The organism is Desulforhopalus sp. IMCC35007 (assembly GCF_005116575.1).
GTDB lineage: Bacteria > Desulfobacterota > Desulfobulbia > Desulfobulbales > Desulfocapsaceae > Desulforhopalus_A.
On sequence record NZ_SWCN01000014.1, the window covers coordinates 1 to 57,671 of the forward strand.

Sequence of the window (57,671 nt, forward strand, 5' to 3'; positions counted from 1 at the left end):
GAAGTTAAGCTCTTTAGCGCCGATGGTACTGCACGGGCGACTGTGTGGGAGAGTAGGTCATCGCCGTATCTTTACACCAATCCCCAATCAACTACATTGTTGATTGGGGATTTTTTTTATTCTATTAACGACTGGGATTACACGTAAAACAGTGCAAGGTAGGATGGGTACATATTCCCTTCCCCACCTCAGGCACAACAAGTTTTACGGCGGTCATAGCAAAGAGGGTCCAGCCGTTCCCATTCCAAGCACGGCAATTAACTCTCTCGGAGTCTCGCCCCGCTCCTTTACCTACCTCTCTCGGAGTCTCACTTCGCTTACTTACCTGGCGCCGATGGTAGTGCACGAGCGCTGCGCTCAAGAGTAGGTCATCGACGTATCTTTACACCAATTCCCAATCAACTATAAGGTTGATTGGGGATTTTTTGTTTGTATATGCCGACCTTCATTGCATACCTTTTTTTCAGGTGGCATCTAAATGCCAGCCCCGAACCCTATTCGCCGTCAAACTCCATCATGGCAAACATTTTACATCCGTTCAGCCGCTCTCTTCCTTTGAGATCAGGTAATTCAATGAGAAAAGCACACTCGACTATCTCTGCTCCAAGTTTTTTCACAAGATTCACAGTGGCTCCTGCGGTACCACCCGTTGCAATAAGGTCATCAACGATTACAACCTTATCGCCGACATCAAGACTATCTTTATGCATCTCCAGGGTACCAGAACCATATTCCAGACTATAGGACTCTTCTATTGTATCAGCTGGAAGTTTTCCTTTCTTCCGGACAGGGATAAAACCAACACCTAGTTTATAGGCCAGAACCGCGCCAAAAACAAAGCCACGTGCATCTATGCCTACAACTTTATCGATATTCTTATCTTTGTATCGTTCATAGAAAATATCGCAGGATTCTCGTAACGCCTCTGGATTTTTCATAAGCGTTGTGAGATCTCTAAAGATCACCCCTTCAATTGGCCAATCCACAATGCTTGCTACAGTACTCTTTAAATCCATATTATTTATATCCTTCCCATGGCTGAGTAATTTTCAATCACCTTGATAAGCAATTGTTTTACATTATTTGCGTTTTTATTAAACACTTCCAAGACATCCTCCCATGTTACGGTTTCTTCATCTTCTTTCCAACAATCGTAATCCGTTGACATGGCAATGGCTGCATAAGGGATACCTGCCTCATTTGCCAGCATGGCTTCCGGAGCGGTTGACATATTGACAACATCAGCTCCCCATAATCTAAACATTTTTGATTCGGCAATTGTAGAAAATCGTGGGCCCTCAATCGTAACAACACAACCAGCCGGATGAACTTTAAGCCCGAGTTTTCCAGCGGTTTTATAGAGCAGCTGGCGTAAAGTTTCATCAAAGGGTCTCGCCATAGGAGTATGAACTATTCCATTTTCAAAAGACTCTGCAAAAGTGTTTTTACGAAACCTGGTGAAATCTATAAACTGATCGAGAACAACAAGATCTCCCCTGTCTATTTCCCTACGCAAACTACCGCATGCCGTTGTGGCAATAATATGAGTCACACCAGCATTTTTAAGCGCAATTATGTTTGCCCGGTTGTTTACTTGTGTCGGACTAAATTGGTGTCTTTGCCCGTGTCTTGCGAGAATAACGACCTCAACTCCAGCAATTTTCCCAGTTACCAGCGGCGACGAAGGCACCCCATATTTTGTTTCTCCTTCTTTTGTAACGGGATCTTTTATTATTTCAGGGTTATCTAAACCGGAACCACCAATTATCCCAATTCTCATCTGTTCATTTTCTCCGTGATTTTTTCTTTTCGAGGTTTCATTTACATCTGCCTCATTTAAAAAGAATAGAGACATTTTTTTCAATAATAACGAATTGTAACAATAAAGCTGTAGACCATTTTCTGGTATTATTAATTGCCCCACTGCATACAACGATAAATTAGAATTCGTGCATCAAAGCCGAGTGCAAGATATCATGGTTAACAGTTCGTGTCCAAAAAAGTTTATTTCATCCTCTGCACCAATATTCTCTCACCGTCAGCTTATCAAAAAAATATGTTTACCTGACAGGAATTCGATATGATTTTTATGGAAAACAGATGTTTCACTTGAGCTGTTTCTCGGTATCGGACACAACCAATACAACTGTTTAAGTGTATTGTCTCTCAGTCATTGCCATTTTTGGTCAGCGGAAATCACCATTTCATCTTCATCCTGATATAATTGTCCCTGCTACTGCCAACGTAGGCGAAGGACTTTATCCTTTTGACCTCTATACGTAACACTAATACAATATCCCCAATGTCCGGGAATCATAAAGTGATTGCCCTTTATTGGTACTGATCTTGGTTATTTCGGCCTATACAACAATCTGCTGCAACTGCTGTTTCTTTCTTCGCAAAATCGCATTTGTCTCACACCCCTGCAAGGGTGGATCAGTATGCAAAAACAGCTTATTTCCAGGATTTGCCTTTTCCACCAGACCGCCCTCTTCGTCCTCTAAACGGATTATTGTAACACCAATGCAATCGATACCTTTTTGCATATATTCGATTGTCTCCCCTGGACGTACAGTATTACGAATCTCAACAAATGGTGTCTGCCCAGGCTCTCGTATTACGGCAACAGGCTCATATCCCTGCTCTTCCCTTGAAGAACTGTAGATCATCTCAGAACTCCCAGGCTTATCAATAATGAAATTTTCCGTCATGCCACGGGTTCCAGAGCGGCTGATTTCGTCGAGGAAAACTTCTGGAAATTTTATATTTTCCGGTTTTTCCCATACCTCTGCAGGCAGGGCTTTTAAATAATCAAGCGCTGCCCGGTAAATCCTCACGACGGCCCCTACATAAAAAATTGATTTCATGCGCCCTTCAATTTTCAAAGAATCCACGCCAGAGGCAACAAGTTGTGGCAGCATCTCCAGAAGGCAGAGATCTTTTGAGTTGAAGATATATGTGCCTCTTTCGTCCTCCTGCACCGGATAGTATTCACCAGGCCGTTTCTCCTCCACCAGAGAATAGCTGAACCTGCAGGGATGGGCACAGCTGCCTTGATTTGCGTCTCTGCCGGTGAGATAATTAGAGAGCATGCACCTTCCGGAATACGAGATACAGAGCGCTCCATGGACAAATATTTCAAGCTCGCCGCTTACTTTTGACCTGATCTCACAGATCTCTTCAAGTGAAAGTTCACGGGCCAGGTTCAGCCTGGAGGCCCCCTGATTCAACCAGAAACGGGCGGACTCGTGATTTGTCACATTCGCCTGGGTCGATAAATGAACAGGCAGGCCAGGAACCACACGACGGGCAATACTCAAGATACCCGGATCAGAAATAATAACCCCATCAGCACCAATTTTTTCCAGTTCCTGCAGGTATGCTGGCAGGCCCTCCAAATCCCTGTTATGGGCAAAAATATTGCTGGTCACATAAACCTGAACACCATGCTCGTGTGCATATTCTACGCCTTGCCGCATAGCATCAGCACTAAAGTTTCCCGCTTTTGCCCTCAAACTAAACTCCTTGCCACCAAGATAAACCGCATCCGCCCCATAGTGCACCGCAGTAACAAGTTTTTCGTAATTTCCTGCAGGCGCCAGAAGTTCAGGGAAGCAAATGGTATTTATTTTTTTGCTGCTGTTTGGAGCTGCTATATTTTTTTTCTTTTTATTCATGCTGAACTCGTAAAAGACAAAACGCGAAAATAGTTAGCGAAGATAATATATTAAGGTACATTTTCCAGCGTAGTGAGAGGGAACCGGAAAAGTCCACCAGGAAATGATTTCCGTTTTTATTTAACGAAGACCCTTTAGAAATTTACTATATGTACTACAATGGTACTGAATATTTTTCAGGCTTTCTCATACATCAGACAAAGTAGTCGGATATGTATGTATGATCAGGCCTGATTTCAAGACTATTTTAATCCCGAGTATCTGCAGGAGTCCATCAGGGCCAGAGAAATATGGAAATTGGTATTGCCATGAGCGGAGGCGTGGATTCCACAGCCAGCGCTCTGATGTTGCGCGAAAAATATAAGGTGAAAGGCTTTTTCATGCGACTGGCCCAGCCTGACTTTAATGAACAAAAGCTGCGCGTTGAAACCATAGCGGCACAACTGGGGATTGAACTTCAGATAATTGACCTCCGCCAGGAATTTGACAATGCCGTCCTCAACTATTTTTCAGGCAGCTACTTCAACGGTCTTACACCAAATCCTTGTGTCATCTGCAACAAAGAGATAAAATTCGGCCTCTTTCTTGACGCAATACTCAAAAGCGGCATGGATAAAATGGCCACCGGCCATTACGCCCAAATCGTTAAAAAAGGAGGGCTGTATCATCTCAGCTCCGGCAAAGATCCTAAAAAAGATCAGTCCTATTTTCTGGCACGACTCAGTCAGCAGCAACTCGGCTCAGTTCTTTTCCCTCTGGGAGACCAAGAAAAGAACTCCATCTATGAATTTGTGGAAGAACATGGGTTCCCTCATTTCAGAGGCCAGGAGAGCCAGGATGTCTGCTTCCTTGAAAAAAATCAGATTGGTAGCTTTTTAACAAGCAGAAGCAATGGATCAGCTCCTAAAGGATCGATTGTTTCAACAGACGGCAAGGTGTTGGGTGAGCATACCGGGCTTTTTCACTATACCATTGGCCAGCGTAAAGGACTTGGAATCTCCCATCCGGAACCGCTCTACGTCGTAGGCCTTGATGCCCGCAACAACGCAGTGATTGTCGGCACCAACGATGAACTGTTCCGCAGGACCATTGAAGTAGAAAACCTGCACTGGCTGAGCGGTCAACCACCCGAACTTAATCAGATGTATACGGTACGTATCCGCTATAGCCACCGGGGCTCCCTCGCGCACCTGCAATTAAAAGAAAATAATAGTGGAACCTTTACCTTTTCTGAACCACAGCGGGCCATTACCCCCGGCCAGTTTGCAGTTGTTTATAATAATACAGAGCTGCTAGGCTCTGGCATCATAATGTAGGTCACGTATTTCATGAAAAAAGTCTTTATCACCACCCTCGGATGTAAGGTGAATCAGTACGAATCTGCCGCGTTTAAAGCAGGCTTTGAAGATGCCGGCCTAGAAATTGTTGGCAAAAACGAACCTGCCGACATCGTTGTCATTAACAGCTGTACGGTTACCGGAAGTGCCAGTGCTCAGTCAAGACAAACCATTCGTAAAATGGCGCGGCAAAACCCCGAAGCCAAAATCATCGTTACCGGCTGTTACGCTGAAATTGCCGCAGATAAACTGGCAAAGGATAAAGAGTTGCGTGGCCGCGATTACACCCTGATAGGTAACTCTAAAAAGGATCTTCTCGTGCACTCTGCTCTGGGCGATTATGAGGCTACAACAAAACTCATCCTCGGTTCCATCAAGAAGGCATCTGAAATCTGTGACCTGCCGGTGCGAAAATTTGGTGATCGCAGCAGAGCCTATCTGAGAATCCAGGATGGCTGTGAAAGCTTCTGTTCCTACTGCATTGTTCCTTATACCCGTGGTCCAAACAGGTCACTTCATCCTGAAAAGGCCCTGGAACAGGCAAAAGTTTTCGCCCGGGAAGGACATAAAGAAATTGTCCTCACAGGCATACATATCGGCTACTACGGCAAAGACCTTGATGGCGACAATACCCTAGTGACGCTCATCGACCAGCTTTCCCTTGCAACCCCGCAGGTCCATTACCGTATCAGCAGCCTGGAACCACTTGAAATAACAGACGAGCTTCTCCAGCTTATGGCCTCACGTACAAATATTCAGCACCATCTTCATATTCCCCTGCAAAGTGGTCATGATGAAATTCTCAAGCGGATGAACCGCCGCTACCACACGGCAACGTTTAGAGAGATTGTGGAAAAATGCTACCGATATCTTCCCGATATGGCAATTGGAGTAGACATTCTCGCCGGCTTTCCTGGAGAAACGGACGAGCAGTTCGAGGAGGCCCTGACATTTTTAGATACTTTGCAATTTACCTACCTTCACGTCTTTCCCTATTCTATCCGCCCTGGAACCCGTGCAGCCACATTTCCAGACCAGGTAGATAAGAGTATAAAAGAACAAAGGGTTGCTAAACTCAGAGAACTCAGCAATTATAAAAAGAACTCTTTTTACACAGAGCAGCTTGGAAAAACTGTCACCGTTCTGGTTGAAAATGTCCGCGATGAATCCGGACTTCTGAAGGGATTCAGCGATAATTATATAGCAGTCAGGTTTCCAGGAGATAAGACACTCATAAATCAGCGGGTGCAGGTACAGCTCAAGGCACTTATTAACAATTACGTTCTAGGAGAATACACAGGCTCCAATGAAAGTTGAGATAATCGCCATAGGGGACGAACTGACATCAGGTCGAATCCTCAACACCACCAGCAGTTTTGCAGCCAGACATCTTTATGAGGCTGGCTATGACATCTATGCCATGAACACCATTGGCGACAGCCCTATTCTTATTGGCGAGGCGCTGAAACAGGCTCTGTCGAGGGCCGACGCAGTTCTTGTCACCGGAGGACTGGGAACCACCGACGACGATCTGACCAACGAAGCCGTCTCCAAGGCGCTGAACAGGCCAACCATGCCAAACCTTGAGATACTTGCCAACATCCGCACCCACCTCGACGAGATCACAGCAAACCCTGTCAGTCCTCTGGAAAAACTTGCCTGGCTCCCCTCTGGTGCTGAAGCCTTGAACCCACAGTCCCGTATGGCCGGGTACCAGCTCATCCACGACAACAAACCAATCTTTTTCCTCCCTGGTGTGCCAAGCCAGATGCGACATCTTCTCATAGAAGATGTCCTGCCCAAACTTTCTACCTGGCACGAAGACCATCGCCTGACAACATATCATCGTATCTTCCGCATTTTCAATCTGCCGGAATCTGAGGTCAACAGGCATATCACCAGCCTTGATCTCAGCCCGGACGTACACATCGGCTATTACCCCGTGTTTCCTGAAGTACACCTCAGCCTCACAGTGCGGGATAAAAAAGACAATAATGCCAAAAGATTATTTAAATCCTCCTGCAAGGCGATCACCACCGTACTGGGAGATTCGATTTACGGTATAAACAGGGACAGTATGGAAAAGGTTGTGGGAAATTTACTTATAGGCCAGTCTCTGACCCTGTCCATTGCGGAATCCTGTACCGGCGGCCTGATCTGTAGTAAAATTACCGACACTCCGGGGAGCTCAGAGTATCTTCTGGGAGGCGTGGTCTCCTATTCAAACTTTTTAAAAAGTGAATATCTCGGCGTTTCTAATGACCTTCTCAATAAACATGGTGCAGTCAGCCGAGAAGTTGCTGAAGCCATGGCTGTTGGGGTGAGAGTGCGGAGTAAGTCGGACATAGGGCTCTCGGTAACCGGCATTGCAGGTCCTTCCGGTGGCAGTGATGAAAAGCCCGTTGGCACAGTATACATCGCCATTGCAACAACCGAAGAAAACTGGGTCACCAAGTTTCTTTTTGCAGGCAACAGAAAACAGATTCGGGAAATCACCGCCCAGAGCAGCCTTGATCTCATCCGTAAATACCTGCTCAGCCGCTAAATTCCCTGCGTGGAGAACATATGGGAAATGTTATCAGTCTTATTTTAAACACTTTTATTTATTGAAAAATATATGGTAGATAGTATCAGCACCTCAGACGAATTACTATAATTTACATCGGAGAAAAATATGGCTTCACCAGCTAAAAAAGATAAAGGAAGTAGTGTAGAAAACGCAATCAGCCAGATCCAGAGACAGTTTGGCAAAGGCTCCATCATGAAACTTGGAAGCCAGGAATTAGAAAAAATTCCTGTCATTTCAACCGGTGCTCTCAGCCTCGATATAGCTCTTGGAGTTGGTGGTTTTCCCAAAGGCAGAGTAACCGAGATTTATGGCCCGGAGTCTTCAGGAAAAACGACCCTTGCGCTTCATGTAGTTGCCGAAGCGCAAAGACTTGGTGGTGCAGCCGCTTTCATTGACGCAGAACATGCGCTGGATACCGCTTACGCTGAGCGACTGGGAGTCAACATTGACGAGCTTCTTGTTTCCCAACCCGACTATGGTGAGCAGGCTCTAGAAATTGCAGAAATCCTCATCCGCTCAGGGGGGATCGATGTTATCGTTATCGATTCGGTTGCAGCACTTGTTCCCCGTGCAGAGATCGATGGTAATGTCGGTGATTCCCATGTGGGCCTTCAGGCACGGTTGATGTCTCAGGCCATGAGAAAATTTACCGGCGTTCTGAATCGCAGTAACACTGTTCTGATCTTCATCAACCAGATTCGGATGAAGATTGGGGTGATGTTCGGCAACCCTGAGACCACAACCGGTGGTAATGCACTTAAATTTTATTCATCTCTGCGACTTGATATCAGACGTATAGCCCAGTTAAAAGACGGCCAGGAACTTACCGGTAACCGAACCCGGGTGAAAGTCGTTAAAAACAAAGTTGCTCCTCCATTTAAGTTAGCTGAATTTGATATCATCTACGGTGAGGGTATTTCCAAGCTCGGCGACATGCTTGATCTGGCAGTTGATCTTGAAATAGTTGAAAAAAGTGGCTCGTGGTACTCTTACATGGAGGAAAGAATCGGCCAGGGACGGGAAAACGCCAAGCGTTTTCTGATGGATCAACCGGAAATGTGCCTTGATATTGAGAACAAGGTACGTATGGCGTATGGAATGGAACCAGCTGAGACACCCATTGCACCGCCACCTCCCCGTATCCCTGCTCCAAAGGCTCCAAAGTCCGCAGATGACGAGCCAACAATGGACGCCATTGACGATTAAACCTCGCGCTCCCCGGCACCTCACCAACCGAGCGGCATCGGTGCCGGGAAAGCCCTTCTACTTCAGCAATATTGTGTAACCTCTCCAGATTCTCTGTCTGTTCTGACGAAAAACCTGGAGATTGGCACAGATCTCTTTCTCTACTAGGAGAATTTCATTTTTAAGATTCCTTGCCGAGCATCTTATTTTCTTTTTCCATCTCCGTTATCAATATAACTCTTGACGGTTCTAAGGGGGCACGTTTAGTCTGTTTTATTGTCGGGTATAATTATTCCATAGCTCCAGGAGGCACATTTATTTTGAAACCAACATCAGCTCAACACCCCCAAAAAAATTATGATGTCATTATCGTTGGCGGAGGTCCAGCCGGTCTTTTCGCAGCCTATTACCTTGCTGAGCATAGCGATCTCAAAGTCCTGGTCATTGAGAAGGGCAAAGGCTCCCTGCAGAGAAAATGTCCAATTAAGGATAAAGGCTGTATCCACTGCAAACCATGTAATATTTTGTGTGGTATTGGCGGGGCGGGGCTGTTTTCCGACGGCAAACTAAACTTCATTCACAAACTAGGCAAAACTGACCTTACCCAATTCATGCCTGTCACTGAGGCTATGGCCCTTATTGACGAGACGGAAGCCATATTCAATCATTTCAATATGGACGGAAAAGTTTTCCCCACAGATATTGATCAGGCAAACATCATTCGAAAAGAAGCCCGCAAACAGGGTATTGACCTTCTTGTTATTAAACAGAAACATCTCGGCAGCGACAACCTTCCCCATCACATTTCCGCCATGGCATCCTATGTTGCCGACAAAGGAGTGACATTTCACACCTCGGAGGAAGTAAAAGAACTCCTTGTTGAACAATCATCGGTTGTTGGAGTTCGCACCAATAAAGGCGATTATAAAGCGCCTAATGTCATCCTGGCCCCGGGCCGTGTCGGTGCGGATTGGGTTGCTAAAATTGCCAGAGACCATGGCATTGAGGTTTCTCAGCGAGGTATTGAGGTCGGGGTTCGGGTAGAGGTGCACAATGAGATTATGCAGGATCTCTGCTCGGTTATTTACGATCCAACCTTTTTTATTCGCACAACAAAATATGACGATCAGACCAGGACATTCTGTACAAATTTCGGCGGCTACGTTGCACTCGAAAATTATCAGAACTTTGTCTGCGTCAACGGTCATGCCCTGATGGATAAGAAATCAGAAAACAGCAACTTTGCCTTTTTATCCAAAGTAGTACTGACCGATCCCGTTGAAGATAACCAGAATTACGGGGAATCGATTGGTAAGCTTGCAACACTTATCGGAGGAGGCAAACCTATCCTCCAACGATATGGTGATCTGAAGCGGGGCCGCAGGTCTACCTGGAATAGAGTAAAAAACAGCTATATCGAACCCACTTTAAAAGATGTCACCTGCGGTGATATTGCCATGGCACTGCCAGAACGAATTTTAACCAACCTCATAGACGGTCTCGAGCAACTCAATCAGGTCGTTCCCGGTGTGGCAAACGATGAAACGTTACTCTATGCCCCCGAAATAAAATTTTTCGCAACTCAGGTTTCAACCAATTCTCACCTTGAAACCCGAGTAAAAGGATTATTTATGGCAGGTGATGGCCCAGGTGTAGCTGGCAATATCGTCTCGGCAACTGCCACTGCTCTTATCCCCTGTAAAGAAATTATTAAAAGAAGCACAGAAACTTAAGGCATTGTAAACAACTGATGATTTTGTTATTGACTCTCTCTGCGTTCTTGCTATAATGCCAACAAATAGGAATTATTATCAATAAAAACTTTAGGAGAAATGCAATGGAAAAATGGGAATGTCCTTGTGGTTACATTTATGACCCAGCAGCTGGTGACGAAGATAACGGAGTTGCACCAGGTACTGCGTGGAAAGATCTACCTGAAGATTGGGTTTGTCCACTTTGTGGTGCTGAGCAGGAATCTTTCTGGAAAGTCGATTAAGTAGTAACCCAAAAGCTACCGTTCTGATTTCAGTCAAGGTAGCTTTTTTTACGTCCCCAAAGTTAGGATCTCCTAACACTATCAATAAATCTTAACTATATACGGTACACCATCATGAGCCTTCTTGTTACCCGACCAGCCCCGGATTTTACAGCGACTGCTGTTTTACCCGATAACACGTTTAAAGATGATTTCAGCCTTTCTGACTTTAAAGGGCAATATGTGCTGCTCTTCTTCTATCCTCTCAATTTTACCTTTGTCTGTCCATCTGAAATCCTGGCATTTAACAAAGCCGTAAAGGAATTCAGCGACAACAACTGTCAACTTATCGGAATTTCAATTGATTCCGCTTTTTCTCACCTTGCCTGGAAAAACACCAAAGTCCAGGAAGGCGGTATTGGCAACATCCAATATCCCCTAGTCGCCGATCTTGATAAATCGATCTCAAAATCATACGAGGTCTTACTCGATGCCGGTATAGCCCTGAGGGGATTATTTCTGATTGACCGTGAAGGGATAGTGCGCCACCAGGTAGTCAACGATTTACCACTTGGTCGCAATGTCAACGAGGCCTTGCGAATTCTTCATGCCCTGCAATTCACAGAGCAGCATGGAGAAGTCTGTCCTGCCAACTGGAATAAGGGTGAAGAAGCCATGAAACCTACAGCGGAAGGTGTTGCCGAATATCTCACCAACCACGCTTCATAGATGGACTCAAACCTGAAAACAATAGGGGTCGCTACCTGCGGCCCCGTCTCTCCTGCCATGTTTCACCACCTGTAACACTATTGGTGCGGCATGCTTTCGCCGGCCATATTTACGGCAAATAACTGTTCAAACTCCCATCAGCCAGTCACTTTACGGCAAACGCTCTGACATTCACTTCAGCATCAAAACAATTTGCCTGGCAATTTTATGGATATTTCAGGAAAACATTTATATTATGAGATAGGCTAACCAGCGGATAGGTTCAGTGTATCAGCCAAACACACAACTAACAATGAGCGGAGACAGATCATGAAAGAAGATTTTATTGATTCTAAGGTTTACGACTTATACGATGAATATTGCCACACCCAGATGAGTCGGCGCGAATTTCTCAATTCAGCCTCAGCCCTTGTTATCGCAGGTGGCTCTGCTCTTACTATGGCAGAAGCCCTGTTGCCAAAGTACGCTAAAGCACAGATGGTGTCCTTCACAGATGAAAGGATAAAACCACAGTACGTTGACTACGACTCCCCTGGCGGCACTTCAGGAAAAATGAGAGGTTACCTGGTTAAGCCAGCAGGAAATGGTCCTTTTCCAGCAGTACTTGTCATTCATGAGAACAGAGGATTAAATCCTTACATTGAAGATGTGGCAAGACGTGTTGCCGTTGAAGGGTTTCTGGCTCTTGCCCCGGACGGCCTCTCACCGATCGGAGGCTACCCAGGCAATGACGATGATGGCAAGGTCATGCAAAAGTCACTCGACCCTGCAAAACTTTTCACCGATCTGCAAAACAGCGCCACCTTTTTAAAAAACCATCCGTTATCCACAGGAAAACTGGGGGCAACCGGTTTTTGTTTTGGCGGTGGAGCTGTCAATAAACTCGCAGTCACCATGGGGGCAGACCTTAATGCTGGTGTACCGTTTTACGGGATAGCGCCGGCGACCGCAGACGTGGGAACAATCCAGGCACCACTGCTTATACATTATGCCGCCGATGATCCTCGGGTCAATGCATCCCGTGAAGAATACAAGAAAGCTCTGGAACAACATCAAAAAACCTTCGTCATGTTCACCTATGAAGGCACACGTCACGGTTTTCATAACAACTCCACGCCACGCTACGACGAAGCCCAGGCAAAACTGGCCTGGGAAAGAACCATCTCCTTTTTCAGAGAGCAGCTCGGATAAAGGAGTATGTGCTTTTTCCAATATCCAATAAACAGTGTCAAAATACCTACTGGTTTTGTCTCCAGCCTGTTTTGGCACTGGTGCTATAGTTTGTCAAACAAAAATCAGCCCGATAATCCGACAGTTAGTATTTGAAAAATTCTTGAAGAAATACAAGAATTTCTGTGTTTCCTATTTTTCCAGGAGATAAGACGAAACAGGTTATATGAGGCGAGAAAGCATGCCTGCATGCTCAATACAAAATAGCATTTCACCTGCTAAATACTCATTATTTCTGGGATACGAAGATACAGATTCAGGTCATCAGATAAGTTTTTTTATATAACAGTAGTTCAGAAGATTCAGAACTACTGATCCGTTTGCTCCTTGGCTTTCTACAAACACTCCACACCCTTTACTCCTGATTCTTTTTTTCAACCACGCAATGTAAAGCTTCTTTTGTAGACAATGTTGAAAAACATTTATTACAGGAAATACATGTAGCTTTTGCCCTGTCTCCTCCAGCCCATCTGCGGATAAGATTCGGTTCCCGTATCAGCGAACGTGAAAGAGCAACATAATCAGTAAGGCCCGAAGCTACCGCCTCTTTTGCTACGTCATAGGACAAGAAACCTCCAACGAGAATAAGGGGAATCTTTATTTCTTCTTTAAAATATTCTGCTGCTTCCCGGTAATAGACTTCTCTTTCCTCAGACTTTGAGGTGCCAACTCTTGAGGGAATCCGTCTACCCGACTCAAAGGTTCCACCACTCATTTCAATGGCGTCCATTCCTTCTGTCTCAAGTATACGGGCGACCTTGACCATTTCTGCTATCGTCAAGCCCCCTTCGAGAAAATCCTCAGAATTTATCTTTACCATTACGGGATATGCGTTCCCGACCCTCTGCCGTATTTCTCTATAGACCTCAAGAAGAAACCTTGACCTGTTCTCAAGATTTCCTCCGTAACTATCTGTTCTTTTGTTATAATATGGAGAAAGAAATTGACTCAACAAATAGCCGTGGGCGGCATGGATCTGAATGGCATCAAAGCCTGCTCTAACAGCTCTGTCGGCGGCATCTCCAAAAGCTCTGGTCGTTGTCTTAATATCTTCTGTTGACATTGCAGTCGATTTTATCACACCTTCTTCAGTTACCTCTGAAGGACCGAAAGCTGCATTCTCATCACTTCCTATGCCTTTTAGCCCAGCATGGGCCAACTGTGCCGCAATCAACCCGCCATTATCATGAACAATTGAGGTGAGCTTCTTCAAGCCAGCAATCATTGTATCATCATAGATACCCATCTGCCTGGGGCCCGCCTGCCCCCGTCTTGCCACATGGGTATGGCCGCTAATGATAAGTCCGACCTCACCACGACTTAAGTTTTCCATACATTTCAGCAGCGGTTCCTGTACTGTTCCGTCAAGGTCCGCCATCGCCTCGTAGGTCGCTGACCTGACAAAACGGTTTTTGAGTTGCATCCCATTGAGTACTGTTGCTTCAAATAAATCAGCCATTTATGTTCCCTTTAAATAATCGATCGTTAATCAGTTAAGCTGAGCGTATTTTCTATCATCTTCAATACATTTTACAGCAACCCCATTGTAATACCTCCACGAAGCTGCTGTAAAACTTCTGATTTACAGGCTACGCTCCAGAATTTCCCTGCTCACTTCCAACGTAATATCTTGTCGTTCTCCTAAAGCCTTCATACCATGTGCCTGCAGTTGCTCAACAAGCTTCGGGATGCTGTCTTTGCCCAGGCCATAATCCGACAAACGTGTCTTCACCTGCATCAGCTCAAAGAAATCGCGGGTTTTTTCGATGGCCTCTGTAATTCGCTGCTCGCTGTCTCCTTCAGTAATTCCCCAGACACGCTCAGCATATTGAAGTAATTTGTCTTTTTTGTTCTCCTGGCAGACAAACAACAGATTAGGAAGGACCACTGCAAGGGTCTGGGCATGATCAAGTCCATGAACCGCCGTTATTTCATGGCCTATCATATGGGTGGCCCAGTCGTGCGGAACCCCCGCCCCGATCAATCCATTTAAAGCCAGGGTTGCCACCCACATCAAATTGGATCGCACTTCATAATCTTTTGGATTTTCAAGGGCTTTTGGACCTTCTTCAATCAAGGTCAATAACAGCCCTTCAGCAAATCGATCCTGTACTTTTCCATTCACAGGATAGGTGAGATACTGCTCAACGACATGGACAAAGGCATCAACGACACCATTGCTGATCTGTTTTGCTGGGAGGGTATATGTTTTTTCAGGGTCCAATACTGAGAAAAGTGGGAAGACCAAAGGGCTCATAAAAGCGAGTTTTGCCTGCAGTGACTTACGGGTTACAACACCACCACTATTCATCTCTGACCCGGTTGCGGGCAAAGTCAATACCGAACCAAAGGGCAAGGCTTTCTTAATTCCCGCTCCGTGTTTTACCAAAATGTCCCAGGGATCTCCTTCAAATACCGCGGCTGCTGCAATAAACTTCGTTCCGTCAATGACTGAACCGCCACCTACTGCCAGTAGAAAATCAATGGAATTTGTATGCACCACATCCACGGCTTTCATCAGTGTTTCAAACGATGGATTGGGTTCTATGCCACTGAACTCAAATACAGTATGACCACTAAGAGCCGCGAGAACCTCATCTAGGGTGCCATTTTTCTTCACACTCCCGCCGCCGTAGGTTATAAGCACCCGACTGTCGACGGGGATTCTGTCTTTGATTTCAGCAATTTTCTTTTTGCCAAAGAGTATTTGGGTGGGATTTGCAAAATTAAAGTCGAACATAAACTTAAACTCCTCAGATTGTTGTTTTTACGATATTTTTATAATGAAAAACCAGGGCGCGTACTGCTACATTGCTCTTGCCAAAGACGCTCTTCACATTAACCAAGAAGATCAACGACCGCCAGCGCCGCAGCTTCAGATGAGGCTGGGTTTTGCCCTGTTATCAGATTGCCGTCGCGCTCAACATGGCTTCCCCAATCCGCGCCTTTGTTATAGACTGCCCCATTTTTTTTGAGCATATCTTCGAGGAGAAATGGTACAACTTTTGTCAGTTGAACGGCTTCTTCTTCCGCGTTACTGAACCCGGTTACTCTTTTCCCCTGAACCAAAGGTTCTTTTTCTGCATTTTTAGCATTTTTAAGAACTCCCGGGGCGTGACAGACAAGGCCTAGGGGTTTGCCTTTTTGGAAAAAACTCTCAATAAGAGCTATAGAGCTCTTATCTTCTGCGAGATCCCAGAGTGGACCATGCCCACCAGGGTAAAAAATGGCATCATAGTCGTCTTCTGTAACCGAATCTAAACACAAAGTGTTGGCAAGCGCCTGCTGAGCCTGCTTGTCTTTTCGAAAACGCTCTGTTGCCGCCGTCTGAAAATCGGGCTCATCACTCTTGGGATCGAGCGGAGGTTGCCCTCCTTTGGGGGAGACGAGATCGATCTCAAAAGATTTATCTTTAAAAACGTAGTAGGGAGCCACAAATTCTTCTAACCAGAAACCGGTTGGAAGGCCTGTATCTCCAAGTTTGTTGTGTGATGTAAGTACCATTAATATTTTCATATTTTCCTTATATTTTTTATAGTTCGTTGTTTACCTTGATGACAAGTTTACCAAAGTTTTTGCCTTCCAAAAGGCCCATAAACGATTCGGGTGCATTCTCCAACCCGTCAACAATCTGTTCCCGGTAGTGGATATTTCCGCTGGCAAGCATTTGGCTCATATCTTTTGCAAACTCATCGTAGCGATGTCCATAATCGTCGAAAATAATAAAACCCTGCACCTTGATGCGTTTAACGAGGATAGTACCCATCAAAACCGACAAACGGTCTGGGCCATCGGGCAGCTTTGTCGCATTATACCTGGAAACAAGACCGCAGACAGGAATTCTGGCCCCTACATTAAGGAGCGGCAGCACAGTATCAAAAACCTTGCCGCCAACGTTCTCAAAATAGATGTCAATACCGTCTGGGCAAGCCACTTTAAGCTTGTCTGCAAAATCTGGGTCCCGGTGATCAAGACACTCATCAAAGCCAAGGGTTTCTTTGGCATAGCTACACTTTTCACTTCCCCCTGCAACTCCAACCACGCGGCAACCTTTCAATTTCCCAATCTGACCTACGGTTGCCCCAACCGGCCCAGTGGCAGCAGCAACTACCAGGGTGTCTCCGCCTTTGGGTTTGCCTATATCCAGCAACCCCATATAGGCGGTAAAACCGGGCATCCCTAAAATCCCCAGGGCAAAGGAAGGCTTTGCAGGATTTGTCCCCAGCTTCGTCAGGCCAGTTCCATCAGATACGGCATAAAGCTGCCAGCCGGTATAAGCCAAAACCCATTCTCCTTCGGTATAGTCTGGGTTGCGTGACGCCTCAACCTGACAGACTGTCCCTCCCACCATTACCTCATCAATTGCCACAGGAGGGGCGTAAGATGGAGCATCACTCATCCGACCACGCATATAAGGGTCCAAAGAGAGATAGATACTCCGCAACAGTAGTTCTCCTTCTTTCAGCGACGGAATCGCACATTCTTCTATGCGGAAATTATCCTGCACCGGTGCTCCCTTGGGACGGGAAGCAAGGACAATACGACGATTTATATTTTTCTTCTGTTCCATAGTTCATTCACCTGAAGTTTATTGTTTTAATTCAACCATAGAGGTTCACAGTTGATCAGTCTCACTTGACGCTTCTTGTTAAGTAGACCAGTCGTCTAATTCATTTTTTATAATTAATATCAAATAATTATTCAAAGATACAATTTAGATTGTTATATGGCTGGTTAATATCGACTGTGTTGCCTGCAACGCATGCTGCAGACTTTCGTCATTACGCTGCAACTTGCTCCGCAGGGTTGCACCTAACCACATGTTGTAGAGTAACTCGGCTGTTCTGCCTGCATCCATCCTGGCGATAGAACCATCCGCAATGCCTGCTTCAATGCACGACGCTATTTGTCCCACCACCTGAGAAGAACCGTTCATCAAGGCTATACGCATAGGCTCAGACAAATCAGCAACCTCAGCACTTAATTTGACAACCAGGCACTTCTGATCGATACAAAAAGTGGATTGCGTTTCAAGCCATCGTTGCCAATAGGCCATGAGACGACTGTAGGCTGAGGCTCCTCCCTGCGTGAACATCTTCTCAATTCCCACAAGATAGTCTTTGAAATAACATGCAATTATCTCTTCACCAAACTGTTCTTTCGACTTAAAATAGTGGTAAAAAGAACCCTTTGGCACCCCAGCCGATTGGAGTATCTCCGTCAGACCAACGCTTGAGAATCCTCGATTGACGATGAGCCTGTAGCCGGTGTCTAAAATATGTTGACGTGTTTCTTTGGTATCTTTCTTCATGGGAGGCACAGTAATTATTACTAGACCGGTCGTCTAGTTATATTTTAAAGAAAACTATTAAAATCCTCTCATGGTCCCCTTTTCGACCTGTTTCCAATGAGATAAAGCTATGGTGGAATCTTTATGCAATACTTCTCCCCCAGCGTCCAAATCCTTAACACTCTGTAAATAAAACTGACATAATCTATACCTCATTACAGACACTTCAGGTAATCATGGACCAGAGGATTGTGTACAACTTTGGTTATAGGATACTTTTTCAGTTCTGTTTTTAAAGAGTTAGGATCTCTCCCCCCGCCTCTTCCAAAAAAGAGCGAAGATCCCCGTCACAATGGCATGTATTCTGCGAGAGTTCTCATATCTAAGAGTAGATCAGAAGATGTATTACAGACCAATCAGGAGGGCATTATGCTTTCAATTGCGATATTTCCCTGTTTGTTTACCGGTGCAGCCGGAATTGTTGGAGAATTATCAACTGCATTGAATCTTAAGGTTTACACCGATGCCATGATTTTAGCAGACATGAAAAAATATTACGATATCCCTGTAAAAGACCTTGATGGTATCCTCTTTGGCAGGCTGAAAAAAAATTCCATTGCTCATATAGAAAAAGAGAACTACGCCAAGCTTCTTCAACACTACCTGCAATACCTGCAAAAAAAAAGAAACCGAAACAGCCTTCACTACGGCTTACACACATCCTTGCTCACTGCACATAACGGCAAGATTGTAAAAATATTAATCACCGACACCTTTGCAGGTCGTCAGCAGCGCGGAATAAAATTTGAGGGTTTGAGTGAAGAGGAAGCCGCAATCTGTATAAAAAGATACGACAAGAAAGCCCATCGATGGACACAGTTTCTTTTTCAAAAAGCTCCATACGACGAATCTCTCTACGACCTGGTCCTCCAGAACAAGAAAGGAGATTCCACCGATATAACCAACAAAATCAGATCATTTTGCAAAAACTGGACATACAGAAATCAGACCTTACCACAGCCTCGTCTGATGGCACAGTCCGCACTGTTCTTGTGAACATCGCACCTGACACAAAAGTGACTTTATATAGAGGAGAAGCACCATGGGACAGCATAAACTCAATCTCATAATGCAACCACGCAACATAACGGTTATCGGAGCTACAGAAAAAGAAGGATCAATCGGCTCCGCACTGATGAAAAACATCACAGAAGGTGGCTTTACCGGTGGGATCTACCCAGTAAACCCAAAATATAAAAAGATACATGGCCATTCCTGTTACAAATCTGTCCTGGATATCAACACAGAGATAGACCTGGCAGTCATTGCCACTCCTATCCCCACTGTTCCTCAGATTGTCCAGGACTGTATTGATAAAAAAATCGGGGGAGCAATCATAATTTCCGCTGGTGGTAAAGAGGTTGGTGAACGGGGTTTTGAAATTGAAAAACAACTGATAGAAATTGCAAAGCCTTCAAAATTCAGGATCATAGGCCCAAATTGTCTGGGGACCATCGTACCTAAAGTACACCTCAATGCCACATTTGTGTCAGGGATGCCACTTGATGGAAACATGGCCTTTGTCTCTCAAAGCGGCGCCATCTGTTCCGCAATACTCGATCATGCAGACCTCGAAGGAATAGGCTTTAGCCATTTTATCAGTATAGGCTCCATGATTGATGTGGATTTCGGTGATATCGTCGACTATCTCGGCAACAATCCGTACGTTAAAAGCATCCTGCTATACATAGAAAGTTTAACCAACTTCAGAAAGTTTATGAGCGCTGCCCGGGCGGTGTCGCGGGTAAAACCTATCATTGTCCTCAAGGCCGGACGAGGACAGGCCGGGGCCAGGGCTGCAGCCTCCCACACCGGTGCTATGGCAGGTGAAGACGCCGTCTATGACGCGGCCTTTAAAAGAGCGGGTGTGGTGCGTGTTGACACCATAGAGGAACTGTTTGACTGTGCAGAATTCATGGCCAAACAGCCCCGCCCAAAAGGATCCAGGCTCGCCATCATAACCAACGGCGGCGGTCCCGGTGTGATGGCTGCCGACTGCGTCACCCAGCTCGGCCACGAACCAACACCTCTGAGTACAGATCTCATCAAACAGCTCGATAGCTATCTCCCCCGCTGCTGGAGTCATAACAATCCCATAGACCTTCTCGGAGATGCAACAACGGAGAGGTTCCATAATGCTATGCATGCTCTTTTGCAGTCCAGGGAGTTTGACGGAGTTCTCGTGGTGTTTGCCCCTCAGGCTATTGCTACACCAATGGCCGTCGCCAACACGATTCTGAAACTGAAAAAAAGCACAGCTGTTCCCATTTTTGCCTGTTTTATGGGAGGGAAAAGTATTCAGGAAGCCCTCGAATACTTAAACCGATCAGAAATCCCTACCTTCACGACTCCGGAGCGGGCGATCAGAGCATATTTTCGCCTGGTCACCTTTGCCAGAAACCAGGAACTTCTTTTTGAAGTTGTCCCTGAAATAGGCGGAAAATCAGCGATCAACAGATTAAAAGGTGCAAGTATCATGGATGAACAGCCCGCTGAGGGCATGCTCGCCGACGTTGCAGTTCGCGCACTCCTGTCCGCCTACGGCCTCCCCGTTATCAGAACAGAGACGGCAAAAAACGAAGAAGACGCCGTCCAGATGAGTAACGAGATTGGCTACCCCGTGGTGCTCAAACTCCTCTCCACCGACATCACCCACAAAACCGAAGCAAACGGTGTCCATCTTGACCTACGGTCAGAGGCCGAGGTCAGCCTGGCCTTTAAGACGATCATGACCTCTGCCAGGGCCTATAACAAGGATGCCAACATTGAAGGGGTAACTATCCAACCCTACCAGACAAAACCGGATTATGAAATCCTTCTCGGGGCAAAGCGTGACAACGATTTTGGCCCTATCATCCTCTTTGGTCTTGGTGGAATTTTTACAGAAATCATACAGGATAAAGCCCTTGGGTTGCCACCGATGAACCGCCTGCTTGCTCGGCGTCTCATGCAACAGACCAAAGCATTCACCCTGCTTAAAGGCTACAGAAACCGGCAAGCCGCAGATTTAACTATGCTTGAAGAGATGATCGTCAGCCTCTCCCAACTTCTGATCGACTACCCGCAAATCAGCGAACTCGACATGAATCCGGTCCTCATCAGCAAGGGCTTACCGACGGTCGTTGATGCCAGAGTCATGGTGTCACCACATCCGTCCAGCTCACCCGCCCATCTGGTTATCAGTCCCTACCCCCGTGAAAACGAATATCATCTCGAATGCAACAGCCACATACATCTTTTTATCAGACCGGTACGCCCGGAAGACACCTCTCTTTTCCTCAATCTTTTCAAGGTACTCTCACCCACGACCATCTACTTCAGATTCTTTGGTGCCTTAAAGGCCCTTTCTCCTGAAATGCTCTGTCGCTTCACCCAGATTGATTACGACCGTGAGATTGCTCTTGTAGCAATTGATGAAGATTCTACGGTGGACAGGATACTTGGTGTTGCCAGGATTATCGGTGACCCGGACGGTGAAGAAGGTGAGTTTGCAGTTCTCATTGGCGATGCCTGGCAGGGCCAGGGAATTGGTGCTTCTCTATTGCAAAAAGTTCTGTTGATTGCCTTAAAACGCAATTTTAAAACTATTCACGGGATCGTGCTCCAGGAAAACACCCACATGCTGGCGCTCGGAAAAAAACTTGGCTTTACCGTCAGCCGCGGCAAAGATGCAGGGGAGTATCAGCTACATATTGATCTCTCTGATCCTCACATAAAAGAGCAGATTGAAAAGTATTAAAACGTTACACCTCAGAAGCTAGTAAACGTCAGTTCCGTTTATCGTAAAACAGCAGGGCAAGGTGTGGTCGGCCACACCTTGCCCTGCTCAAAAAGCTATTTACTCAACGGGCATCTCTTTACAGTGAAATCTCATGCCCCTATATCACACTGGTTTTGTAGGAAAAAACGCTTTTTACCAGAACCGGGTCTTCTCATCAGTATAGATCTGCTAGAAAAAATCCAAATTCATAACCATCTAAATTCATAATCATCTATATGGTAGACTTTTCCCAGAGAAAGAGGAAGTGTATTTAATGGTTAGAATGTTTGAACATCTAATTTAAAATGGCCATTATACAGACCGATTGTTGGATGGTTGACAGACGCCACCCAAGAAATAACTGATACCAGATGATCCATGGTGAACAGTGTGGTGATAAATGAGTTCACAATTACAGACTCGATTGGCACTATAGCTGGAAAGAAGTGGATTCCTCCAACTGCTCTGCACAAAGTTCCTGTCATTTTACTCCACGACTCACTGGGGAGCGTAGATCTATGGCGCGACTTTCCGGCTCTTCTTGCTCGAAAATTGTCCCGGACAGTCATCGCCTATGACCGCCTGGGCTTTGGTAAATCTGCTGCCCGTCACGCACCTCCTTCAATACATTTTATTACAGAGGAGGCAACCACATTTTTCCCAATTATAAAAAAGCATCTATCACTTACGAGATATATACTCCTCGGTCATAGTGTTGGAGGGAGTATTTCAATCAACGTAGCCGCCCGCGACAGCGATTGTTCTGCCGTCATTACCCTGTCTTCCCAGGCCTTTGTTGAAAATCAAACAATCCAGGGAATTACAGAGGCGAAAAAAATGTTTATGCAGCCCAAACAACGTGAACGATTGAAAAAATGGCACGACGACAAAGCGAGTTGGGTGTTACGTGCCTGGACCGAGACCTGGTTGTCACCTGAATTTGCCACATGGTCCCTGGAGGATTGTATTCGGCAGGTCCGTTGCCCCGTTCTCGTGATACATGGAGACAATGACCAGTATGGATCATTAGCGTTTCCTGAGTTTATTGCCGGCAAGGTGGGAGGCTTTTCAGAAAAACTGATCTTGAAAGGTTGCGGGCATATGCCGCATTTGAAAAGAACCGAGGAAACAGTTAGCGCAATCAAAAATTTTATAAAAAAATACAATTTATAATCCCGCATTGCCTGCTTTGCAGCAAGACCTTGTCCATTTTTTCGTTGATCTGCCAGACGAAACTCTACACATGCAGACTATGTGATTTACTTTGATCAAAATCGAACGGCCGTCTTTGACGATGAAAAATATTCTTTGAAAAGAACGTAATGGTCATATGATTTTTATGAGCTTTTCACTTCTTTTTAGGTAATAGTGTGATTTCTGCATTTTTTTACATCCTCAATCGGAATAATTTTCTTATTAATGATTTCTTAAGTACGGAGTTACACAATGCTAAAAGTTGGGTTTATAGGCTGGCGTGGAATGGTTGGTTCTGTTCTCATGGAACGGATGCTGAGTGAAGATGATTTTAAAAATATCCAGCCTGTATTTTTCACAACCTCCCAGGTAGGCCAGGATGGTCCGGACGTGGGCCATGGCAGCGCATCGCTTGAAGATGCGATGAATATTCAGCGTTTAGCTGAAATGGATATTATTCTTTCCTGCCAGGGAGGCAGTTATACAACCAAGATTTACGACGAGCTGAGAAAAGTCTGGCAGGGATACTGGATCGATGCAGCCTCAACGCTGAGAATGAAGGAGGATGCAATCATCGTCCTTGATCCCGTCAATAGAAATGTCATCGATCAGGGGCTGGATTCAGGCATTAAAAACTATATCGGTGGCAACTGTACCGTATCACTGATGATGATGGCGCTCGGAGGACTTTTTGAAAATAATCTGATCGAGTGGATCAGCTCCATGACCTATCAGGCCGCCAGTGGCGCCGGAGCTAAAAACATGCGTGAGCTGATCACCCAAATGGGAGAACTTGAATCGGAAGTGGCTCCCCTTCTTCAGGACCCATCATCGGCAATTCTGGAAATCGACAAAAAAATCACCCAAAAACTCAATGACAATACCATGTCCATGGAGAATTGGGGCGTCCCCCTTGCTGCAAGCCTGATCCCCTGGATAGACGTACCGGTGACTGGTGGCCAATCTAAAGAAGAGTGGAAAGGAATCGCCGAGACCAATAAAATCCTCGGCAGGACATCTGAGCAGAGAATCCCCATAGATGGCCTCTGTGTCCGCGTTGGCGCAATGCGTTGCCATTCACAGGCATTAACGATTAAATTGAAAAAAGATCTCAGTGTCGAAGAAGTTGAAAAAATACTCCAGGCACACAATGAATGGGTCAAAGTCATTCCGAATGAGCGGGAAATAACCTCAAAAGAGCTGACTCCAGTAAAGGTTTCCGGAACCCTTACCGTACCAATCGGCCGTATTCATAAAATGAATATCGGCCCTGAATATCTTACCGCCTTTACCGTTGGTGATCAGCTTCTGTGGGGAGCTGCAGAACCGGTTCGCAGGGTCCTCAATATCATCAAAAACTACCTCAATCAGTAGACAATCAGAGCTTTCTCTATGGGAGGACAGTTTGACTGTTCTCCCATTTTGTATCGCGCCTTTTAATGCAAAATCAATCCAGATAATCAAGCAGGAGTTTAGTCACGGTAACTCTATGATTTTTGTTATCCATAAGATTGAGATAATACTGATCATCGGATTCCAGTGGTACCCCTCCCTCCCCGCCAGTTATCAAGAGATTTGGTCTGTCGATCTCTTCAGTCACTTCAACCACCATACCAACCCTTCTATCGGAAAGACGAACATAGGTGCCCGGTGGATACAGCGTCACCATTGAGATAAAAGCTGCCAGGATACCAGGGTGAAAAGCTCCTTTATCATTGAGCATAATGGAATAGGCAATGTGAGGATCCAGGGCCGGTTTATACGGTCGTATTGCGGTCAAAGCCTCAAACACATCACAAATCTGCAACAGTGCCGTGAGCGGATGCCTTACCGCCCAGCGGGGCTGGCCCGGATACCCCGTGCCATCATAACGGATATGATGGCCCCAGCAGGCGGCTATATCATACTCTGAAACACCTTTCTGCTGCATCAGAATTTCGGCGCCAGCTCTTGGATGATCTTTAATAGTCAGGTATTCATCCTCTGTAAGACGCCCTTTTTTCAGGAGCACCTCATCGGGTATGACAGACTTACCAATATCGTGTAATAAACCAGCAGCCCCGATTGCCAGAAGATCCTTGTCATCCCAACCCATCTTTGAGCCTGCATAGACGGCCAGCGATGCAACCCTGACAGAATGGCCCACCGTATAGCTGTCATAATCCGGATAGTGAACATATTGCATGACATCAGCGAAGTTGGACTGAATATATTTCAGCATAAATTCACTGACAGACTGCGCCTGTTCGACGTTTACTTCACTGCCCGCCGCAGCGCTCCCGTATGCCTTGGCAACAAAATCATAGAGTTCCTGATACAAAAAAGTTGGGGACTGGAGACCTTCTCCTACCCTCTGACCTGACCATGTTTTTCCTTTTTTACCAATTAATGCCGCGGCCTTATCTGTATAACGATCCCCTATCCTGATGGTCCTGATCCCGTAGGTTTCAAATAAAGCGCGGGCATCTGCAATTTTTTTTACGGGAATGATTTTCAGCGCGGTTATATCGAAAAACTTCTTCACGTCGGTGACACTGAGTCCGCGCTGCAGACCGAAACCGCCGCAATGCAGTATGCTGGCAATGAAAATCAACTGTTTTCCTGTTACAGAAGGCCCAAAAACACGCTTTCCCTCATAGACAAAAAAACCGTCTATCACCCCGATATACAGCTCTTTTGCATTATTCGAGTAGAAAAACTCATTGGCAAGATTTACAATTTCCGTGGCATAGGAATCAACGCGGGGATGATCGGAAAAATACAGTTTCCGATTGGACATCCCCTTACTTAACAACATGATGATTTTGTTTACTATATCTACCATCGCTTCATCCTTAAAAAAATTCTGATGCAGAAATTCTTTTCAATGATTTCAGGGCAGTTTCAGCAGCCTTTCGGCAGTTTTTAGGCCACGCAGGGATCACCACCGCCTTTTTGTCTTTGACTATGAATTCAAGCATATCTTTCATACCTTTTGAATAAAAGGAGGAAGTTGCAATAATCGTCGTCGCCAGAAAGTCATTCTTTTTCTCTTCCTCAGTGATATTCTGTAGGTATTGCAGAATAATTTCCCCGCCCGCCATTTTAAGAGCCAGTGGTGGCTCTTTTTGATGTGCCTGCATAAGATAATTGCATAAGAACTCGAGGTGGTGAGTTTTTGTAAGATCCAGGATTGGAGCCACTGCCTGCATCAGTTGATCCTGGGGGTCTTTTTTGAGTGACTCCAGAACATGCAAGGCAACCTGATCTCCAAGTGAAGTTTCCAGCAAAAAAGCAAAGAGAGGATAGGAATAGATGTAAGAGGTTCGAAAATAAATATCTGCAAGAGGCGTATTCTTAAACCCATCTAATTCCTCTAACTGTAATTTCATGCTTTTCATCCCATCACTATGCATGTGTGATGCAATCTCCAGCACCTCAAAAAAACTCTGCCGTTTTTCTTCCATCCCAACAACAACCAGTTCATTTACAACAAATGGCCACAAAAGCAGGTGCGTTGCGTGGGGCATCTTCGCCCAGAACTCCACAATGAAATCAAGAGACCGCCCGGTTTGGGACTCACGAAGGGATCTGATGACTATATTAAAACCACGGCAAAACAGTTCAATGGAACCAAAATCGGCGAGGTGTTTTATTCCTGCAATGAGAACATCCCGCTCTCTTTCTGTTAAATCAGTAACAATAATTCTTTTGATATTTTCAAATATTTGTCCGAGTAATTCCTTGTCCTTACAAGTTACTAACAACTGTAGAAAAATTGACAGCTGTTCACTGCGATCAGCCGCTGTCAGTTGTCCAAGCACACTGATCGGGATATTATTTTCGTAGACATATTTTTTAATATCTAGAACGGATAACTGTTCCTCCTGATACCGTTGCAGTGTCTTTTTCGTTGCACGCTCATGCTGGTCTCTCTTTGGATCATCCTCAACTTCTTTTCGACCGGTTAAGTGCGCAACAAGAAACTGGATAGTTTCTTTTGCCTTGGTATCCATCAGCCCTCTTTCCAGACTCTGGAAAATTGAGGAAATGACGTTAATATCGCTTTTGGCAATGGAGCGGAATTGCCCGGTATCCATAGAATAAGCCCCGGTGACAATCTGATAGAGAAGATCCTGAACATCCTCCCAGGTCGCATTGGGAAAGCCCTTGATATCCATGCGTTTTGCGGCAGAAGACCGTGATAACGTTAAAAGAAGATTACGACATTGATCAGTTTGCTGCGGGGTTAGCCCTTGCTCGAGCAGGGAATGACAGAGTTCATCAAGCGTTTGCTTACCATCCTCTGATTTTGTTTCTTCGCGAATATCAGCTTCATCAACGACAAAGGTCTGCTGCTCGACACGGATGGAGGAGGGAAGTTCGTCAACCTGAAAAGAGATTAGCGTTTTGGAGGTCTCAAGCTGCATTCGCCAGTTCAGAAGACTCTTGACAAACTGTAAAATTTCCTTGTGCCCGACCACCCTGTCAATCTCTACCGCTACAATGCCAAGACTGTAAAATATTTTATGTAATTCTTTGGCTGCCCCATGATTTGCAGGAATTTTCGTCTCCGAAACTGACAGCTCGTCTTTATCGATGGAGAGACGAATATTTTTTGCGTTTGCGGAGATTTCACGGAGCTGTTGAATAGATTTACTTGCCGCCTGATCAAGTACGACATGACCGACCGGGTAATAAATTCCGACCTTAAACACTCGATATAGCGATTCAACAAAATAACTTACAATAGCTATTTTGGGGTCAGACGGGTTTGGCTTTTTGTCAATTGTTGTCACACTCTCACCGCTCAAATAGTAAAAAGGCTAGGCTTATCAATAATATTTATCAATGATATTGCGATAATACAAGTATGATTAAAATCTGATCCGATACGTTTTTAGTAAAACACCTTCAAAGGGGTTACATTGGGTTCTTAACCAGGTAAGTATTTTTTTGCGAGTTGGTCAGTTATTTTACTGGAAACATGGCGTTTTTAAACACATCATGCCATGGGTAGACATTACTACACCAGTCCAGCGAAATGCAATACATACAGTATCATGGTGTAAGTGGCCAGAGAACAGAGAGTAGACAAAGCAATAATAGTTCCGGAGAGTTCTGCATCGGACTGAAGTTGCTGAGCCATGATATAAGCGGCTGCAGCGGTGGGGGTGCCTGCAAAAAGAACCCCAACCGCAAATTCCTGCCCACGTACTCCAAACAACCAGAGCAGTAAAGCTGTAACAAGGGGAAGAAAAACAGTTTTATTTGCCGTCGCAAGAAAAGCAACAGCCATATCGCCCCGAAATTTTTTAAGAGAAAAAGTTGCACCAATTGAAATCAGTGCAAGGGGCAGTGCCATTCCGGTTACTATAGAAAATGCCCTGTCGACAACAATGGGAATCGGCCAGGACAAAAAACTCCATAGGATTCCTGTAAGTGAGGCGATGATCAGAGGGTTATAAAGTATCTGTTTTAAAAAAAATGGTGCGCCATAGTTCATGGCCTGTTTTTTTTGTGCCATGATAAGAGCTGCTATTGACAACAGATTCAGTAGGGGAACTAAAAATCCGAGAAGAATCCCTCCAATGGCAAGACCTTCCTCTCCATAGGCAGAATACACGATTGCAAGCCCAATATAGGCATAGTTTCCTCGAAAGGACCCCTGACAAAACGCTCCTTTCACCTGTGGCTCATAACCTCTGGCGACTGCATACAAATAGGAAAAAACACAACAGGCAATCGTTGAGCAAACCATGATCGCCAGAAGCTTTGGGTTGAAGCTTGCCGAAAAATCGGCTGTCGCGATTTTATGAAAAAGAAGAGCGGGCAGAGCGATAAAATAAATCAGACGGTTCAGCTCATAGGTAAATGCCCCTTTGACCAGCCCCGTGAATTTGAGGATATAACCAAGTATAATTACAAGAAAAACCGGAAGAACAATGGGGAATATTGTTGAAATCATAGAACCATATAATGAAGTAGAGAAATACCCTACTTTAATCCTGCTAAAAATAGCTTATACACTGAAACGACCTCAAAACACAATACAGCCTGCGAGGTCAATTAACTCCTGCAGAGTCCTGAATGAATTCAAGATTTCAATCAAGGCCACATCAACCAAGAAACGTTACCACAGACACATACATCCCCTGGGGATCTTCACTTTTGGTGAGAAGATGTATTTCTCACACAACCCGGTGCCTGGGTGAAAGTATAATTCTTTAAGACCATCTATCGAACCTGACCTGGCAGAGATTACCGGCTCAACTAATAATAATTCAACGAAATAGACAATAATAATCTTGCATATCTCTCTTTTACAGATCAAATTAGACGGGTTTATTCACTCCTAACAACAAGAAGAGAGACCACTATGACACCCCCCAGCACCCAGGACCTGCTCAAAAAAATAAACTTCATTGAAGTGGATGTTGAAATCCAGAAACAGATCCTTTTTTCCATTCCTTCAGATAAAACTGGCGAAATGGAAAAAACGATCGCTATTATTGCTGAAAAAACAAAAGAAATTGATAGACTCAGAAAGGAAATAGAAAGACAGGACCCGGATGAATATAAACGCATAATGGTCTTTGAAAATGCAATCCAGTCCTTCAAACAACTTGCAGCAAAAACACCGTTTGAATCGATCATCTGCCGGGAAATGGGTGGCACCTGTGATCTGGAGTTAATAGATACAACCCGCATCCAATGTCTCATCAAGGCCTGTGATGCCAAGGCGAACTGGACAATTATCACCCTTGAAGGTGAAACTCTCCAGTTCACAAAAGAGCAGGTGGCAGAAAACCCTCCGGAAAAAGATCAGGAATCGGCGCAGTCTCTTCCTTTTATCTGAACTCGGTATTGGAATAACCTGCGTACAATTATCCTCTCTGGCAGCTTTTCAGGGAGGACCGTTCCCTACCCCCACATTTTTTTGACCTGTTCCCGGTCAATCTGATCGTTTTTACGGGGCAGTTCGTTCACAAATTCAACATAACGGGGCTTTTTATATCCAGCAATCCGACTCCCCACAAAGCTGGTGAGCTCTTTTCCGCTCAACTGTTGTCCTGATTTGAGAACACAGACCGCTTTTACCCCTTCCCCAAACTGAGGATCAGGAACACCTATTACACATACAGCCATAACTGCAGGATGCTCCAGAACGGCAGCCTCCACCTCGGCGGGATAAACATTTTCACCACCGGGCTTGATTAATTCTTTTTCCGGTTTCCGTCCCTTAAAATAGAGATATCCGTCCTCATCCACCTGGCCGAGGTCTCCAGTGTGATGGCAGCCATTACGAAAAGTATGGTCATTCACTTTATCCTGGTTCCAGTAACCCTGAAAAACCAGCGGTCCCCGGACAACGATCTCCCCTATCCCTCCTGGGCCAACGGCTTGACCAGTTTCATCCATGAGGCAAAATGACGACAAACAGCCCTGCCTGCCAGCACTTCCCATCCTGTTTGAGGCAGGAGAAAAGGTCACAAAACCGGAGGTTTCAGACTGACCATAGAGAATCCAGAATTTTGCCTCTGTCATCTGTTCAAAAGAAGCAATAACCTCCGGCCCATCAAGGCCAACAACATATTTCAACGAAGATATATTATGGCCACCCTTTTCATACAGGGCCATGGCACGGCTTAATATGGGCGGGAAACTGCCCCAGAGAGTAACCTTTTCGGTGTCCGTCAGCTTGAGTGTTTTTTCTTCATCAAATTTGTCAATAACTATGTTCCTTCCTCCCACCTGCATGACAGCAAGCGCAAGGTTCAACCCAGTAATATGAAAGAGCGGCAGCATATTGAGATTGACATCGGCAGCTGAAAGCCCCAGTTCAATGATCACCTGCATATTGGCCGCAATAAGATTGGAGTGACTGAGAACCGCACCTCTTGGGCGCCCCGCAACAGCAGCGGTATAGATAATGCACAATGGACTGTCACCATCAACCACTTCATCGGTAAAGCCTAGTATCCCTTTGACCTGAGACTTTTCTTTTACCTCAGGCCTCCAGCAATCTATATCCAGGATTGTGATGTTGGTCTCTTTTGCGATTTCCATGGCTGTTTCTCTGTGGGTATGATCAGAGAAAAGAAATTGAGGAGAGCAGTCGCCAAGGATGTAGCTCAGCTCACCATTTGACAGGCGCCAGTTTAACGGGACCAGGATGGCACCAAGTTTGGCAAGAGCACCAAGCAGGATAAAAAAACCAATTCTATTCATAGCAAGGGCTGCGACAGTGTCTCCCTGAGCTACCCCTTTTTCCGCCAGAACATTTGCAGTTCTGATGACACTTTCATGCAGTTCATGGAATGAGAGACGATCATTTCCATCCACTAGTGCTGTTTGATCGCCTGAAATATTGTCGTTTCTCACAAAAACATCGTACAGGGAATACGTTCGCATCGAATCCTCCATTTTGATATTTACAGATCAACCACAGTTCATATTGTCATTACCATGTATGGAAACCAACGGCAATCTAACAATCTATCCCCCCAACCGTACAGCCAACATATTTCCCTGATGCATACTTGTGCATAATGTGCATCCTCTCAAATGCCAATTTACCTGTTGGAAGAGCTCTCAATAAGGATTTGTTTCATATAAAAATGCCCTCCTACAATAAATGAGTTTTTTAACCAGGCATTCTTGTAAAACACGTTGATTATCAACGAGATTTATGTTACGAAAAGCATGTTGTTGAGTCAAAATCCGTCGCTATTGAAGTGTCGACCAGGGCGTTATAAATATAAACCACTGGAGTAATTTTATGATTCAATCAGCTGTCTCTGTTTTTCCTCGCTGTAATCTCGACCGACTCGGGTCTTATTTTTTATTTAGATGTTCTCTTTGTTGCCTTGTTTCGTACTGATTGTAATTCAGTGTACTTTAAAATGGGCTCTTCCAGAGCCTCAATCTAACAAAGGAGTTAACCATGCCATTGGATCCGACAAAACATGCAGATTGGGAGATTGCACAGGAAGCTGAAAAAACAATGTTAACTATCTATGAGATAGGAGAAAAGCTCGGTCTCACCAAAGAAGAGCTCCTGCCTCAGGGTCACTACATTGCCAAAATTGACTTTAGAAAAGTACTTGATCGTTTAAAAGACAAACCTGATGGTAAATACATCGATGTAACGGCAATATCCCCTACCCCTCTCGGCGAAGGAAAATCCACTTCTTCCATGGGTCTGGTTCAGGGACTTGGCAAGATAGGTAAAAGTGTGTGTGCCGCAATCCGTCAACCCTCGGGCGGTCCTACCATGAACATTAAGGGTTCTGCTGCAGGCGGTGGTCTCGCCCAATGTATCCCGCTGACTCCATTTTCGCTTGGCTTTACCGGTGATATCAATGCCATCATGAATGCCCACAATCTGGCCATGGTTGCCCTGACCTCACGTCTCCAGCACGAGAGAAACTACAATGATGAGCAGCTCGAAAGACTCTCCGGCATGAAACGTCTTGACATTGATCCTACCAACGTTGAGATGGGATGGATTATGGATTTTTGCTGTCAGTCTCTGAGAAACATCATAATCGGAATTGATGGTGTTAACGGCAAGTCCGACGGTTTCATGATGAAATCAAAGTTTGGTATTGCCGTGTCTTCCGAGGTTATGGCAATTCTTGCTATCGCAAGAGACCTCAAAGATATGCGCGAGAGAATGGGTAAGATCGTTGTTGCCTATAACAAAAAAGGTCAGCCCGTCACGACTGAAGATCTGCAGGTCGCCGGTGCAATGACCGCATGGATGGTAGATGCCCTCAATCCATCACTCATGCAGACCCTTGAAGGTCAACCTGTTATCGTTCACGCCGGACCATTTGCCAACATCGCCATCGGCCAAAGCTCCATTATTGCAGATAGAGTCGGTCTGAAACTCGCCGACTACCATGTTACCGAATCAGGCTTTGGTGCCGACATCGGTTTTGAAAAATTCTGGAACCTGAAATGCCGTTACTCAGGTCTCAAACCTGATTGTGCCGTTGTCGTTGCCACCATCCGCGCTCTCAAATGTCACGGTGGAGCTCCTGTTCCTGTACCTGGCAAGCCTATGCCAGAAGAATACAAGAGTGAAAACGTTGAATGGGTTGCCAAGGGCTGCGGCAACCTGATTCACCATATCAGAAACGTCCGCAAAGCTGGAATCAGTCCTGTTGTATGCATCAACGCTTTTTACACCGACACCGACGCAGAAATCGCCAAAGTACGCGAACTGTGTGAGGCTGAAGGTGCTCGTGTCGCCCTTTCAAGACACTGGGAGAAAGGTGGTGACGGTGCCATCGAATTCGCTCAGACCGTTGTTGAAGCCTGCGAAGACAAAACTGAATTCAAGTTCCTCTATGAACTCGATATGCCTATTAAAGAGAGAATCGAGCTCATCGCAAAAGAGGTTTACGGTGCTGACGGCGTCGATTACTCAGCAGATGCGAATAAGGCAATCGCCCGTATCCAGGCCGATCCTGAACTCGCCAAGATGGGAATGTGTATGGTAAAAACCCACCTGTCACTCTCAGATAATCCTGCCCTCAAAGGTGTTCCTACCGGCTGGCGTCTCACCATCCGCGAGGTACTCACCTACGGTGGCGCCGGTTTTATCGTTCCTGTCGCTGGGACCATCAGTCTCATGCCTGGCACAAGTTCAAACCCTGCCTTCAAACGGGTTGACGTTGATGTAGAGACTGGAAAAGTTGAGGGTGTTTTCTAAAAATCTGGATCTAAAACTGTCCGGCCGTGCAGAAAAAGTCCGTCTGCACGGCCAGCTCTTCTCCATTTCGCAGGTCCAAAATCCAACTCTTCACAGGGAGTGTACAGTACAATGACTGCTGAAATTATTAGTGGAACCGAGATTCGTAAAGAAATTCTTGCCGAAATCAAGCAGGAAGTAGAGGAAATGAAAGCTAAATATGGTCGGGGCCCAGGTCTTGTGACCATCCTTGTCGGGAGTAGCCCAGCATCGATTAGCTACGTGACCTTAAAAGTCAAAACCGCCTTGAGCGTTGGTTTTCATGAAATTCAGGATGACCAGCCCGAGGATATTTCAGAGGCCGATCTTCTTGCCCTGATTGATAAATACAACAATGATCCAACCATTGACGGTATCCTTGTTCAACTACCTCTTCCCAAGCATATAGACGACAAGAAAGTACTTGATGCGATCCATCCAGACAAAGACGTTGACGCCTTCCATCCGGTAAACGTCGGCAGACTGATGATCGGTGGAGACGCTGTTCGTTTTCTCCCCTGCACCCCTGCAGGTATCCAGGAAATGATCGTTCGCTCAGGGACAGAAACTTCCGGGGCTGAGGTCGTCGTCGTTGGTCGCTCAAATATTGTTGGTAAACCAATTGCAATGATGATGGCGCAAAAAGGTATTGGTGCCAATGCAACGGTTACTATCGTTCATACAAGAACCAAGGATCTCGCCGGACACTGCAAGCGGGCAGATATCCTTATCGTCGCAGCCGGTGTGCCTGATCTGGTAAAACCTGAATGGATCAAGCCAGGTGCCACCGTCATAGATGTTGGTGTAAACCGTGTTGGTATGAATGAGAAAACCGGCAAGGCCATTTTAAAAGGTGATGTTGACTTTGAAAAGGCAAAAGAGATCGCCGGAAAGATTACACCGGTACCTGGTGGCGTCGGACCAATGACGATTGCCATGCTGATGAAAAACACCCTTACCTCTGCCAAGAAGACCTTGGGTGCCGCTTAAGAAGTATAGAAGTTCGCAAGAAGTCATCCTGACCGCACAGATGGCTTGTGGCAAAAGTTCAAGATACAAGGTCGAGTATCTTCAGCATAGTAAATCAAGCTGTTTTGCGATGTCGTCAAGAACGACCTTGTGACAAGGTAAAAGGGGTTGGTATCAATCTGATACCAACCCCTTTTAGTATAATATTAAAGTGTTGCAGACTTTTTTAGTGTTTATGATCATGATTATGGTCATGGCTGTGACTATGGGCATGGTCGTGATCATGACTATGGCCATCATGGTGGTCGTGGCTGTGATCGTGACTATGCTCATGAGTGTGAGGGTGGTGATGGTGTTCCTGATCACCAGCACCCGCTGATCCACCGACTTCATGCAGCGCTTTACCGAGTTCTGCATTTACTGTCGCCATGAGTTTTATAGCTTCTGTAATGTGACCGGCAATTTTCTCCTGACTATCATCCGTCATCAATTTCCGCCAGTTTTCAAATTCCTCCACATGTCCTTTGTTATGATCGATCCAGTGCTGCAAAAGGACACGTAGCTTTTCAACGTTATTCATTTAATCTCCAATCAACTCAATCGTGTTAAATAGTTAGGCTATCTGCTGTAAATACACCTTCCCACCCGAAAAATTAATCCGCCGAATGGCAACATTGGGATGCTCAGTCGCACCTTCAAATAAGGTGGTAATAGTAATATTCTTGCCGTTAACTTCAAGAGCTGTCACATTTTCATGTAACAGCTCTTCCTGTCCTTCTTTTTCCATTACGACACTTGTCTGACACATGGAATACCTCCAATCCACAAAGGTCCGGATTTATTCCACAACAGGTCGAGGATATAATCCGGCACGCTCAACAATTTCAGGAACTTTTTCTTCCCATTCGATGGCCATGATATGAAAACCGGCCACACCCTTTACCTGTTTTAACCTCTCGATGGCTTCAACTGCAATAGTTATTCCTTCTTCTGCCTGCTTATCTTTAGGTACACCGGACAAACGATCTATCAGTTCCTTTGGTACATCCATTCCAGGTACGGCCCGGGCCATATATTTTGCCATACCGACAGAACGCATGGGAGTAATTCCAGCCATGATAAAGACCTGTTCATGAAGACCCCGTTCAACCACACCTTCCATCCATTTTTCAAATTTCTCAAGATTATACACACATTGGGTCTGTATAAACTCAGCCCCGGCCGCAATCTTTTTAGCTAGCCGTGGTACCCGAATCTTAAACGGGTCCGCAAATGGGTTTGCTGCAGCGCCAATGAACATATTGGGTGGTTTTTTTATGTCATCACCGCCCAAAAATTTTCCTTCATCCCTCATGTACCGTGCAGTCTGAATAAGCTGCATGGAATCGAGATCAAACACATTCTGTGAACTCGGGTGATCACCAAAGCTCTGATGATCCCCTGAAAGGCAGAGCATATTGTTAATGCCAAAGGAAGCTGCCCCCAAAATATCACTTTGCAAAGCGATACGATTACGATCCCGCACAACCATCTGCAGCACCGGCTCAAGACCTTCATTTTTGAGGTGGATACAGGCTGCAAGACTACAGAGCCTCGTCACCGAGGTCTGATTGTCTGTTATGTTGATGCAGTCCACATGATTTTTCAGTAGATGTCCTTTGTCAATAATCCCTCTGGCGTCACTGGAACGGGGAGGACCGCACTCACTGGAGACGGCCATGTGTCCATTTTTCAGTACTTTCTCAAGTTTACTGGCAGTTTTTATCTCCACGATTAAAAATCCTCCAATTTGAATGATCGAGGCCCACCGGCCCGGTCTTTTGACCAGTCTTTAATAGGAGTTATCTTTTCATAATCATCTAGTTTTCCAAGTGCCTCCAATCTGTCAACAACAAGCTGCCAGGCACAATCGATATCTTTTGAAATTTCGCATTTGCCGTTTGTGGAACCACCACAGGGCCCATTGAAGATCCGCTTGCAGCATCTGCTTACGGGGCATATTCCTCCAGTAATGCCAAGAACACAATCTCCACAGGCCTGGCATTTTTCGGCAAAGAAGCCATCGGAGGGCACGTCTCCTAAAAATGTGGTATTCAGTGCCGGATAAACGGGTAGGCTTGGATACTTTGCAGCAATAAACTGCACCCCAATGCCGCAGGCAAGACTGAGAACGGACTCGGATGCCTGAAGAGTATCTTCGACTTTTTCAAAAAACGGATGTTCACATTGACGTTCGATGCCATTATTCTCAATTCTAATATCTAGTCCTTCCTGGGTTGCCCGCATCCTCAGTAAAGAGGCCAGAATTTCCGCCTCCTTATTTCCACCCTGATGGCAGACTGAGACGCAGGTATTACATCCGAATACGGTTATCTGTTTATGGTCTTTGACCATTCCCCATATTTCGTCAAAAGGTTTTTGTTCTCCGACTATCATAGTCTTATTGCTCCTTGTCCAAATACCTTGTTTGGGCCCAAATGACTATCAGGCAGCCTGTGTTTCTATGGTTGCGTTGTTGTTTTTCTTGTGTAAAGCAATTCCAAGAGGTGATGGCCCGAGTGAGATGATGCGTTCCGTGAATGCCGTACATATCTCTGCCCATCTCGGTCCCTGGGCAGCGGACAGATTATAGAATTCCACCCGTCTTGGATCTATACCAACCTTATGAATGAGCTTTTTTACCCTTGCCACTCTTTTTACTGCATTGAGATTTCCTTCCAGGAAATGACACTGTCCTTCAAGTCATCCTGCAGCAAAGACGCCGTCAACCCCTCTTTCAAAGGCCCGAAGCAGATAAATCTGGTCGAGCTTTCCGGTGCACGGCAGACGTATCACCTTCACATTGGTGGGGTAAGAAAGCCTCATGACACCTGCAAGGTCCGCCGCCGCAAAGGCGCAGTAATGGCAGGCAAAAGCCAGGATATTCGCCTTCCAGTTCTCGGGTACCTCACATTTTTTTTCAGGGCTTAGGATTTCTTTCTTCACTTCATCATGTGCCATACTCTTATCCTTTAGGTTAACTTAAGTGACCAGAGGAATTTGTTATACAAGCTAAACGATACTGGACTCCTGCTCGTTAGTGATCCGTCACAGAATCTACCATCGCAAGAATCTGATCATCACGGAAATAGTTGACCTGGTAGGCCTTTGCGGGGCAGACCCCGGCACAGATACCGCAACCGGTGCACTTCACTTCATTATGGCTGACCCGCCCATCCTCATCAATAAAAGGTGCACCAAACGGGCATTTCTTCACACAGGCCAGACATGACATGCAGATATCACGGTTATGCTTTGAAATCACCCCGGAGACACTCAGCTTGTCATTGGACAGTAGTGCACCCACACGGGCGGACGCGGCAAGGGACTGGCTGATGGTTTCTTCCAGATTTTTCGGTGCATGGGCCAGACCTGCCAGGAAGAACCCTTCGCTGGGGAAATCCACGGGGCGTAATTTGACGTGGGCTTCGAGTAAAAAGCCGTCAATATTACAGGTGAGTTTGAATTTTTTAGCAAAGTCATCACCATCCGGCTGCGGCCTGAAACCTGTAGACAGCACGAGATAGTCGGCATCAACCACCATATCTTTTCCCAGCACTGTCGAAAGAAACCTCACCCGGACCTTATCGCCGACCTGTTCCGTCTGTGGTTTTAAATCTGGGGTGTAAAGGAAAAAGAGAACTCCAATATCCCGTGCCTTTTTATAGTAGTCCTCTTTCAGACCATAGGCCCTCATGTCCCTGTAAAGGATAATAACCCTTGCCGTTGGAGATTTTTCTTTAATGGCAATTGCATTTTTTAAGGCGTCCTGACAGCAGATTCGAGAACAATAGTTGTCGGGATCCTCTCTTGAACCAACACACTGAATCATTACATAGGTCGCACCATCCTGAGGTCCCTGGTGATAGAGGTCAGACTCAAGCTCTCTTTGGGTGATCACCCTCTTGGAATCAGGGTATCCGTATTCCGTGGGTTGGTACTCGACGCCACCGGAGGCAATGAGCAGAGCGCCATGGGAAATCTTCTCACCATCTTCAAGCAGTGTCTCGAAGTTACCGACAAAGCCATCAATCTTATGTACCGTTTTTTCAAGATGTACTGTAATACTGGGGTTGTTTTCAACTTTTTGGATTGTATCAGCAAGGTAGGTCTGCACATCATCCCCATCGATGGTGGTATAGACCTTATGCAACAGCCCTCCCAGACTTTCCTGTCTTTCTATGAGATGTACACCATACCCTTGTGCAGCCAGGGACAGGGAAGCATTCATCCCGGCAATCCCTCCTCCAATCACAAGGGCTGTATGTTCCACCCCCACAGAAGCGGTGGTAACAGGTACCAGATTACGGGTTTTGGCGACATTCATGTTGACAATCTCAATGGCCTTACTCGTCGCATTTTCTTTGTCATTCATATGACACCAGGAACACTGTTCTCTGATATCGGCAAGCTCAAAGAGGAATTTATTCAATCCCACCTCACGGATGGTGTCCATAAAGAGAGGCCCGTGGGTCCTCGGGGTACAGGATGCAACCACAATACGGTTCAGTTTTTTTTCGGTAATCAGGTCACGGATTTTCTGCTGCCCGTCAGGGGCGCAGGCATATATAATTGTCTCTGAATGGGCAACACCCGGCTGGCCCGCCGCTTCAGCGGCAACTTTCTCCACATCGACAGTCCCGGCAATATTGGTTCCGCAATGGCAAACCACAACACCGATACGCGGTTCCTCCCCTATCGTATCCCGTTCATCGGGAAGCTTCACCTCAACAACCTGGCTGCCTCGCTTAGCGCCTAAAAGGGCCATGGCTTCAGCAGCAGCACCTGATCCCTGAATCACTGTTTCTGGAATATCCTTGGGCCCCTGATAGGTTCCAGCAACATAGACACCTTTTCTGGATGTTTCCACAGGGTGCAGTTTCGAGGTTTTGGCAAAACCGTATTCGTCGGCGCTGACACCAAAAATTTCGGCAAATTCTTTTGCATCTTCACGGGGTTCAAAACCAATGGATAAAATCACCATGTCAAATTCTTCATTGACAAGCTTTCCATCCTCTCCCACGGAATGGATAAAAAGATTTTGTGTCTCTGGATCTTCAATCACCTCGGAGACCATAGCCCTTTTGTAGACTACTTCTGCGTCATTTTTGGCCTTTTCAATATATTTGTCAAAATCCTTACCAAAGGCTCTCAACTCCATGTAAAAAACAGTGGATCGGACCTCTGGATCATGCTCTTTCGCTATAATTGATTGCTTAGCCGCATACATACAACAGACAGAGGAGCACCATGGATTTGCGTTGTGCGCATTTCTAGAACCAACACACTGAATCCAGGCAAGTCGTTTAGGGTGGGCACCATCAGAGGGACGGGCGACTTCGCCGCCACAGGGGCCGGAGGCTGAGAGTAACCGTTCAAACTGCAGGGCGGTTACAACATTTTTGTGTTTACCAAAACCAAATTCCCCTCGAATCTCAGGCTGATATGTCGCAAGCCCAGGTGTCAGAATGATTGAGCCGATATTGAGTTCAATCTCCTTACCTGTGTCTGTAAAGTTAATGGCGTTCGCTTCACAGGCCTTTTCACATTTTCGGCAGACATTTTTTGTCAGGTAAAGACAGTGTTGCGGATCAATAGCCCTCGTGTTTGGTACAGCCTGGGGAAACAGGGCATAGATAGCTTTACGTTTATTCAAGCCTTGATTAAAGGAATCAAAAACCTTCGATGGACAGGCTGGTTCACACGCACCGCATCCGGTACAGCGATCGGCATCAACATAGCGGGGTTGCTGGTTTATTTTTGCAACAAAATTACCTTCTTGACCATCAATAGATAATACTTTTGCAAGGGTATGCAGGTGTATATTGGGATGGCGGCTGGATTCAACCATTCGAGGGGAGATCATGCACATGGCACAGTCGCCGGTGGGAAAGGTCTTGTCAAGCCGGGACATGGTTCCGCCAATAGATGGCTCATCACTGACCATATGAACCATAAAGCCACTGTTGGCAAGATCGAGGGCCGCCTGCATCCCACCTATTCCAGAACCTACAACTAAAACTGAACCAATTTTATCGACATTTTCCTGCTGAGGGGTCATCCTGGTCACTTCGACATCCTCCGTTAGATTGGCCCCGATGAGCAAGTGGCTTTTACAGTGGTACTCACGGCCAGTTACTCCGGGTATGCACTCGCGTTGCGTTCACCTACAGGTAAAGGACTTAATCAATTATCATTATAATAAATATATAGGGTTATGATAGCTTTTTTTTATTGTTGTTGACAATTATCGATATCAGTAATGTTTTTTATTAGTAATTCTTACATATTTTATATTGAGTCCCATAGCTTACGCCCCAGTACCAGGTATTACAGACATAATTATTTACAGAAGATCTGTAACTCTAACTTTTAGAGTTACAGTCCCATATATCACGGCTTTTCAACAATGCTACCGCACCGCGCTGGACCCTGCTCAATCAACAAAACGTTGCCTGCAGAAAGCTTGGACTTGCCCTGATTATCAATTACTTTTATGATGAAAAAAAGACCCAAGCTTTGTTGTAAGATTTCCGGAACGTTGTTTTTTGCAAACAAAATTCACAAGGAATGAAGAGATGGAACTATTAGAGTCGGTGAACAGACCCAGTTCGGCAACAATTCTCGTCATCGATGATGAGGCGCGTATTCGCGATGCCTGCACCATCGTCCTCTCGGACCGTGGCTTCACAGTTGCATCGGCGGCCGACGGAGAAGAGGGGCTTGCCATGATTCGCAATGAACATTTCGACATAGTCCTTGTCGATTTGATGATGCCTACAATTTCAGGTTTTGACGTCCTTTCTGAAGTACGGAAAAACCACCCTGATACCGTAGTGATTGTCATTACAGGTTATGCCACCCTTGAGCATTCCATCGAGGCCATGAAAAAAGGGGCCTTTGATTTTATTCCAAAACCTTTTACACCGGATCAGCTCCGCGCGGTTGTTGATAAATCCCTGCAATACACAAACGCCCTCCAGGATATTGCTGAATCAAGATCAAGATTACGTGTCATGGTCAATCGCCTGACAGAAGGTGTTCTTACCACGGATATGAACAAGCGTATTGTTCAGGCAAATCCCGCCTTCCTCCATATGATCGGTTACCATGGTGAGGATGTCATCGGTAGAAGTGTCTCCGACGTCATCGACAATGAGACCATCCTGGAAGCCATAGACCAGACCCTGGCAATGACATCGGCTACTTTTGCTGAAATCACCAATGAACTGACGTTTTCAGACAACGGCGGTGAGAAGTACTACAGTAATCGATGCAGTCCATTTCTCAGTAATGCCGGAACGAACCTCGGCACCATCACGGTATTACACGACATTACAGCGTTAAAAAAAATAGACCAGATGAAAACGGACTTCGTTTCAATGGTTTCCCATGAAATAAGAAGCCCGATGAATTCTCTGTTGATGCAACTCAAAATTATCAGAGATGGCCTTGCGGGCGAGGTAACAGAGAAACAGCAGGAAATTCTTGACCGTGCCTCAGAAAAAATCCTCAATCTCAACAATCTGGTCACCGAGCTTCTCGACCTCTCAAGAATTGAATCCGGACTCATCTCCCACGAAAAAGAGATGGTGGATATTACGCAGCTCCTCAAAGATCAGCAAAAATTCCATACCCCTTACGCCGATAAAAACAATATTACTATCCATCTTGAAATTGCCGAAAACCTGCCGCCTATTCTGGCAAATCAGCAAAACATTGAGGAAGTGTTTTCCAACCTTATTACCAATGCAATAAAATATTCACCGAAAAATACGTCGATCAAAATTGGAGCAGTCGTTGAAAATGAGTATCTGAAAATCAATGTTACCGACAGCGGTTTTGGCATCGCGGAAGAAGATCTTAAAAACATCTTTAATCGCTTTTACCGGGTCAAAAATGCGACAACAAGAAATATACAGGGTACAGGACTTGGACTTGCCATTGTAAAATCGATTGTGGAATCTCACCATGGCAGTATAAGGGTGGAAAGTAAGCCTGGCGACGGCTCCACCTTTACAGTCAAACTTCCAACCGCATTGGCGTAAAGTTATTTGTAGCGGTTAAAACCCATGGTGCCGGGCTATTTTTTCCAGCATCTGGGCTATACCGGTTCCCAGGAAAAACGCTGACTCCACACCAAGATTGTCGTGCACTGTGGCATCGTAAAAAATATTGAGGCTTGAAGCCATGCCCTCTTCTGGCTTCCAGTAACAGATCATCATTGGCACAAGAGGTAGAGGATGGAGGACAACCGAGATATCTGATTCAAACTGCTGCTCTACGCTCTCACCATCAAACATGTGGATAACATCATCGAAGAAATCGGGATATTTATCGGCAAGTGACTTAAGAACCGCTTCCCCTCTTATATGAAAAAGACCATATTTTTCTCGGCCTCCCGGAATCTCCCGAAAAGAGATCCAGTCGCCTGCAGGCACATATCCTTTGGAGTTACAGACATATTCAAGCGCAGGTACAACCAACCAGGAAATAATATGAAGATCAGTACGAAATTGCGCGTCTTTATCAAAGGCAAAGGGTTTTCCCAGCACATTGACTTTCAACAGGTCCCCCTGTTTCTCTCCTGCAACCCGAGTTGCAACCTCCTCGTAATCAAGGCCCCGCAACTTCCGTTTGAGTTCAGAAACATATTGGTCTTCATCACTTTTTGTGGTAACAGCAGGATCGACTTTATTTTCATACAATGCTTTTTGCTCTGGAGACAGATGAGGACATTCCGAAATTTTTTTAAGCCCGGTGTATACTGCCCCCGCAAAAGCCAGACAGGTTTTTTCACCACATAATCTGCAGTTAGATTTATCGAGTAGAGCAAATATCTCCATTGCATTTTTCGGCTTTCCCATCACCAAAACCTCCCTGGCTATTTAATCTGGCAGGACACGTAACAAAATCACTCAATATCCATGATATATTATTCACAATATCTCTGTTTTGCAATTCAAACAACAACCACTTGACGAGTAGTAACAAACTATAGTATCAGTGGGATATTATGTTATAAAATATCAGCGGAAAACGAGAGAAGTTTCGCATTTCCTGTCTCCAAATCTTAAGCCCCGACAAAACACCCTATGAATCCGAAAAGAATCTCTCTTTCCACGGCTCTTACCTGTGCGTTAAGCTGCACACTGATATCTTCTTCTGTATATGCTCAGAGTTCTATGAATGAAGTACCAGAAACACAGGTTCCAGCAACATCTGTCAATAGTCTTCCAAACACTACCATAGATGAAGGCTGGTGGAGCAGCCAGCCCAAAGAAAAAAAACTACTCTACACCAATATCATAGCTGCATCCGTTATCGGTATTTGGGGACTTGCCGAATGGGATTATGGCTCAGAGGACTGGAATAATGCCGACGAAGGCTGGTTTGAACAGGATTCAAAATATGGTGGAGCCGACAAGCTTGGCCACTTCTGGGCTACCTACACCTTTGCAGACGCCCTCACCGGCCTTTACAAAAACTGGGGCTATGATTCCAAAACAGCAAATACCTACGCAACGATTTCTGCATGGAGCGTGCAAGCCTTTATGGAGGTTGCCGATGGTACAAGCGGGTCCCAGGGTTTTGCCTGGGAAGATATGGTCATGAACACCGCTGGCGCTTTAACCTCTGTACTTATGGAGAGGTACCCTGAGCTCGATCGGAAAATCGATTTTCGCGTGGAATATGTCTTTAATGTCGATGTGAACTCTATTTTTGATGACTATTCAAACCATTATTACTCCATGGTTTTAAAGCTCGATGGGTTTGATGCCATTGAAAACAGCTTCTTGAAATATCTTGAATTCCATGGCGGATACTATACGAGAGGTTACGAAGATGATGACGAAAAAGATGAACGTTTTCTCTACGCCGGAGTTTCCCTCAACTTTTCCAGATTTTTCAATCAAAACGGCTGGACAAAAACAGGAAAGACCCTTGAGTACCTGCAAGTTCCGTATACCGTTCTTAAAACATCCCACAACCTTGATTAGTTGATAGTGAGGGCGGTTGATCGATGCTATAAAGTGTACAATCCACACGGAATGTGTGGTTCATTCAACAAATAAAGGAGAAATAATGAAAGCAACTATCTCAAAACAGTGCATGGGTGATAGAAATTGTAACAAATTATGTCCTGAAGTTTTTGAATACGACGAAGATCAACTCCTGTCTATTGTCAAATACGACGAAATTCCGGCGCATCTGGAAGCAATTGTCAGGCAGGCGGCTGCCGAGTGTGGGGCTGATGCCATAACCATTATAGAGTAGGCGAGGAGCATATGGGTAGTTTCCGCGAAAGCCAGACAGCAAAAAACATACTGCTTTCCTATTCTGCAGAGACCCAGGCCAGAACGCGTTATGATTTTTTTGCAACTCAGGCAAAGGATGACGGTCTCATACAGATCTCAAAAATTTTTGATGAGACGGCTCGACAGGAGTACGAGCATGCGTTGCGATTTTTCAAGTTTTTCAACGGAGGTGAACTGGAGATAACCGGCACCTTTCCCGCCGGTGTCATTAAAGATACCCATGCAAACCTCATCGCTTCAGCGGAGCTAGAACTATACGTTCACGATAAACTCTACGCTGTCTTTGCAAAAATAGCGGAGGACGAAGGGTTTGCAAGAGCTGCTGACACCTTTGATGCCATCAATGTTTCTGAAAAATGCCATGAAATGATGTTTCGCGAGCTCGCTGACAATCTCGTAACCGGGCGTGTGTTTTCAAGAGAAACGGAGGTAACATGGAAATGTCTCGGCTGTGGCTACCACCATCTGGGCGCCACTCCGCCGGATAAATGTCCAGCCTGTGTAAAACCCCGCGGTTACTTCGAAGCGTATATTAAAAACTGGTAACAAAAAAGCCGTTCTCACTGTTGAGAACGGCTTTTTTCTTTGAGCAGTATCTTTTCTTGGTTAGTCTTCCACCACAGCCTCAATAATTTTCAAAGCTTTTTGCAGCTGTTTGTCATGGATCTTTCCTGCAAAATGGACAGGGCTCTTGCCATACATCGGATCCCAACCACTGGGGTCGGCACAGCAGTAAAACTGCGTTTCAAGGCCGATCTTTCTGGCAGCATCTTCAACAGGGTGGCCAATGAGTCGCTTTGCCACCTCCCAGGTTGCACCACAAGGCGCCCCCCGAACCACTTTAACATGTTTTACCAGCCCGTCTTCTACTTCAACTTTAAATTCCGGTGCACCAAAATATGTACCATAATGTCCAAGGCCCTCAAGGCGGGGCAGCCCACAACAGGTCGGTGGGGTTATGGCACCTTTTCCCGGCAACTTCTTGCCCGAGCCAATTACGGGAATTCCTTTTTTCTTACAGAGGCTTGCAAGGTCAGTTGATAAATCATTGTGCTTTAAAAAATCGAGAACAAGATCACAATCCAGATCTTTGGGCAATATTCCACTGGTATCATCGAGAACAGGGGGCAATATTTCATCAATATTGATAATGGTCAGGTCAAAGTATTGGGCTCCGTATTTTTTCAGACCTTCGATTTTCAGCTTACCACTGCCATTCTGCTGAAAAATTATCAATCGCTGTCTTTTAATATCATCGTGTTCTGCCACTTCTGCCACCTCATTTCCGTTGTAATCGACTTTGCATTGTTTTTATAACAATCAACTGAGCAACTCGGCCTATATATCCAACCTCACCCATCTGGTACAGTATCTGTATCCGGTCTCGAGAAGCTTCTTCTTATTCTGCATAGGTTGTACAAAAACAAGAAATCCTCCCGATGGCTCGCGGGCAAGTAACATACCTCCATCAAGAGTAACACTTTCCTCTTTTGACGCAATTATAATAGTGTTTTTCACCTCAGTAATTTCAAGCTCTTCATCCTGGTATTGAAAATATGCCATCTGGGCCATTGCATGATATTCATGTTTGGCATGAGCCTGATCTTTCGTTGTCATTACATGGATATAGCCAGGTTCTTTAATAGCGATTTCAGGGATTATAATGACCGATTCACAACTGCAGAGGATTTTACCATCCGATTCAATTCTTATTCGCTCAGACATTTCTTTTCGACCCCAATATATTCACAAAAAAACGGGAAACTGATGTTCCAGCTTCCCGTTCAGGTAATAATTTATCTCACACTAGACTCGCCTGCAACACCTCAAAAGCCTGTTTACTATTGAGCCAGAGGTGAACCAACACAGCCTCCAGCATCACGACTCCAGCTCCTTAAGGTTTTTCAATCTTTACTGCGCAGACTTTCGCCTCCATTATCTTACAGATGGGATCCATGGCATCACTGGTCAGCAGATTTGCAGCCGCCTCCCGATAGTGAAACGGTATAAATACCACATTTTGTGGGACAATCTTACTTACCCTTGCCTTCAGGTTGATTGTTCCACGTCGTGAACTCACCGTAAGCTTTTCTCCATCAGCCACCCCTAAAACATCGGCATCTGCCGGGTTTATTTCGACAAAGGCCTCAGGTGAAACGCGGTTCAATCCGGTTGAGCGCCTTGTCATTGTGCCGGTGTGGTAATGAAAGAGCTGCCTGCCCGTCGTAAGCACATAAGGAAACTCTTTGTCCGGTAACTCTTTTGAGGAAACAAATGGAATGGGTGAAAATAATGCCTTACCACCTTCCCTGTTGAAACCATCTTTGAAAAGATATTCCGTACCAGGATGATCAGCGGTTGGGCAGGGCCATTGAAGACTGGTTTCCTGCAAACGGCTATAGTTTATACCGGCAATACCGGGCCACAGTCCAGCAACTTCGTCAAAGACACTTGAAGGATCTACTGTATGCGTCAGATCACCATCACCCACTATTCTTTTGTACAGCTGGTCAATAATGACCAGATCAGACTTCGCCTGACCGGGTGGATTTATCGCCTTTCTCACCCTTTGTACCCGGCGCTCCGAACAGGTAAAGGTTCCGTTCTTTTCGGCAAAGGACGCTCCGGGCAAAACCACGTCGGCCAGCTGTGCGGTTTCAGTCATGAAAATATCCTGAACGACTAAAAATTCAAGGCTGGAGAAGGCTTTAACAGAGTGGGTGGTATTCGGATCACTCAGTGCAGGATTCTCTCCAAAGATATACATACCCTTGAGACTGCCATCAAGCATGGCCTCTGTCATCATCGTTGCAGGAAGACCAATTTTAGCAGAGAGCGAAGTGCCCCAGGCTTTTTCAAATTTTTCCTGGATAGCGGGAACATCAACTTTCTGATACCCTGGATATACATTGGGTAATCCACCCATATCACAGGCACCCTGAACATTATTTTGTCCCCTCAACGGATTCACGCCGCAGGCGGGTTTCCCAAGGTTACCGGTTAGCATGGCAAGGTTTCCAACGGCCATTACATTGTTGGTGCCCATTACATGCTGGGTAATTCCCATCGCATAATAAATACCTGCACTTCCAGCCTCAGCATAGATACGGGCGGCCTTGATGATATCTCCTGCGGGCACCCCGGTCATCTCCTCACCGTACTCGGGTGTAAAAGGTGCCAGGGATTCGACAAAGGCTTCATATCCCTCTGTCCTCTCATTGATAAAATCCTTGTCTTCCAGACCTTCGGCCAGAATAACATTCATCATGCTGTTGAGAAGGACAGAATCCGTACCTGGACGATGCCTGAGCCAGAGCGTTGCAAATTTAACAAGTGGAATTTTGCGAGGATCTGCAACTATCAGCTTTGCACCTTTCGCAACAGCCTCTTTCATGCGAAGCGCGATAATAGGATGGTTTTCGGTTGTATTCGAGCCAATAACAAAGATCGCATCGTTATCTGCAATCTCAGCTACGGAGTTTGTCATTGCGCCAGAACCAAATTTTGCGGCCAGACCGGCCACGGTTGCACTGTGTCAGTAGCGTGCACAATGATCTACGTTGTTGGTACCCAAACCCGCTCTGAATAGCTTTTGGAAGAGATAGTTTTCTTCGTTGGTACAGCGGGCAGAACAAAGCCCTGCAACACTGTCGGAACCATGCTGTTGCTGAAGCGAGGTAAATTTACCTGCAACATAATCAAGCGCTTCCTCCCAGGTCGCTTTTTCAAATGGAGCACCCTTTTCCTTGCGGATAAGAGGTGTCGTCAGGCGTTCATTACTGTTAATAAACTCATAGCCAAATCTCCCCTTTACGCACAACCAGCCACGGTTGTGATTGTCGGAAGCAGATTCAACCCGAATGACCTTATCGCCATGGGTGCGCAGAGTAATGTTACAGCCACACCCACAATAAGTACATGTGGTATCTGTTTTCACAACACCTTCAGATCGGGGCTTGCCTGACCAGAGGCTTCCTGTAAGGGCGCCGGTCGGACAGACGGAAACACACTGGCCACAAAATTCGCAATCAAGGTCGTGGCCAAAGGGAGTAATAACCTTGGCTTCAAAGCCTCTTTCTGAATAACCAATAGCACCGACGCCCTGGACCTCGTCACAGACCCTGACACAGAGGCCACACATAACACATTTATTCTGGTCTCTTATGATAAACGGGTTATGGTCGATTCGGCTATGATCACGAACCTCCCCGACAAATCTATTTTCTCGAATTCCGTACAAATACGCCAGTTCCTGCAACGTACAATCACCGGAACTGCTGCAGACCATACAGTCGTTGGGGTGGTCGGAAAGGAGCAATTCAACCGTTGTTTTTCGTAATCGGTAGAGTCGCTCACTATTGGTTTTGACAACCATGCCCTCAGTTGCAGGAGTTGTACACGAAGTAACAGGTTTTGGCATGCCAGCAATTTCCACAATACACAGTCTGCAAGCCCCGAAAGGCTTCAGACGTGCATCGTGACAGAGTGTCGGGACATCTATGCCAAGTTTCTGCGCTGCCTCCAGTACCGTAGTTCCCTTTGCAACAGATACATCTTTTCCATCAATATTTAGATTTAACATAGCAGCTACTCCTTGAGTACAGCACTGAATTTACAGGCATCGAAACATGACCCACACTGTATACAAAGAGAATTATCTATTTTATGGGGTTGCTTCTTCTCACCTGAAATTGCATTGACAGAACATGCTCGCATACACATTCCACAGCCAACACACATATCTTGACGAATAAAAAATGTCAGCAGTTTATTACATACCTTGGCTGGACATTTTTTTTGCTTGATGTGCGCCTCATACTCGTGGCGGAAATACTTGATAGTACTGAGGACAGGATTAGGAGCGGACATTCCCAATCCACAGAGGCTGGAATCACGAACATCTTCTGCAAGTTCCTGAAGGAGTTCAATGTCCCCCTCCTTGCCCTCGCCCTCGGTAATTCTGGTTAAAATCTCTAAAAGACGCTTGGTTCCTAAACGACAAGGAACGCATTTTCCACAGGATTCGGACTGGGTAAATTCGAGGAAAAATTTAGAGATATTTACCATGCAGTCCGTTTCATCAAGAACCACCATACCTCCGGACCCCATCATGGATCCAACAGAGGCGAGGCCTTCATAATCAACCGGAAGATCTATGTGCTGCTGAGGAATACAGCCACCGGATGGCCCACCGGTCTGCACCGCCTTGAAAAGTTTGTCCCCTTCAATCCCGCCACCAATGTTGAAGATAATCTCTTTTAGCGGCATACCCATGGGGATTTCGATTAAACCAGTATTTCTAATCTTACCTGTCAGGGCAATAACCTTGGTACCTTTGCTCTTTGCAGAGCCTATAGCAGCATACCAGTCAGCACCTTTGTTGAGGATATGGGGCAGGTTAGCAAAGGTTTCCACATTGTTGATGATGGTAGGTTTACCCCATAGTCCCTTGTTTGCGGGAAACGGTGGTTTTGCCCGTGGCATACCACGTTCACCTTCAATAGAGGCAATCAGAGCCGTCTCTTCACCGCAGACAAAAGCACCGGCACCAAGCTTTACTTTAATCTTCAGGTTAAAATCGGTGCCAAAGAGTTTCTCCCCGAGAAAGCCTTTTTCTTTGGCCTCTTTCAGGGCGAGATGCAGTCGGTCAACTGCCAGCGGATATTCCGCTCTGATGTAAACATAGCCAACGGTGGCCCCAATGGCGTAGGCACCGATGATCATTCCTTCAATCATTGCATGGGGATTGCCTTCAACCACGGACCGATCCATAAAGGCACCGGGGTCACCTTCATCCGCATTACAGATGATGTAATATTGGTCGGAATCGTTTGCAGCACAAAAACCCCATTTGACGCCGGTTGGAAAACCACCGCCTCCACGTCCGCGTAAACCCGATTTTTTGACGGTCTCAATAACTTCAGCAGGCGTCATTGTCGTCAGTACTTTTTCTGCTGCCTTGTAGCCGTCAACACGAATATACTCATCAATGGATTCGGGATCGATTTTACCGAGATCTCCCAACACTATCTTGGTCTGATTATCGTGAAAAGTATGATAATCGTCACCGACGAGCCACTCACTAACGGGTCTTGCGCCAATGCAGTGATCACTGACCAGCCTTTTCACCATATCAGGTTGAATATACTGATAGGTTGAAACGATGCCATTAACAGAGATATCAACCAGCACGTCTCTTGCGCAAAACCCACGACAGCCGACCTTATGGAGGCGAGAGTGTTCTACTACCGTCGCATTGGCCACACCGGCCTCTGCAAACTCCTCCTGAAATGCCTTCATCACCATATCGCCACCTGCTGCGATGCCGCCGGTGCCCATGCATACACTTACCACTATTTCACTATTCATGGTTTAACCCTTATGTTCCTTAAGACTTTTAACCATTTTACTTGGCGTAACTTTTCCAAGCACCTTTTCGTTGACAAGAACAACCGGAGCAATACTGCACGCGCCGACGCAGTTTACCCGCTCCAGAGTAAATTGCATATCTTTGGTGGTGACCTGGTCTTCACCGAGTTTAAGATCTTCTCGAACTTTGGCAATAATGCGGGGGGCTCCTTTTACGTGGCAGACAGTACCACAGCAGACGGTAACAATATTTTTACCACGAGGGTGTTGATGAAATTGAGAATAAAACGTTACCACACCGTAGTATTTTGATGCTGGAATGTTTGAGCGCTCAGAAAACCAGTGAACAACTTCTTCCTGTATATAGCCAAACTCTTTTTGAATTTCCTGCAGAACAGTGATTATATTGTCTTCATTGGCAGCACATTTATCATATATTGCCTCCAGAGTTGCCGTCGTCTGCGTGTCCATATACGTCTCCGTAAAAATGAGTCTTCACTCCATGTCTGCTTGTCACAGAGCGTTGAAATTATATCTACCAGCTAAATTATTGTTTTATATGTTTATTCTATAATCTACATTCTTATGATTTTTCACCCTTTCAGGTGTTATTTTGTCCACTATTGCCACAACAGCAGCCCTTGATTTTGTCAAATTTGTAAATATAACCTAAAATGCAGAATATTTCCAACAAGTTTCCTGGCCATTCCCCTTTGATAATTCTTTTGAACAATGAACAAATGCAGCACATTGACAGTGCCATCTCAAAGAGGTACTAATGAGCTGTCCTGTCATCAGAACTTATCCTTTGACAGGCAGCACACCCCTCTATTTTCTTCGTATGAGAATATGACTACAGCCTCCCTCAACACTCAGTGTAAATTTTCTTTACGGGTAAACGGCTGTACAACCTTTCCCAAAATATCGTACCCTACCCATCCAGGCATATACAACACACTTGAAACTGAACAGCATGTTTTTCACTTCAACCTCAACAATGAGATAATCAGAGCCAAAGGGAAAGATAAAAACTGGCGTCACCCCCACGAGTGGTTTAAGCGTACCATGGGAAATGACTGGGTATATTATTCCACAGGGGGCTATACCGGGGTATTTGAAGCTACCGGTGAATATTACCTGCCAAACTTCAACTATTCAAGCAACAACATCATTGGTGGCAATCCCTTCAAGGCAAAAGAAATATCCGGTTTTGCAGATGATTGGTTTACCTTCCTTCAGGCAGCGGCAAACGCCGAGTTGTATGCACCAGCCGAGCGGAGTTTTCTCTATGAAGTACTGTTAAATAATCCTACCAGACTGCAAGCAAAGGCACAGCTGCTCCACAATATTATTGGTGGCCAGGTTTCAGTCCTGCCTCCCGATGCAAGACACGTGGGCTACAATCTCATACCTGTTACAATCTCAAGAGGCTGCCTCTACAAATGCAGGTTCTGCAGCGTAAAAAACAATCATCCGTTCACAGAACTTCCCCTGACGGATATCGATCAGCAAATAGAGGAACTGCGAAGGTTATATAGCAATGATCTCATCAACTACAATGCTATTTACCTCGGTGAGCATGACGCTCTCAATGCGGCACCTGGCACTATACTCCACAGCATTCATAAGTCCTATAACAGATTTGGCCTCTACGACTCTTACTTGGAAGGCGTCTCTTGTTTTTTCTTTGGTTCTGCCACTTCAATACTTGAGGCCCCGGAACAACTTTTTTTCGAGCTGAATCAAATTCCCGGAATGGTATATATCAATATTGGCCTCGAATCCCCAAACCAGACCACCTTGGATCAACTCGGCAAACCGATTACCTCAGCACAGGTGTGGGACGCCTTCAAACGAATCCAGTCCCTGAACAGGGCTTATACACATCTTGAAATTTCTGTGAATTTTATCATGGACGAAAACCTTCCTGCAGCTCACTACAGAGAGGTTGAACAGCTTATCCGGGATACCGAATTTTTCCAACAGGCAAAAGGAACTGTCTATTTCAGTCCTCTTAGCTTTGATAAACCATCAAGGTCACGGATGTTTGAATTTAACCGACTCAAGCTCATGAGTCGGTTCCCGACCTTTCTTTATATTATTCAACGTCTATGAGGCATCAAAAAATTATACAAACACCAAACGGAGATATCATGACAACAGACCCAGGACAGCTTCGTAAAGCCACACTGCAGGCAAGAGACCGGCTCTCTCAGGATGAAATGGCAGTTGCATCGGAAGCAATCTGTGACAAGATCCTCAAGTTACCCGAAATTATCAACAGTCAAACAATCTTTGCCTATGTAAGCTTTCGGAGTGAAGTGGCAACATACAAACTTATTGAGAGCCTTCTTGCAGCGGGGAAAACCGTTGCGGTTCCCATCACAAGGGTTGCCGAGAAGCGACTTGATGCCGTAAAAATAACAAGCATCAGTGACGATCTTGAGCCCGGCTATTGTAAGATACCCGAGCCCACGGACACGCTGTGCAGAACCAATACGATTGTGCCCGATACAATCGGGGTAATTCTGCTTCCTGGTTCCGTTTTTGACAAAAGAGGTGGAAGATTCGGCTATGGAGGTGGATACTATGACAGATTTGTCTCTAATATCCCGGATGCTTTTCGAATTGGTCTCGCCTATGATCTTCAGATAGTGGAAAAAATCCCACTGCAACCCCATGACGAACTGCTTGATTACGTTGTCACTCCGTCTGCAGTGTATAAAGGAAATAGGAAATAAAAAAGGGGAGCTCCAATTCGTAACGGAGCTCCCCTTTTTTTAATGTAGACAATTAAATTTTAAACATATCAACCAGTCTCTTCAGGTCTTGAGCCAGCTTCTGCAGATCAGCTGAACTGGATTCAACCTGAGAGCTGCCGCCGGAAACCTCGGCAGTTGCGCTGTTCACCAGTGCAATCTCCGAGGTGATGGTTGAGGCTACAACGGAAATCTGGCTGACATTTTCATTGACCTCACCAAGACCATCCGCTGCCTGGTTAATATTCATGGCAATCTCTTCCGTTGCCTTGGACTGTTCGCCGACGGCCGTCGTAATCATTGCCACAATTTCATTTACATTATTAATAACCTTGGTTATCTCTTCAATATCTGCAACAGTATTTTCTGTTGTAAGCTGCACATCTTCAATCTTGGTCTTAATATCGAGAGTGGCTTCAGCAGTTTGTTTGGCAAGCTCCTTTATTTCGTTTGCAACAACGGCAAAACCCTTGCCCGCCTCTCCAGCCCGGGCAGCCTCAATTGTTGCATTGAGCGCCAGAAGATTCGTCTGCTCGGATATCTCCGTAATTGTCTCTGTCACTTTACTGATTGCGTTGGCTGACGCGCCAAGTTTGGCCATCCGTTGTGAAGTCGCTTCCGCCTGGATCACCGCCTTGCCTGAAATATCACTTGCCTGGCTTGAATTGTGAGCGATCTCATTTATAGTGGCGGTCATCTCTTCCGCAGCGCTTGCAACCATACTGGTGTTGGTCGTCGACTCTTCCATTGCTGCCGCAACATTATTAAGATTCGCACTCATTTCTTCAGCCGCAGTAGCCACAGTCTCAGAACGTCCTGAGGTATCCTGGGAACTGCGAGCCAGGCTGTTTGCCACAGAGGACAAGGTTATAGCCTCATTCCCCAGGGCCTCGGTGTTGCTGGCGATCGAACCTATAATACCCTGGAGTTTTTCGATAAAAATATTAAACCATCCTGCAAGTTCGCCAATTTCGTCTCTCCCCTTAATCTGAATTCTTTTAGTCAGATCTCCTTCCCCTTCGGCAATATCTTTAAAATTGACGATCATGAGTTTCAATGCATTGACCAGTCCAAAAACAATCAACAGGCACAGTGTAATAATACCACCAAAAATAACACCAGTCGTAATAAGCATGGTGGTCAGATTTTTAGAAACTTGGGCGTTGATATGGTCGGTCATCTGAGCTTTGTAGGCCTCTATATTATCAAGGTATACTCCTGTACCAAGCCACATTTCCGACCCTGGAATCATTTCTGCGTAACCGAGCTTTGGTGTGTCTTCTGCACCCGGCTTTGGCCAGATGTATTCAACAAAACCTCCTCCATTTTTCGCTGTATCCCGTAATTCTCGGACAAGATAAAAATCATTTTTATCTTTAAGATCACCGAGATCCTTCCCATGCAGACTTTTGTTCGATGGCAATGCGACGCAGGTCGTTCCCTCATAGACAAAAAGGTACCCAGAACTATCCTCCTCAAAACGAATATCATCGATGAGTCTTCGAATTATCTCAATTCGTTCCTCTTTATCTGATATCCCTTCAATGGCATGGCCAACGGTAAGGGCTGCGGTATGGCTTGCCACCTTGATTTTGTCTTTTTGATCACTGAGCATAACTGAACTTACTTCCTGAAGCCCAAGGTCCCTGACCTTGTTTCCATTTTGAACTGCGAAAAAAATCATCAAAAGAAACAAAACAAGTATGGATGCAATAATAAGATACATCCTGCCTTTGACTGAAAACCTGTTGAGCATTGTCTACCCCTTTTACTATAACTGTATTTTAATTAAAATTTACGGTTGTATCACCTGTGGAAAGTGAAAACATCCAATAATTGTTGTATCTACGGCACTTATTACAAAGTAGTATATGTGAATATTTTTGAATTGTACAATTTTTGAATTTTTTATTGCGGATTTTTGGTGGACCCTTTAATTCTCTGCTGTTTGCCAGGTACAACAGCTCTGTTAGAGTATGTTCTCTAATGATTATTTTTTAGAGCAGATTGAGTCAAGTTCTTCAGCAATGGGCAGGTAAAGGACAATATCTCTCAGGGTATGTGTCTGGCAGGCAAGACGCCACCCCTCTGCAATTTTCTCTGGCCCAAGACGTAATTTTTCAGGATCGTTTACCGGGGAGAGTTTATCACCACCCTCAAGAATACGTACTCTACAACAGCCGCACCCAGCCTTGCCACCGCAAACCGTATGAACAGGCTGCTCAGCGTTAAGAAGAGAGAGAAGAAGACTGCGCCCAGGCAGGGCTTCGACAGTTGCCCCTGTATTATCAATAGTGATCTTAGCCACACTGGATCCTTTTCAGAAAACGGTCACGCTCTGTACAATCAGAAGCGTGACCCATAGAACAATTTATCAAATAGTAAATTCATTTATTATACTGCGCAGTTCCTTGGCAAGTTCGCGCAGACGAATCGCATTCTCACTCATTTCATGACTTTCAGCAGCCACCACTGAAGAATTCTTGCTGACCGTATTGATATCGGTTGCAACATTATCTGCGACGACAGAACTATGACCTACATTTTGGGTAACCTCCTGAATACCAAGAGTTGCCTGGGAGATATTTTCGGCAATTTCACTTGTGGTCTGACTTTGTTTTGCAACTGCATCAACAATGATCGCCACAGTTTCGTCAACCTCTGAAATGACCGAACTTATCTGTCCGATCTGGCCAATCGTTTCGGTTGTAGAAGTCTGGATACCTTCAATCTGCATTCGGATTTCGTTGGTTGCATTGGCCGTTTGTTGGGCGAGATCTTTAATTTCATTTGCAACAACAGCAAATCCTTTCCCTGCCTCGCCCGCTCTTGCCGCTTCTATCGTTGCATTAAGGGCCAGCAGATTGGTCTGTTCCGATATCTCGGTGATGGTTTCAGTAACTCTCCCTATTTTTCCTGCTGCAAGTCCCAGCTCATCCACCTTCTGAGAGGCGGAGGCCGCCTCTTTCACGGCACTTGAGGTAATCCGTTGCGCATTATCGGTGTTTTTTACAATATTATTAATGGTCTCCGCCATTGCCTTGGTTGCTTCCGACACCAATGAAATATTTGTCGAGGCCTCTTCTGTCGCAGCGGCCACCGAAATCATATTTGCACTCATCTCTTCTGCAGCTCTGGCAACAGACATAGAACGTGTGTTCATCTCTCCACTGCCACGCTGAAGACTGAGCCCTGATTCACTCATTTCGGCCGATTTCGTCTCCAGGATATCTGCTGTAACACTGATTTTATTGACGACATGACGCAATTGATCCTTCATATTCTGCAAATCGCCAGAAATACGTCCAAACTCATCATTGCCAATATCTTCAATCGTACCAGTAAGATCTTTTTCAGCGATTTTTTTAATCTCACCGGAGGACTTTTCTAAAGGTTTAAAAATACTTATCCTGAGTAAAAACAAGGTGATCACAGAACAGATGGCCAGCACCAAAAGGGTATAACCGGAAAGTGCCATAATAGAATGAGT

Annotated in this window: 48 protein-coding genes (1 of these 48 running past the window's edge); 21 read left to right on the top strand and 27 right to left on the bottom strand. The window is 45.5% G+C overall.

Annotation, left to right across the window (positions count from 1 at the left end):
• Positions 1 to 494 precede the first annotated feature (494 nt).
• From FCL48_RS14855 to FCL48_RS14865, 3 genes are all read right to left on the bottom strand, one after another.
• Entirely contained in the window at positions 495 to 1,016 is a 522-nt protein-coding gene (locus FCL48_RS14855) for an adenine phosphoribosyltransferase (RefSeq protein WP_136873083.1), read from the bottom strand.
• A 5-nt stretch (positions 1,017 to 1,021) separates the two neighbouring features.
• Positions 1,022 to 1,780: an S-methyl-5'-thioadenosine phosphorylase gene (mtnP, locus tag FCL48_RS14860; RefSeq protein ID WP_136873255.1), complete on the bottom strand. Its 759-nt coding sequence runs from the start codon at positions 1,778 to 1,780 to the stop codon at positions 1,022 to 1,024.
• A gap of 580 nt (positions 1,781 to 2,360) precedes the next feature.
• Positions 2,361 to 3,677: a U32 family peptidase gene (locus FCL48_RS14865; protein WP_136873084.1), complete on the bottom strand. Its 1,317-nt coding sequence runs from the start codon at positions 3,675 to 3,677 to the stop codon at positions 2,361 to 2,363.
• 290 nt (positions 3,678 to 3,967) lie between these two features.
• On the opposite strand from FCL48_RS14865, the gene mnmA reads away from it, so the two are divergent.
• From mnmA to FCL48_RS14905, 8 genes are all read left to right on the top strand, one after another.
• On the top strand, positions 3,968 to 4,993 hold the full coding sequence (gene mnmA, locus FCL48_RS14870; protein ID WP_136873085.1) for a tRNA 2-thiouridine(34) synthase MnmA: 1,026 nt from the start codon (positions 3,968 to 3,970) through the stop codon (positions 4,991 to 4,993).
• A gap of 12 nt (positions 4,994 to 5,005) precedes the next feature.
• Positions 5,006 to 6,331: a tRNA (N(6)-L-threonylcarbamoyladenosine(37)-C(2))-methylthiotransferase MtaB gene (gene mtaB / locus FCL48_RS14875; protein WP_136873086.1), complete on the top strand. Its 1,326-nt coding sequence runs from the start codon at positions 5,006 to 5,008 to the stop codon at positions 6,329 to 6,331.
• Positions 6,321 to 7,559, top strand: coding sequence for a CinA family nicotinamide mononucleotide deamidase-related protein (locus FCL48_RS14880; RefSeq protein ID WP_136873087.1), 1,239 nt, complete (start codon positions 6,321 to 6,323; stop codon positions 7,557 to 7,559). The genes mtaB and FCL48_RS14880 overlap by 11 nt, the downstream gene beginning before the upstream one ends.
• A 129-nt stretch (positions 7,560 to 7,688) precedes the next feature.
• The gene (gene recA, locus FCL48_RS14885) at positions 7,689 to 8,789 is read left to right on the top strand and encodes a recombinase RecA (protein WP_136873088.1); all 1,101 of its coding nucleotides are present in this window, start codon (positions 7,689 to 7,691) and stop codon (positions 8,787 to 8,789) included.
• A gap of 299 nt (positions 8,790 to 9,088) precedes the next feature.
• Positions 9,089 to 10,501: an NAD(P)/FAD-dependent oxidoreductase gene (locus FCL48_RS14890; protein ID WP_136873089.1), complete on the top strand. Its 1,413-nt coding sequence runs from the start codon at positions 9,089 to 9,091 to the stop codon at positions 10,499 to 10,501.
• A 104-nt stretch (positions 10,502 to 10,605) separates the two neighbouring features.
• On the top strand, positions 10,606 to 10,764 hold the full coding sequence (locus FCL48_RS14895) for a rubredoxin (protein WP_136873090.1): 159 nt from the start codon (positions 10,606 to 10,608) through the stop codon (positions 10,762 to 10,764).
• Between the two features lie 114 nt (positions 10,765 to 10,878).
• Positions 10,879 to 11,472 (top strand): peroxiredoxin, encoded by a 594-nt coding sequence (locus FCL48_RS14900; RefSeq protein WP_136873091.1) that lies wholly within the window; start codon positions 10,879 to 10,881, stop codon positions 11,470 to 11,472.
• A 309-nt stretch (positions 11,473 to 11,781) separates the two neighbouring features.
• Positions 11,782 to 12,663: a dienelactone hydrolase family protein gene (locus FCL48_RS14905; RefSeq protein WP_136873092.1), complete on the top strand. Its 882-nt coding sequence runs from the start codon at positions 11,782 to 11,784 to the stop codon at positions 12,661 to 12,663.
• Between the two features lie 394 nt (positions 12,664 to 13,057).
• Here the strand turns inward: FCL48_RS14905 and FCL48_RS14910 are convergent, their stop codons facing one another.
• The 5 genes from FCL48_RS14910 to FCL48_RS14930 form a co-directional block, all read right to left on the bottom strand.
• Positions 13,058 to 14,161, bottom strand: coding sequence for an NADH:flavin oxidoreductase (locus tag FCL48_RS14910; protein WP_136873093.1), 1,104 nt, complete (start codon positions 14,159 to 14,161; stop codon positions 13,058 to 13,060).
• 123 nt (positions 14,162 to 14,284) lie between these two features.
• On the bottom strand, positions 14,285 to 15,442 hold the full coding sequence (locus FCL48_RS14915) for an iron-containing alcohol dehydrogenase (RefSeq protein ID WP_136873094.1): 1,158 nt from the start codon (positions 15,440 to 15,442) through the stop codon (positions 14,285 to 14,287).
• 98 nt (positions 15,443 to 15,540) lie between these two features.
• Complete coding sequence (locus FCL48_RS14920; protein ID WP_136873095.1) at positions 15,541 to 16,218, bottom strand: type 1 glutamine amidotransferase domain-containing protein; 678 nt, start codon at positions 16,216 to 16,218, stop codon at positions 15,541 to 15,543.
• A gap of 16 nt (positions 16,219 to 16,234) precedes the next feature.
• Positions 16,235 to 17,272: an NADP-dependent oxidoreductase gene (locus FCL48_RS14925; RefSeq protein WP_136873096.1), complete on the bottom strand. Its 1,038-nt coding sequence runs from the start codon at positions 17,270 to 17,272 to the stop codon at positions 16,235 to 16,237.
• A 144-nt stretch (positions 17,273 to 17,416) separates the two neighbouring features.
• Positions 17,417 to 18,013, bottom strand: a complete 597-nt coding sequence (locus FCL48_RS14930; protein WP_136873097.1) for a TetR/AcrR family transcriptional regulator — start codon at positions 18,011 to 18,013, stop codon at positions 17,417 to 17,419.
• A 408-nt stretch (positions 18,014 to 18,421) separates the two neighbouring features.
• Between FCL48_RS14930 and FCL48_RS14935 the strand changes: the two genes are divergently transcribed.
• The 4 genes from FCL48_RS14935 to asd all read left to right on the top strand — a co-directional run bounded on the left by FCL48_RS14935 (position 18,422) and on the right by asd (position 24,380).
• Positions 18,422 to 19,048 carry a cytidylate kinase family protein gene (locus FCL48_RS14935; protein ID WP_169309237.1) on the top strand — a complete coding sequence of 209 codons (627 nt, stop codon included), beginning with the start codon at positions 18,422 to 18,424 and terminating at the stop codon, positions 19,046 to 19,048.
• Positions 19,049 to 19,094: 46 nt separating this feature from the next.
• Complete coding sequence (locus tag FCL48_RS14940) at positions 19,095 to 21,791, top strand: bifunctional acetate--CoA ligase family protein/GNAT family N-acetyltransferase (RefSeq protein ID WP_136873099.1); 2,697 nt, start codon at positions 19,095 to 19,097, stop codon at positions 21,789 to 21,791.
• Positions 21,792 to 22,202: 411 nt separating this feature from the next.
• A complete protein-coding gene (locus tag FCL48_RS14945) occupies positions 22,203 to 22,985 on the top strand; it encodes an alpha/beta fold hydrolase (RefSeq protein WP_240744856.1) in 783 nt (260 codons plus the stop codon).
• A gap of 273 nt (positions 22,986 to 23,258) precedes the next feature.
• Positions 23,259 to 24,380 (top strand): aspartate-semialdehyde dehydrogenase, encoded by a 1,122-nt coding sequence (gene asd, locus FCL48_RS14950; RefSeq protein ID WP_136873101.1) that lies wholly within the window; start codon positions 23,259 to 23,261, stop codon positions 24,378 to 24,380.
• Between the two features lie 73 nt (positions 24,381 to 24,453).
• Here asd and FCL48_RS14955 read toward each other — a convergent pair whose 3' ends face one another.
• The 3 genes from FCL48_RS14955 to FCL48_RS14965 form a co-directional block, all read right to left on the bottom strand.
• Positions 24,454 to 25,830, bottom strand: coding sequence for an HD-GYP domain-containing protein (locus tag FCL48_RS14955; protein WP_136873102.1), 1,377 nt, complete (start codon positions 25,828 to 25,830; stop codon positions 24,454 to 24,456).
• 10 nt (positions 25,831 to 25,840) lie between these two features.
• Positions 25,841 to 27,784 (bottom strand): hypothetical protein, encoded by a 1,944-nt coding sequence (locus FCL48_RS14960; protein ID WP_136873103.1) that lies wholly within the window; start codon positions 27,782 to 27,784, stop codon positions 25,841 to 25,843.
• A gap of 227 nt (positions 27,785 to 28,011) precedes the next feature.
• Positions 28,012 to 28,953: an AEC family transporter gene (locus tag FCL48_RS14965; protein WP_136873104.1), complete on the bottom strand. Its 942-nt coding sequence runs from the start codon at positions 28,951 to 28,953 to the stop codon at positions 28,012 to 28,014.
• Positions 28,954 to 29,364: 411 nt separating this feature from the next.
• Between FCL48_RS14965 and FCL48_RS14970 the strand changes: the two genes are divergently transcribed.
• Positions 29,365 to 29,844: a hypothetical protein gene (locus tag FCL48_RS14970; RefSeq protein WP_136873105.1), complete on the top strand. Its 480-nt coding sequence runs from the start codon at positions 29,365 to 29,367 to the stop codon at positions 29,842 to 29,844.
• Positions 29,845 to 29,909: 65 nt separating this feature from the next.
• Here FCL48_RS14970 and FCL48_RS14975 read toward each other — a convergent pair whose 3' ends face one another.
• Positions 29,910 to 31,400: an AMP-binding protein gene (locus tag FCL48_RS14975; RefSeq protein ID WP_136873106.1), complete on the bottom strand. Its 1,491-nt coding sequence runs from the start codon at positions 31,398 to 31,400 to the stop codon at positions 29,910 to 29,912.
• Between the two features lie 532 nt (positions 31,401 to 31,932).
• On the opposite strand from FCL48_RS14975, the gene FCL48_RS14980 reads away from it, so the two are divergent.
• Complete coding sequence (locus FCL48_RS14980) at positions 31,933 to 33,708, top strand: formate--tetrahydrofolate ligase (protein ID WP_136873107.1); 1,776 nt, start codon at positions 31,933 to 31,935, stop codon at positions 33,706 to 33,708.
• A gap of 111 nt (positions 33,709 to 33,819) precedes the next feature.
• Positions 33,820 to 34,716 carry a bifunctional methylenetetrahydrofolate dehydrogenase/methenyltetrahydrofolate cyclohydrolase FolD gene (gene folD, locus FCL48_RS14985; protein ID WP_136873108.1) on the top strand — a complete coding sequence of 299 codons (897 nt, stop codon included), beginning with the start codon at positions 33,820 to 33,822 and terminating at the stop codon, positions 34,714 to 34,716.
• 205 nt (positions 34,717 to 34,921) lie between these two features.
• Here the strand turns inward: folD and FCL48_RS25225 are convergent, their stop codons facing one another.
• From FCL48_RS25225 to FCL48_RS15020, 6 genes are all read right to left on the bottom strand, one after another.
• The gene (locus FCL48_RS25225) at positions 34,922 to 35,275 is read right to left on the bottom strand and encodes a hypothetical protein (RefSeq protein ID WP_205747727.1); all 354 of its coding nucleotides are present in this window, start codon (positions 35,273 to 35,275) and stop codon (positions 34,922 to 34,924) included.
• 33 nt (positions 35,276 to 35,308) lie between these two features.
• Complete coding sequence (locus FCL48_RS14995) at positions 35,309 to 35,503, bottom strand: CooT family nickel-binding protein (protein WP_136873109.1); 195 nt, start codon at positions 35,501 to 35,503, stop codon at positions 35,309 to 35,311.
• Positions 35,504 to 35,533: 30 nt separating this feature from the next.
• A complete protein-coding gene (locus FCL48_RS15000; RefSeq protein WP_136873110.1) occupies positions 35,534 to 36,466 on the bottom strand; it encodes a methylenetetrahydrofolate reductase in 933 nt (310 codons plus the stop codon).
• Between the two features lie 2 nt (positions 36,467 to 36,468).
• Entirely contained in the window at positions 36,469 to 37,131 is a 663-nt protein-coding gene (locus tag FCL48_RS15005; RefSeq protein ID WP_136873111.1) for a methylenetetrahydrofolate reductase C-terminal domain-containing protein, read from the bottom strand.
• Between the two features lie 48 nt (positions 37,132 to 37,179).
• On the bottom strand, positions 37,180 to 37,695 hold the full coding sequence (locus tag FCL48_RS25485) for a hydrogenase iron-sulfur subunit (protein WP_169309238.1): 516 nt from the start codon (positions 37,693 to 37,695) through the stop codon (positions 37,180 to 37,182).
• Between the two features lie 76 nt (positions 37,696 to 37,771).
• Positions 37,772 to 40,795 carry an FAD-dependent oxidoreductase gene (locus FCL48_RS15020; RefSeq protein ID WP_136873257.1) on the bottom strand — a complete coding sequence of 1,008 codons (3,024 nt, stop codon included), beginning with the start codon at positions 40,793 to 40,795 and terminating at the stop codon, positions 37,772 to 37,774.
• 517 nt (positions 40,796 to 41,312) lie between these two features.
• On the opposite strand from FCL48_RS15020, the gene FCL48_RS15025 reads away from it, so the two are divergent.
• Positions 41,313 to 42,782 carry an ATP-binding protein gene (locus FCL48_RS15025; protein WP_136873114.1) on the top strand — a complete coding sequence of 490 codons (1,470 nt, stop codon included), beginning with the start codon at positions 41,313 to 41,315 and terminating at the stop codon, positions 42,780 to 42,782.
• 15 nt (positions 42,783 to 42,797) lie between these two features.
• On the opposite strand, the gene FCL48_RS15030 is transcribed toward FCL48_RS15025, so the two are convergent.
• A complete protein-coding gene (locus FCL48_RS15030) occupies positions 42,798 to 43,601 on the bottom strand; it encodes a DUF3786 domain-containing protein (RefSeq protein WP_136873115.1) in 804 nt (267 codons plus the stop codon).
• A gap of 318 nt (positions 43,602 to 43,919) precedes the next feature.
• On the opposite strand from FCL48_RS15030, the gene FCL48_RS15035 reads away from it, so the two are divergent.
• From FCL48_RS15035 to rbr, 3 genes are all read left to right on the top strand, one after another.
• On the top strand, positions 43,920 to 44,735 hold the full coding sequence (locus FCL48_RS15035) for a DUF2279 domain-containing protein (RefSeq protein WP_169309239.1): 816 nt from the start codon (positions 43,920 to 43,922) through the stop codon (positions 44,733 to 44,735).
• An 85-nt stretch (positions 44,736 to 44,820) separates the two neighbouring features.
• The gene (locus tag FCL48_RS15040; protein WP_136873117.1) at positions 44,821 to 45,012 is read left to right on the top strand and encodes a ferredoxin; all 192 of its coding nucleotides are present in this window, start codon (positions 44,821 to 44,823) and stop codon (positions 45,010 to 45,012) included.
• Between the two features lie 11 nt (positions 45,013 to 45,023).
• Complete coding sequence (gene rbr, locus FCL48_RS15045; RefSeq protein ID WP_136873118.1) at positions 45,024 to 45,599, top strand: rubrerythrin; 576 nt, start codon at positions 45,024 to 45,026, stop codon at positions 45,597 to 45,599.
• Positions 45,600 to 45,659: 60 nt separating this feature from the next.
• On the opposite strand, the gene dfsP is transcribed toward rbr, so the two are convergent.
• The 5 genes from dfsP to FCL48_RS15070 form a co-directional block, all read right to left on the bottom strand.
• Positions 45,660 to 46,322, bottom strand: a complete 663-nt coding sequence (gene dfsP / locus FCL48_RS15050; RefSeq protein ID WP_240744857.1) for a DUF166 family (seleno)protein DfsP — start codon at positions 46,320 to 46,322, stop codon at positions 45,660 to 45,662.
• Between the two features lie 69 nt (positions 46,323 to 46,391).
• Positions 46,392 to 46,778, bottom strand: a complete 387-nt coding sequence (locus FCL48_RS15055; protein ID WP_136873119.1) for a hypothetical protein — start codon at positions 46,776 to 46,778, stop codon at positions 46,392 to 46,394.
• Positions 46,779 to 46,947: 169 nt separating this feature from the next.
• A complete protein-coding gene (fdhF, locus tag FCL48_RS15060) occupies positions 46,948 to 49,635 on the bottom strand; it encodes a formate dehydrogenase subunit alpha (RefSeq protein WP_136873120.1) in 2,688 nt (895 codons plus the stop codon).
• Positions 49,636 to 49,640: 5 nt separating this feature from the next.
• Positions 49,641 to 51,422, bottom strand: a complete 1,782-nt coding sequence (gene nuoF / locus FCL48_RS15065) for an NADH-quinone oxidoreductase subunit NuoF (protein ID WP_136873121.1) — start codon at positions 51,420 to 51,422, stop codon at positions 49,641 to 49,643.
• Positions 51,423 to 51,425: 3 nt separating this feature from the next.
• Positions 51,426 to 51,893: an NAD(P)H-dependent oxidoreductase subunit E gene (locus FCL48_RS15070; RefSeq protein ID WP_136873122.1), complete on the bottom strand. Its 468-nt coding sequence runs from the start codon at positions 51,891 to 51,893 to the stop codon at positions 51,426 to 51,428.
• Between the two features lie 378 nt (positions 51,894 to 52,271).
• Between FCL48_RS15070 and FCL48_RS15075 the strand changes: the two genes are divergently transcribed.
• Complete coding sequence (locus FCL48_RS15075) at positions 52,272 to 53,537, top strand: radical SAM protein (protein WP_136873123.1); 1,266 nt, start codon at positions 52,272 to 52,274, stop codon at positions 53,535 to 53,537.
• Between the two features lie 38 nt (positions 53,538 to 53,575).
• The gene (locus tag FCL48_RS15080; RefSeq protein WP_169309240.1) at positions 53,576 to 54,163 is read left to right on the top strand and encodes a 5-formyltetrahydrofolate cyclo-ligase; all 588 of its coding nucleotides are present in this window, start codon (positions 53,576 to 53,578) and stop codon (positions 54,161 to 54,163) included.
• Positions 54,164 to 54,215: 52 nt separating this feature from the next.
• On the opposite strand, the gene FCL48_RS15085 is transcribed toward FCL48_RS15080, so the two are convergent.
• The 3 genes from FCL48_RS15085 to FCL48_RS15095 all read right to left on the bottom strand — a co-directional run.
• Positions 54,216 to 55,937 carry a methyl-accepting chemotaxis protein gene (locus FCL48_RS15085; RefSeq protein ID WP_136873125.1) on the bottom strand — a complete coding sequence of 574 codons (1,722 nt, stop codon included), beginning with the start codon at positions 55,935 to 55,937 and terminating at the stop codon, positions 54,216 to 54,218.
• A 234-nt stretch (positions 55,938 to 56,171) separates the two neighbouring features.
• Positions 56,172 to 56,489 carry a 2Fe-2S iron-sulfur cluster-binding protein gene (locus FCL48_RS15090; RefSeq protein WP_136873126.1) on the bottom strand — a complete coding sequence of 106 codons (318 nt, stop codon included), beginning with the start codon at positions 56,487 to 56,489 and terminating at the stop codon, positions 56,172 to 56,174.
• A gap of 66 nt (positions 56,490 to 56,555) precedes the next feature.
• On the bottom strand, positions 56,556 to 57,671 hold the 3' portion of the coding sequence (locus FCL48_RS15095) for a methyl-accepting chemotaxis protein (protein ID WP_136873127.1). The gene runs 603 nt beyond the window's last position; 1,116 of the gene's 1,719 nt are visible here — the last part of the coding sequence; the start codon falls outside the window, past its right edge; the stop codon is at positions 56,556 to 56,558.

What these genes read in the sequence shown, in the direction of transcription:
- FCL48_RS14855 (WP_136873083.1), bottom strand. Translation starts at nt 1,016, where the DNA reads ATGGATTTAAAGAGTACTGTAGCAAGCATTGTGGATTGGCCAATTGAA.
- mtnP (WP_136873255.1), bottom strand. Translation starts at nt 1,780, where the DNA reads ATGAGAATTGGGATAATTGGTGGTTCCGGTTTAGATAACCCTGAAATA.
- FCL48_RS14865 (WP_136873084.1), bottom strand. Translation starts at nt 3,677, where the DNA reads ATGAATAAAAAGAAAAAAAATATAGCAGCTCCAAACAGCAGCAAAAAA.
- mnmA (WP_136873085.1), top strand. Translation starts at nt 3,968, where the DNA reads ATGGAAATTGGTATTGCCATGAGCGGAGGCGTGGATTCCACAGCCAGC.
- mtaB (WP_136873086.1), top strand. Translation starts at nt 5,006, where the DNA reads ATGAAAAAAGTCTTTATCACCACCCTCGGATGTAAGGTGAATCAGTAC.
- FCL48_RS14880 (WP_136873087.1), top strand. Translation starts at nt 6,321, where the DNA reads ATGAAAGTTGAGATAATCGCCATAGGGGACGAACTGACATCAGGTCGA.
- recA (WP_136873088.1), top strand. Translation starts at nt 7,689, where the DNA reads ATGGCTTCACCAGCTAAAAAAGATAAAGGAAGTAGTGTAGAAAACGCA.
- FCL48_RS14895 (WP_136873090.1), top strand. Translation starts at nt 10,606, where the DNA reads ATGGAAAAATGGGAATGTCCTTGTGGTTACATTTATGACCCAGCAGCT.
- FCL48_RS14900 (WP_136873091.1), top strand. Translation starts at nt 10,879, where the DNA reads ATGAGCCTTCTTGTTACCCGACCAGCCCCGGATTTTACAGCGACTGCT.
- FCL48_RS14905 (WP_136873092.1), top strand. Translation starts at nt 11,782, where the DNA reads ATGAAAGAAGATTTTATTGATTCTAAGGTTTACGACTTATACGATGAA.
- FCL48_RS14910 (WP_136873093.1), bottom strand. Translation starts at nt 14,161, where the DNA reads ATGGCTGATTTATTTGAAGCAACAGTACTCAATGGGATGCAACTCAAA.
- FCL48_RS14915 (WP_136873094.1), bottom strand. Translation starts at nt 15,442, where the DNA reads ATGTTCGACTTTAATTTTGCAAATCCCACCCAAATACTCTTTGGCAAA.
- FCL48_RS14920 (WP_136873095.1), bottom strand. Translation starts at nt 16,218, where the DNA reads ATGAAAATATTAATGGTACTTACATCACACAACAAACTTGGAGATACA.
- FCL48_RS14925 (WP_136873096.1), bottom strand. Translation starts at nt 17,272, where the DNA reads ATGGAACAGAAGAAAAATATAAATCGTCGTATTGTCCTTGCTTCCCGT.
- FCL48_RS14930 (WP_136873097.1), bottom strand. Translation starts at nt 18,013, where the DNA reads ATGAAGAAAGATACCAAAGAAACACGTCAACATATTTTAGACACCGGC.
- FCL48_RS14935 (WP_169309237.1), top strand. Translation starts at nt 18,422, where the DNA reads ATGCTTTCAATTGCGATATTTCCCTGTTTGTTTACCGGTGCAGCCGGA.
- FCL48_RS14940 (WP_136873099.1), top strand. Translation starts at nt 19,095, where the DNA reads ATGGGACAGCATAAACTCAATCTCATAATGCAACCACGCAACATAACG.
- asd (WP_136873101.1), top strand. Translation starts at nt 23,259, where the DNA reads ATGCTAAAAGTTGGGTTTATAGGCTGGCGTGGAATGGTTGGTTCTGTT.
- FCL48_RS14955 (WP_136873102.1), bottom strand. Translation starts at nt 25,830, where the DNA reads ATGGTAGATATAGTAAACAAAATCATCATGTTGTTAAGTAAGGGGATG.
- FCL48_RS14965 (WP_136873104.1), bottom strand. Translation starts at nt 28,953, where the DNA reads ATGATTTCAACAATATTCCCCATTGTTCTTCCGGTTTTTCTTGTAATT.
- FCL48_RS14970 (WP_136873105.1), top strand. Translation starts at nt 29,365, where the DNA reads ATGACACCCCCCAGCACCCAGGACCTGCTCAAAAAAATAAACTTCATT.
- FCL48_RS14975 (WP_136873106.1), bottom strand. Translation starts at nt 31,400, where the DNA reads ATGCGAACGTATTCCCTGTACGATGTTTTTGTGAGAAACGACAATATT.
- FCL48_RS14980 (WP_136873107.1), top strand. Translation starts at nt 31,933, where the DNA reads ATGCCATTGGATCCGACAAAACATGCAGATTGGGAGATTGCACAGGAA.
- folD (WP_136873108.1), top strand. Translation starts at nt 33,820, where the DNA reads ATGACTGCTGAAATTATTAGTGGAACCGAGATTCGTAAAGAAATTCTT.
- FCL48_RS25225 (WP_205747727.1), bottom strand. Translation starts at nt 35,275, where the DNA reads ATGAATAACGTTGAAAAGCTACGTGTCCTTTTGCAGCACTGGATCGAT.
- FCL48_RS14995 (WP_136873109.1), bottom strand. Translation starts at nt 35,503, where the DNA reads ATGTGTCAGACAAGTGTCGTAATGGAAAAAGAAGGACAGGAAGAGCTG.
- FCL48_RS15005 (WP_136873111.1), bottom strand. Translation starts at nt 37,131, where the DNA reads ATGATAGTCGGAGAACAAAAACCTTTTGACGAAATATGGGGAATGGTC.
- FCL48_RS15020 (WP_136873257.1), bottom strand. Translation starts at nt 40,795, where the DNA reads ATGACCCCTCAGCAGGAAAATGTCGATAAAATTGGTTCAGTTTTAGTT.
- FCL48_RS15025 (WP_136873114.1), top strand. Translation starts at nt 41,313, where the DNA reads ATGGAACTATTAGAGTCGGTGAACAGACCCAGTTCGGCAACAATTCTC.
- FCL48_RS15030 (WP_136873115.1), bottom strand. Translation starts at nt 43,601, where the DNA reads ATGGGAAAGCCGAAAAATGCAATGGAGATATTTGCTCTACTCGATAAA.
- FCL48_RS15035 (WP_169309239.1), top strand. Translation starts at nt 43,920, where the DNA reads ATGAATGAAGTACCAGAAACACAGGTTCCAGCAACATCTGTCAATAGT.
- FCL48_RS15040 (WP_136873117.1), top strand. Translation starts at nt 44,821, where the DNA reads ATGAAAGCAACTATCTCAAAACAGTGCATGGGTGATAGAAATTGTAAC.
- rbr (WP_136873118.1), top strand. Translation starts at nt 45,024, where the DNA reads ATGGGTAGTTTCCGCGAAAGCCAGACAGCAAAAAACATACTGCTTTCC.
- FCL48_RS15055 (WP_136873119.1), bottom strand. Translation starts at nt 46,778, where the DNA reads ATGTCTGAGCGAATAAGAATTGAATCGGATGGTAAAATCCTCTGCAGT.
- nuoF (WP_136873121.1), bottom strand. Translation starts at nt 51,422, where the DNA reads ATGAATAGTGAAATAGTGGTAAGTGTATGCATGGGCACCGGCGGCATC.
- FCL48_RS15070 (WP_136873122.1), bottom strand. Translation starts at nt 51,893, where the DNA reads ATGGACACGCAGACGACGGCAACTCTGGAGGCAATATATGATAAATGT.
- FCL48_RS15075 (WP_136873123.1), top strand. Translation starts at nt 52,272, where the DNA reads ATGACTACAGCCTCCCTCAACACTCAGTGTAAATTTTCTTTACGGGTA.
- FCL48_RS15080 (WP_169309240.1), top strand. Translation starts at nt 53,576, where the DNA reads ATGACAACAGACCCAGGACAGCTTCGTAAAGCCACACTGCAGGCAAGA.
- FCL48_RS15085 (WP_136873125.1), bottom strand. Translation starts at nt 55,937, where the DNA reads ATGCTCAACAGGTTTTCAGTCAAAGGCAGGATGTATCTTATTATTGCA.